Origin of the sequence: Scopulibacillus cellulosilyticus (assembly GCF_042665295.1) — a bacterium.
Lineage (GTDB): Bacteria > Bacillota > Bacilli > Bacillales > Sporolactobacillaceae > Scopulibacillus_A > Scopulibacillus_A cellulosilyticus.
Genome location: NZ_JBHTCO010000014.1, coordinates 171,854 through 214,887, shown reverse-complemented (window position 1 = coordinate 214,887; position 43,034 = coordinate 171,854). Strand labels below are relative to the sequence as shown.

Annotated in this window: 36 protein-coding genes, 2 tRNA genes and 1 riboswitch (1 of these 39 cut by a window edge); of the genes, 2 read left to right on the top strand and 36 right to left on the bottom strand. The window is 39.3% G+C overall.

What is annotated here, in order from left to right:
• Window positions 1–176: 176 nt before the first annotated feature.
• The 23 genes from hemL to ACFQRG_RS12190 all read right to left on the bottom strand — a co-directional run bounded on the left by hemL (window position 177) and on the right by ACFQRG_RS12190 (window position 24,014).
• Window positions 177–1,469: a glutamate-1-semialdehyde 2,1-aminomutase gene (gene hemL, locus ACFQRG_RS12300; RefSeq protein ID WP_380966327.1), complete on the bottom strand. Its 1,293-nt coding sequence runs from the start codon at window positions 1,467–1,469 to the stop codon at window positions 177–179.
• Window positions 1,470–1,483: 14 nt separating this feature from the next.
• Window positions 1,484–2,461, bottom strand: a complete 978-nt coding sequence (gene hemB, locus ACFQRG_RS12295) for a porphobilinogen synthase (protein ID WP_380966325.1) — start codon at window positions 2,459–2,461, stop codon at window positions 1,484–1,486.
• Window positions 2,458–3,240, bottom strand: coding sequence for a uroporphyrinogen-III synthase (locus ACFQRG_RS12290; RefSeq protein WP_380966323.1), 783 nt, complete (start codon window positions 3,238–3,240; stop codon window positions 2,458–2,460). Before ACFQRG_RS12290 ends, hemB begins: the two co-directional genes overlap by 4 nt.
• Window positions 3,237–4,169, bottom strand: coding sequence for a hydroxymethylbilane synthase (gene hemC, locus ACFQRG_RS12285; protein ID WP_380966321.1), 933 nt, complete (start codon window positions 4,167–4,169; stop codon window positions 3,237–3,239). Before hemC ends, ACFQRG_RS12290 begins: the two co-directional genes overlap by 4 nt.
• Window positions 4,170–4,223: 54 nt before the next feature.
• Complete coding sequence (locus ACFQRG_RS12280; protein WP_380966318.1) at window positions 4,224–5,042, bottom strand: cytochrome C assembly family protein; 819 nt, start codon at window positions 5,040–5,042, stop codon at window positions 4,224–4,226.
• Window positions 5,043–5,060: 18 nt separating this feature from the next.
• Window positions 5,061–6,434, bottom strand: a complete 1,374-nt coding sequence (gene hemA, locus ACFQRG_RS12275) for a glutamyl-tRNA reductase (protein WP_380966316.1) — start codon at window positions 6,432–6,434, stop codon at window positions 5,061–5,063.
• Between the two features lie 323 nt (window positions 6,435–6,757).
• Window positions 6,758–7,339: a ribosome biogenesis GTP-binding protein YihA/YsxC gene (gene yihA, locus ACFQRG_RS12270; protein ID WP_380966314.1), complete on the bottom strand. Its 582-nt coding sequence runs from the start codon at window positions 7,337–7,339 to the stop codon at window positions 6,758–6,760.
• The gene (lon, locus tag ACFQRG_RS12265) at window positions 7,329–9,662 is read right to left on the bottom strand and encodes an endopeptidase La (protein ID WP_380966312.1); all 2,334 of its coding nucleotides are present in this window, start codon (window positions 9,660–9,662) and stop codon (window positions 7,329–7,331) included. The genes yihA and lon overlap by 11 nt, the downstream gene beginning before the upstream one ends.
• Window positions 9,663–9,733: 71 nt before the next feature.
• A complete protein-coding gene (lonB, locus tag ACFQRG_RS12260; RefSeq protein ID WP_380966310.1) occupies window positions 9,734–11,404 on the bottom strand; it encodes an ATP-dependent protease LonB in 1,671 nt (556 codons plus the stop codon).
• Between the two features lie 104 nt (window positions 11,405–11,508).
• Window positions 11,509–12,780 carry an ATP-dependent protease ATP-binding subunit ClpX gene (clpX, locus tag ACFQRG_RS12255; protein WP_380966308.1) on the bottom strand — a complete coding sequence of 424 codons (1,272 nt, stop codon included), beginning with the start codon at window positions 12,778–12,780 and terminating at the stop codon, window positions 11,509–11,511.
• A gap of 244 nt (window positions 12,781–13,024) precedes the next feature.
• Entirely contained in the window at window positions 13,025–14,329 is a 1,305-nt protein-coding gene (gene tig, locus ACFQRG_RS12250; protein ID WP_380966305.1) for a trigger factor, read from the bottom strand.
• Window positions 14,330–14,590: 261 nt separating this feature from the next.
• A complete protein-coding gene (locus ACFQRG_RS12245) occupies window positions 14,591–15,625 on the bottom strand; it encodes a tetratricopeptide repeat protein (protein WP_380966303.1) in 1,035 nt (344 codons plus the stop codon).
• 215 nt (window positions 15,626–15,840) lie between these two features.
• A tRNA-Arg gene (locus ACFQRG_RS12240) sits at window positions 15,841–15,917 on the bottom strand.
• A gap of 124 nt (window positions 15,918–16,041) precedes the next feature.
• Window positions 16,042–16,115, bottom strand: a tRNA-Gly gene (locus ACFQRG_RS12235).
• Between the two features lie 69 nt (window positions 16,116–16,184).
• Entirely contained in the window at window positions 16,185–16,706 is a 522-nt protein-coding gene (locus ACFQRG_RS12230; protein ID WP_380966301.1) for a metallophosphoesterase family protein, read from the bottom strand.
• Complete coding sequence (locus ACFQRG_RS12225; protein WP_380966299.1) at window positions 16,703–17,308, bottom strand: XTP/dITP diphosphatase; 606 nt, start codon at window positions 17,306–17,308, stop codon at window positions 16,703–16,705. The genes ACFQRG_RS12230 and ACFQRG_RS12225 overlap by 4 nt, the downstream gene beginning before the upstream one ends.
• Window positions 17,308–18,066: a ribonuclease PH gene (gene rph, locus ACFQRG_RS12220; protein WP_380966297.1), complete on the bottom strand. Its 759-nt coding sequence runs from the start codon at window positions 18,064–18,066 to the stop codon at window positions 17,308–17,310. The genes ACFQRG_RS12225 and rph overlap by 1 nt, the downstream gene beginning before the upstream one ends.
• A gap of 96 nt (window positions 18,067–18,162) precedes the next feature.
• Window positions 18,163–19,224, bottom strand: a complete 1,062-nt coding sequence (locus tag ACFQRG_RS12215) for a GerMN domain-containing protein (RefSeq protein ID WP_380966295.1) — start codon at window positions 19,222–19,224, stop codon at window positions 18,163–18,165.
• A gap of 166 nt (window positions 19,225–19,390) precedes the next feature.
• Window positions 19,391–20,197: a glutamate racemase gene (racE, locus tag ACFQRG_RS12210; protein ID WP_380966293.1), complete on the bottom strand. Its 807-nt coding sequence runs from the start codon at window positions 20,195–20,197 to the stop codon at window positions 19,391–19,393.
• Window positions 20,198–20,427: 230 nt separating this feature from the next.
• The gene (locus ACFQRG_RS12205) at window positions 20,428–20,652 is read right to left on the bottom strand and encodes a helix-turn-helix domain-containing protein (protein WP_205002706.1); all 225 of its coding nucleotides are present in this window, start codon (window positions 20,650–20,652) and stop codon (window positions 20,428–20,430) included.
• 194 nt (window positions 20,653–20,846) lie between these two features.
• Entirely contained in the window at window positions 20,847–21,608 is a 762-nt protein-coding gene (gene sdhB, locus ACFQRG_RS12200; RefSeq protein ID WP_380966292.1) for a succinate dehydrogenase iron-sulfur subunit, read from the bottom strand.
• A 14-nt stretch (window positions 21,609–21,622) separates the two neighbouring features.
• The gene (gene sdhA, locus ACFQRG_RS12195) at window positions 21,623–23,374 is read right to left on the bottom strand and encodes a succinate dehydrogenase flavoprotein subunit (protein ID WP_380966290.1); all 1,752 of its coding nucleotides are present in this window, start codon (window positions 23,372–23,374) and stop codon (window positions 21,623–21,625) included.
• Between the two features lie 16 nt (window positions 23,375–23,390).
• Complete coding sequence (locus tag ACFQRG_RS12190) at window positions 23,391–24,014, bottom strand: succinate dehydrogenase cytochrome b558 subunit (RefSeq protein WP_380966288.1); 624 nt, start codon at window positions 24,012–24,014, stop codon at window positions 23,391–23,393.
• Between the two features lie 227 nt (window positions 24,015–24,241).
• Here ACFQRG_RS12190 and ACFQRG_RS12185 point away from each other — a divergent pair, with 227 nt between their 5' ends.
• Window positions 24,242–24,727, top strand: coding sequence for a YslB family protein (locus ACFQRG_RS12185; protein ID WP_380966287.1), 486 nt, complete (start codon window positions 24,242–24,244; stop codon window positions 24,725–24,727).
• Between the two features lie 52 nt (window positions 24,728–24,779).
• Here ACFQRG_RS12185 and ACFQRG_RS12180 read toward each other — a convergent pair whose 3' ends face one another.
• The 11 genes from ACFQRG_RS12180 to ACFQRG_RS12130 form a co-directional block, all read right to left on the bottom strand.
• The gene (locus ACFQRG_RS12180) at window positions 24,780–26,012 is read right to left on the bottom strand and encodes an aspartate kinase (RefSeq protein ID WP_380966285.1); all 1,233 of its coding nucleotides are present in this window, start codon (window positions 26,010–26,012) and stop codon (window positions 24,780–24,782) included.
• Between the two features lie 186 nt (window positions 26,013–26,198).
• Window positions 26,199–26,378, bottom strand: a riboswitch (Lysine riboswitch).
• Window positions 26,379–26,438: 60 nt separating this feature from the next.
• Window positions 26,439–28,211: an excinuclease ABC subunit UvrC gene (gene uvrC, locus ACFQRG_RS12175; protein ID WP_380966282.1), complete on the bottom strand. Its 1,773-nt coding sequence runs from the start codon at window positions 28,209–28,211 to the stop codon at window positions 26,439–26,441.
• Window positions 28,212–28,377: 166 nt separating this feature from the next.
• Entirely contained in the window at window positions 28,378–28,692 is a 315-nt protein-coding gene (gene trxA / locus ACFQRG_RS12170) for a thioredoxin (protein ID WP_380966280.1), read from the bottom strand.
• A 120-nt stretch (window positions 28,693–28,812) separates the two neighbouring features.
• Window positions 28,813–29,787: an electron transfer flavoprotein subunit alpha/FixB family protein gene (locus tag ACFQRG_RS12165; RefSeq protein ID WP_380966278.1), complete on the bottom strand. Its 975-nt coding sequence runs from the start codon at window positions 29,785–29,787 to the stop codon at window positions 28,813–28,815.
• A gap of 15 nt (window positions 29,788–29,802) precedes the next feature.
• Window positions 29,803–30,573: an electron transfer flavoprotein subunit beta/FixA family protein gene (locus tag ACFQRG_RS12160; protein WP_380966276.1), complete on the bottom strand. Its 771-nt coding sequence runs from the start codon at window positions 30,571–30,573 to the stop codon at window positions 29,803–29,805.
• 15 nt (window positions 30,574–30,588) lie between these two features.
• Window positions 30,589–31,362 (bottom strand): enoyl-CoA hydratase, encoded by a 774-nt coding sequence (locus ACFQRG_RS12155; RefSeq protein ID WP_380966274.1) that lies wholly within the window; start codon window positions 31,360–31,362, stop codon window positions 30,589–30,591.
• A 44-nt stretch (window positions 31,363–31,406) separates the two neighbouring features.
• Entirely contained in the window at window positions 31,407–31,991 is a 585-nt protein-coding gene (locus tag ACFQRG_RS12150) for a TetR/AcrR family transcriptional regulator (RefSeq protein WP_380966271.1), read from the bottom strand.
• Between the two features lie 114 nt (window positions 31,992–32,105).
• The gene (locus ACFQRG_RS12145; protein WP_380966270.1) at window positions 32,106–33,797 is read right to left on the bottom strand and encodes an AMP-binding protein; all 1,692 of its coding nucleotides are present in this window, start codon (window positions 33,795–33,797) and stop codon (window positions 32,106–32,108) included.
• A gap of 383 nt (window positions 33,798–34,180) precedes the next feature.
• A complete protein-coding gene (locus tag ACFQRG_RS12140) occupies window positions 34,181–36,541 on the bottom strand; it encodes an endonuclease MutS2 (protein ID WP_380966267.1) in 2,361 nt (786 codons plus the stop codon).
• Window positions 36,542–36,560: 19 nt separating this feature from the next.
• A complete protein-coding gene (polX, locus tag ACFQRG_RS12135) occupies window positions 36,561–38,285 on the bottom strand; it encodes a DNA polymerase/3'-5' exonuclease PolX (RefSeq protein WP_380966265.1) in 1,725 nt (574 codons plus the stop codon).
• Window positions 38,286–38,502: 217 nt separating this feature from the next.
• Complete coding sequence (locus ACFQRG_RS12130) at window positions 38,503–39,039, bottom strand: CvpA family protein (protein WP_380966263.1); 537 nt, start codon at window positions 39,037–39,039, stop codon at window positions 38,503–38,505.
• Between the two features lie 176 nt (window positions 39,040–39,215).
• Between ACFQRG_RS12130 and rnhC the strand changes: the two genes are divergently transcribed.
• Window positions 39,216–40,160, top strand: coding sequence for a ribonuclease HIII (gene rnhC, locus ACFQRG_RS12125; RefSeq protein WP_380966261.1), 945 nt, complete (start codon window positions 39,216–39,218; stop codon window positions 40,158–40,160).
• Between the two features lie 106 nt (window positions 40,161–40,266).
• Here rnhC and pheT read toward each other — a convergent pair whose 3' ends face one another.
• Window positions 40,267–42,696 carry a phenylalanine--tRNA ligase subunit beta gene (pheT, locus tag ACFQRG_RS12120; protein ID WP_380966259.1) on the bottom strand — a complete coding sequence of 810 codons (2,430 nt, stop codon included), beginning with the start codon at window positions 42,694–42,696 and terminating at the stop codon, window positions 40,267–40,269.
• A 17-nt stretch (window positions 42,697–42,713) separates the two neighbouring features.
• Window positions 42,714–43,034, bottom strand: the end of a protein-coding gene (gene pheS, locus ACFQRG_RS12115; protein ID WP_380966257.1) for a phenylalanine--tRNA ligase subunit alpha. It continues 714 nt past the right edge of the window; only the last 321 of its 1,035 coding nucleotides appear in the window; the start codon falls outside the window, past its right edge; the stop codon is at window positions 42,714–42,716.

Sequence of the window (43,034 nt, the reverse complement as noted above, 5' to 3'; positions counted from 1 at the left end):
AATGCATATACACGTAACTCCTATCCTTCTCTTGTTTCTGGACAATTCAAGTGTAAAGGATTAAGGAGCTTGCGTGTATTTTTTTGTTTTAATTTTTCTCATACCCCAACAAATATTATAGAGCCTTAAAAAAAGAAAAAAGAAGCACCAGCAATAGCGCTTCTTAAACAAATATTTTATTTATTTTTTTCTATGATAGAAAAAGCATGATCTGCAGCTTCAATAGTTCTTTTAATATCATCCATCGTATGAGCAGTTGATAAAAAGATGCCTTCAAACTGGGATGGAGGAAATGAAAAACCTTGCTCCAACATTGCTTTAAAGTAAGTATTAAAATGTTCAAGATTAGAACTCTTAGCCGTTTCATAATTAATAACATCCTGATCGGTGAAAAAGATACCGATCATTGACCCGGCTTGATTAACAGTTATCGGTACACCATGCTTTTCTGCTGCCCGGCTGTAACCATCCGCTAAAAGGTCAGCTTTTTCTCTAAACGACTGATAATCTTCTTCCTTTAATTGCGATAAAGTGGCGTAGCCCGCCGCCATCGCCAGCGGATTGCCTGATAATGTACCGGCCTGATAAATAGGACCCTCTGGAGCAATTTTCTCCATAATTTCACGTTTACCGCCAAAGGCGCCTACAGGCAACCCTCCGCCAATAACTTTACCTAAACATGTAATATCAGGTGTCACATTGAAATAACCTTGCGCACAATGATATGCCACCCTGAACCCTGTCATTACTTCATCAAAAATTAGTAATGAACCGTATTGATTTGTAATTTCCCTTAAATGTTCAAGAAATCCCGGCAATGGCGGTACGACGCCCATGTTACCGGCTACAGGTTCTACAATAATCGCTGCAATATCTTCTCCGAATTGTTCAAAGGCATATTTAACACTTTCAAAATCATTATAAGGTACAGTAATTGTGTTTTCAGCAACACTTCTTGGAACACCAGGGCTGTCAGGCAATCCTAATGTCGCCACACCGGAGCCCGCCTTAATTAATAAGGAATCCCCATGGCCATGATAACAGCCTTCAAATTTCAAAATTTTATCGCGTCCGGTATAACCGCGCGCTAATCTTAAGGCGCTCATCGTCGCTTCTGTACCTGAATTTACCATCCTTACAACCTCAATAGACGGCACGCGTTCTATCACTAACTCTGCAAGCTGCGTTTCCAGCACATGAGGGGCGCCAAAACTTGTTCCTTTTTCCATTGTTTCTTTTAAAAGGCTGATGACTTTATCATCGGCATGGCCAAGAATTAATGGTCCCCAGGAAAGTACGTAATCGGTATATTCATTACCATCGAGATCGTAAACCTTTGAGCCTTTTCCTTTCTCCATATATATAGGAGACATATTAACAGAGCGAAACGCTCTTACTGGGCTGTTTACACCGCCAGGCATTAAAGGCTTGGCTTTTTCATATGCTTGAACGGACTTTTCTACATTCATACGGAAACCTCCTTTTATTCATTCATCCAACGGACGGCATCTTTGGCATGATAGGTAATGATAATATCAGCACCGGCACGCTTCATGCTTGTCAGCTTTTCTAAAACGACCGTTTGTTCATCTAACCAGCCGTTTCGGCAAGCTGCTTTAATCATCGCATATTCACCGCTGACATTATAAGCAACAACAGGAAGATCAAACCGGTTCCTGACATCTCTAATAATATCCAAATAGGAGAGCGCAGGTTTGACAATAAGGAAATCTGCACCTTCATTAACATCTGACTGTGCTTCCCTAAATGCCTCCAGACGGTTAGCAGGATCCATTTGATATGTTTTCCGGTCGCCAAATTGCGGCGCGCCTTCAGCAGCCTCGCGAAACGGTCCATAGAAAGCAGACGCATATTTAACTGCGTAAGACATGATCGGAATATCCTTAAACCCTGCTTCGTCTAACCCTTGGCGAATAGCGGCGACAAAACCGTCCATCATATTAGAAGGTGCAATAATATCCGCCCCTGCCTCTGCTTGTGATACAGCTGTTTTTGTAAGAACTTTGAGACTTTCATCATTTTCCACATCACCATCGTGAATAATGCCGCAATGACCGTGATCTGTATATTCGCACAGACAAGTATCAGCGATGACGATAAGTTCAGGATATTGCTCTTTAATATGTCTGATGGCTTTTTGTACAATACCATGATCATGATAAGCCATCGTACCGACAGCATCTTTCTGATCCGGAATACCAAACACCATAATGGACGGAATGCCAAGTGCCATGATTTCATCACATTCTTCATGAATGCGGTCAATAGAATATTGATAAACACCAGGCATTGATGACACTTCTTTTTTTATATTGCTGCCTTCTACAACAAATACAGGATAAATAAAATCCTCGGCGCTTAATTTTGTTTCCTTAACCATATTTCTTAAGGTCGGTGTTCTTCTTAATCTGCGATGACGGTCAAAAGTTAACTCAGTCATTTCGATTCCTCCAAATAATAATCTGCGATAGTATCAACAAGTGATTTTGCTGTGAAATGATCGGGGGTAACCTGCACTTTAATTCCTTTAGCCCTAGCTGCTTGTGCTGTCACTTGACCAATGCAAGCAACCACTTTGTTATTAACAAGCGATTGCCAATTGCTGCATCCCAGCAATTCAATAAAAAAGTCAATGGATGAAGGACTTGTAAAAGTAATAACATCTAACTGTTTATGAATCATCATTTTAATTAAAGCGGGGGAAGATGCTTGATTTTTGACTGTATGATAGACTACAAAGCTTTTAACATCAAAACCCGCTTCACTTAGTTTTTCCCTTAAATAAGGCTTTGCTAATTGCCCTGAAGGAATGAGCACTGACTGCGGCTGATTTTCATGTTTGATCAAATCCCGGGCTAAAGCTTCAGCAGTATAAGTTTCTGGAATCAGATCAGGGCTGAACCCGTAATCCTTCAATACCTCTCTTGTTTTCTTTCCTACCACAGCTATTTTAACATTTTCTAAAAAATCCTTCGCATCGTCTGCAAAGTGAAAAAAGTATTTAATACTGTTAACGCTAGTAAAAATAAGCCATTCACACTTCTTAAAAGTATCTATTAACTTTTGTTGCTCAAATGCCGAAAGGGGAGCAGGTTCAAAAGACAGCACCGGAATAACCACCGGTACACCGCCATTCTCTTCTATTGCTTGGACCATCGACGCCGCTTGCTCTTTTGCCCTTGTAATTAGAATCCTTTTCCCTTCCAACGGTTTTTTCATGATTCATCAAGCTCTTTTTTTACATCATCTAAAATCCGCTTAGCTCCGCGTTCCATTAAAACCTCAGCCAGCTGGTTACCAAGCGCTTCCGGCTTCTCACCTGTCAACGTTTCTTTAATAATCGTCTTACCGTCCGGCGTACCAACTAAGCCTGTCAAAGTCAGCTTCTCGCCCTCTTTATGGGCATGTGCCGCTATCGGCACTTGACAGCCGCCCTCGAGTTTCTTAAGAAAGGCTCGTTCCGCCATGACTGTAACATGGGTATCTTCATCATGAATTTGTTTTAATAAATCGATAAGCGCCGAGTGATCTTTTCGGCATTCAATAGCTAATGCCCCTTGCCCGACTGCCGGAAGGCAAACAGACACCGGCAAGTACTCTGTAATAACTTCATCGGTCCACCCCATCCGCTTCATGCCCGCCGCGGCCAAAATAATCGCATCGAAATCTTCTTCTTTTAATTTATTCAGGCGGGTATCAATATTACCGCGAATTGACCGGATAGTAATATCCGGTCTTAGAGCTGACAGTTGTGCAGCCCTTCGTAAACTGCTTGTCCCGACAACAGCACCCTTTGGCAGCTCATGGAAAGGGATATGTTTTTTTGAAATATAGACATCACGGAAATCTTCACGCACAGGAACACAGGCAATTTCCAAACCCTCTGGCAGAACTGCCGGCATATCTTTCATACTATGAACAGCGAAATCTATCTCTTTGTTTAATAAAGCCTGCTCTATTTCTTTAACAAACAGCCCTTTTCCGCCGACTTTAGATAATGTGACATCTAATATACGGTCCCCTTTCGTCACAATATGTTTTAAATCAAACTCAAGTTGACCGTTCGCTTTTTTTAATTGATCCATGACCCAATTTGTCTGGGTCAGTGCTAGCTTACTCTTTCTTGATCCTACTTTAATCGTCTCCAAGTTGGGCACCTCCGTCAATAACTATCAATGCTTGTTCAAACATATCTCCCAGTATTACCAGAAATGAAAGTTTGTTAAAGTCTCCGACAAAAAGACGTTAATGAGTACTAATAAGAAACCGGCAGCGTTCCAGTAAATTAACGGTTTCCCATGGACATTTTTCCCTAAACGTTGATAAAGGTACAGGCAATACGCGGCGATGACCAAAAAGGACGATATTACTTTTGGATCATACCAACTAAAATCTGATAAAGCCGTATATGCCCTAATAATTCCTAAAACCAAGCTGATAAGCAGCAGCGGTACCCCAACTAAATTGCAAAAAAATGACCATTTTTCAATTTGTGACAGACTTCCAAACCTTACAAGTCTCTTTCCCCATTTTTTCTGTTTTAACATGCGATATTCAATTAAATACATCATAGAAAGAATAAATGAAATTGTAAAAACAGCATAGGCGAGAAAGGCAATAGTAATATGAATAACAAGCAAATCACTCATTAAATGTTTGGACAGCTCATCTCTTACGGGATCCTTCGGTTTAAACAGGCTGATCGCCATTAAAATGAAGCCGGCAAGATTTGTAAAGAATACAAAAAAATCGACACGCAAAATACGGTTAATTAACAGCGAAAGCGTCACTAATATCCATGATAAAAAGAACAAGCCATCTGTAATCGTTAAAATTGGAAATTCCCCGGTGTAGTGTGCCTTTACAATAAATATGCCGCATTGCAAAAACCAAATAATAGAAAGCAACCAGAAGGCAATCCGATTAGCCTTCCGGTTGTTTTCAAGAAAATCTATAAAATAACCGCATACGCTTAAAACGTATAAACAGATTGTTAAATCATAAAGTAGATTCAGTGTCATATAAAATGAACGCCTCCCCTAGGAGCGTAATGACACATGACCGGCAGAAGGAATCCCTTTTGCGGATGTATTCTCCCTGGTTTTCATCGATGTGACGTTAACATCCTTTTGCTTTTCTTGTTTGACATCTTCTTCAATCGAAAAAATATCAATAAAAGTTTGCAGCGACATGTCAGCATTAGGCTCCGCAGCGAGTTCCTTAACCTTTTGGATAGGATCCCTTAATAATTGATTAACGATACTTTTCGTATGTTTACTGATGAGTTTACGTTCTCTTTCAGTTAAATCAGGAAGCTTCCGCTCGAGACTTTTCATTGTTTCCGCTTGGATATTTAAAGCCTTTTTCCTTAATGCTGAAATAACCGGAACAACGCCCAATGTTTGCAGCCATTCTTTAAAGCTTGCGAGCTGTTCCTCGATAAACAGTTCAATTTGCGCGGCAGATTCTTTTCTTTCTTCAAGATTAGCTTGAACAATTCCTTCTAAATCATCAATATCATATAAAAAGACGCCTTCAATATTATTGATATCCGGATCGATATCACGCGGAACAGCGATATCTACAATAAATAACGGCCGGCCTTTCCGCTTTTTTATTGCCTCTTCGGCAAAATCCTTTTTCAAAATATAATCCCGTGCGCCGGTTGAACTGACTAAAATATCAGCCTCAGTTAAAGCCTTTGACATCTCAGACATACTGCTTGCCGTACCGCAAAAACGCTCAGCAAGCCCTTTTGCTTTTTCATAAGTCCGGTTCATAACCGTAATTTTCGACACACCTTGACCATTTAAATGTTTTGCAGTTAGTTCACTCATTTTTCCGGCGCCCACAATCAAAATATGCTTGTCTGAAAAATTGCCAAAAATTTGTTTGGCTAATTCTACAGCTGCATAACTCACCGAAACAGGATTATCATTTATCGATGTTTCGGAATGTGCACGTTTCGCCAATGTTATGGCTTCTTTAAATAATTCATTAAAGATTGTACCGGTTGTCTCATATTTCTGAGCTAATAAAAAATGATCACGAATTTGACCAAGAATTTGCGTCTCGCCAAGTATCATTGAGTCTAAACCGCATGTCACCCGGAAAAGATGTTCAACCGCCGCCGCGTCTTCTTTAATAAACAAAAAAGATGTTAATTGTTTCTTTTCTATCCCGAACCATTCAGATAAAAACATTTTGGTATAATAGCGTCCGGTATGCAATTGGTCGGTTACAACATAGACTTCTGTCCGGTTGCAAGTGGAAACAATGACATCTTCGAAAATACTTTTTGTTTGGCGGAGTTTAATCAAGGCTTCATGAAGTGTTGATTCTTCAAAAGCCACCTTTTCCCTAATATCAACAGGGGCGGTTTGATGATTTAATCCAACGGCAATGACATGCATAGAAAGTCCCCCCATTTAATCCTAACAATACAAACAGTCTTATTATAACATGTATATGTCTTACTTCTTTTTAAAAATGTGAACAGGTCATGAAAAACATTTTAATATGGCCTAATAAGTATTATTTAAAATGATTCTTATATTAGAATACCAAAAAAACAGGTTGAAATCAAAATGTAATATTCTAAAACACTTATTTACTATTATTGGCTTAGTTTCATTTGTTTAGTCACTATGTATTTTAAGTTGTTATTAAAGAAAACTTGCATTTTTTATTTTCCAAACGTATGAAAAAAGGCCCTAAGAGAATATAACTCTTAAGGCTATATAAATTGTCCAATTGTACGCCATAATTCATCTTTCCCAAAGCCTGTTTGCGCTGAAAAAAGAATTATCGGATCATCGGGCATTGTATTTAATTCTTCTTTAACTATTTTTTGGTGTTTTTGCAATTTGCCTTTAGAAATTTTATCTGCCTTTGTCGCAGCAATAATCGTTGGAATCTCATAGTATTTTAGAAACTCATACATTTGCTGATCATCTTTAGACGGCGGATGACGTAGGTCTACAATCTGTATAACAGCCTTTAAGCTCTTATTGGTTGTAAAATAAGTCTCCAACATCCGTCCCCACGCTTGTTTTTCCTTTTTCGAAACTTTAGCGTATCCATAGCCTGGTACATCAACAAAGTAAAACTTATCATTTATTTTATAGTAATTTAATGTTTGTGTTTTTCCAGGCTTTTGTGATGTTCGGGCAATATTTTTCCTATTGCATAATTTATTGATTAAAGAAGATTTCCCGACATTAGAACGTCCGGCAAGCGCTATTTCTGACAAGCCGTCTTTTGGATATTGTGACGGCTGAACAGCGCTGATAATAAATTCGACTTGATTAATTTTCATTAGCCTTCCCCTGTCTAAGCGCGTGTTTCAGAACTTCGTCTAAATGGGTGACCGGAATAAAGGTTAAGTCATTTTTAACGCTGTCAGGGATATCGTCCAAGTCCCTTTCATTATCTTTCGGAATAATGATTGTTTTCAAACCTGCACGATGGGCGCTTAAAGATTTTTCTTTTAAACCGCCGATTGGCAAAACCCTGCCGCGCAAAGTAATTTCTCCCGTCATTCCTACTTCTTTCTTTACCGGTTTATTTGTTAAAGCTGAAACAAGCGCAGTGGCCATTGTAATACCTGCGGATGGTCCATCCTTAGGTGTCGCACCCTCAGGTACATGAATATGGACATCAAATTTTTCATAAAAGTTCTCATCAATATCAAGAACCTTCGCTCTGGAACGAATATAACTAAAAGCGGCTTGAGCGGATTCCTTCATAACATCTCCGAGTGAGCCAGTCAATACTAATTTTCCTTTACCCGGTGATAAGGAAACTTCAATGGACAAAGTATCACCGCCAAAAGGCGTATAAGCAAGACCTGTCACTACCCCGACCTGATCTTCAGTTTCAGCCTGTCCATAACGAAAAATTGGTTTACCCAAGAATTCTATAAGCACTTTCTGAGTTATTGTTAGACTTTTCTTCTTTCCGGAAACAATAGCCTTAGCTGCTTTTCGGCATAGAGCGGCAATACGGCGCTCTAAATTACGGACACCGGCTTCACGTGTATAATAACGAATGAGGTCAATAATAGCTTCATCGCGGAACCTGAGCTGACTCTTCTTTAAGCCATGTTCTTTTAATTGTCTCGGGATTAAATGTTCCTTGGCAATATGCTTTTTCTCAAGCTCTGTATAGCCGGCAATATTAAGGATTTCCATTCGATCTAACAGCGGTCTTGGAATTGTTCCTATATTATTTGCAGTTGTAATAAAAATGACTTTACTTAAATCGTACGGCTCTTCAATATAATGATCGCTAAATGTGCTGTTTTGCTCCGGATCAAGAACTTCGAGCATAGCAGCTGAAGGGTCCCCTCTGAAATCATTAGACATTTTGTCAATCTCATCAAGAAGAAAAACAGGATTAATCGTTCCTGATTTCTTCATCCCTTGGATAATCCGTCCAGGCATTGCGCCGACATAAGTTCTTCTATGCCCGCGAATTTCAGCTTCATCACGCACCCCGCCAAGCGATACACGCACGAAATGACGATTTAATGATTTGGCAATTGATTTTGCAAGTGATGTTTTCCCGACACCGGGAGGTCCCGCCAAACATAAAATCGGCCCTTTCATTGAACGGGTGAGCTGTTGAACAGACAGATATTCAAGAACTCTTTCTTTAACTTTATCAAGTCCATAATGCTCTTCATCCAGAATCTTTTCCGCATGATCAATATCTAAGTTATCTTCTGTTTGTTTGTTCCAAGGTAATTGAAGCAGCCAATCAATATAATTTCGAATCACACCGCTCTCAGCGGAACTTGCAGGCAGTTTCTCAAAACGGTTTAACTCTTTAAAAGCTGTTTCTTTTACGTTTTCAGGCATAGATGAGGCTTCTATTTCTTTTCTTAATTCATTAACTTCATCTTCCCGGCCTTCACGTTCACCTAACTCTTTTTGAATAGCTTTCATTTGCTCCCGCAAATAATATTCCTTTTGCGTACGCTCCATGGATTGTTTCACACGCTGGCCAATTTTACGCTCAATGCCTAATACTTCTTGTTCATTCGTTAAGATTTCTATTAACTTTTGCAAACGTTCCTTTACATTAACGATTTCTAATATTTCTTGTTTTTCTTTGACTTTTAAAGTTAAATGCGAGGCAATGACATCTGCTAACTGGCTTGGATCCTCAATGTCACTGACTGTCCCCATTGTTTCCGGTGTAATCTTCTTAGAAAGCTTAATATAACCGCTGAATTGGTCAAGGACATTTCTCATAAGAGCTGTTGTTTCAACGTCATGCTCCTCATCATCTTCCAAAATTTCAACATTTACTTCGAAAAAATTATCATTTTTATTAAAAGATGTTATTTTTGCTCTTTGTTCGCCTTCAACAAGAATACGTATGGTACCATTAGGCAATTTCAACATCTGTTTAACAGTTGATATCGTGCCAACCTCATAAATATCTGCAGAATCAGGCTCCTCTGTAGCCATTTCCTTTTGGGCGGCAAGAAAAATGCGATGATCATCAACCATGACTTTTTCGAGCGCCTCAACAGATTTATCACGCCCAACATCAAGGTGAAGCACCACTGATGGATAGATGAGCATGCCGCGCAGCGGTAGGAGGGGTATTGTTAACTGTTTCTCTGCTATCATTGGTAAAAAACACCTCCACGTCATGTACTCTGTACAATTCTATCCTATAAAGCCATGTTATGTCTAATTTTTTAAACAGGTTCTGATGGTGTTTGTTTTATTCCTGAAGCTGGAATTATTTCTTGGTCAAAATCCTGCTGAATTAAGATGTTATTTAGCACTTGACTGATGTGAGTGACAGATATAATTTCTATATCTTTAATATCATCTAACATACTTTGCCTGTTTTCCTCAGGAATAATCACCCGTTTTGCTCCCGCTTCTTTAGCTGCTTTTATTTTCGCTACCACACCGCCTATCGGTTTAACTGCGCCATGAATACTTAATTCACCCGTTAAAGCAACCTCCGGATTAATCGGTATGTTTTTTATAGCTGAATAAACAGCAGAAGCAATGGCAATGCCGGCAGATGGGCCATCAACCGGGGCACCGCCTGGAAAATTAATATGGATATGATATTGATGCGCCCGAATCCCTAATTTATTTAGTACAGTCAGGACATTTTCAACAGAACTTTTTACAAGGCTTTTGCGGCGAATTGATTTACTGTTAGATCCTAAAGTCTCTTCTTCAACAATGCCTGTTATTGTCATACTGCCTTTTCTGGAACTTTTAACAGCTGTTACTTCAATTTCAAGAAGTGCGCCGCTGTTTGGCCCGTAAACAGCTAAGCCGTTAACAAGACCAACTTCCGGTTTTTCGTGTATCTTTTTATTCAGCTTCGGCATAAGCTGGCTGGAATGAATGACCCATTCAATATCCGCTAATCTAATATTTTCAGATCTCTTTGAAATAGCCATACCTGCAGCAATTTGCATGATATTAACGGCTTCTCGTCCATTTCTGGCGTACTCAGCAATCTTTTCAATACAACGGTCAGGGACATTTAACTTTAATTTTTCTGCTGAACGTTTTGCAATAACTTGTATATCGCTGTTACTTAATTCATTAAAATAAATTTCTAAGCACCTTGAACGAATAGCAGGCGGAATCTCTTCAGGCGATCTTGTTGTAGCACCGATTAAGCGAAAATCTGCCGGCAAACCGTTTTGAAAAATATCATGGATATGTGTAGGTATTTGGGAATTTTCTTCATTATAATAGGCGCTTTCAAGAAATACTTTACGATCTTCAAGCACTTTTAAAAGTTTGTTCATTTGAATCGGATGAAGTTCTCCAATTTCATCTATAAAAAGCATCCCGCCATGTGCATGTGTAACAGCCCCTTGTTTTGGCTGCGGAATACCAGCTTGGCCCATAGCACCTGCACCTTGATAGATAGGGTCATGGACAGAACCGATAAGCGGATCAGCAATCCCGCGTTCATCAAAACGGGCAGTTGTCGCATCAAGTTCTATAAATACAGCTGATGGTTTAAAAGGAGATTGATGATTCTTTTTGGCTTCTTCTAAAACCAATCTTGCCGCTGCTGTTTTCCCTACTCCTGGAGGACCGTATATGAGGACATGTTGAGGATTTGGGCCGCACAGTGCTGCTCTTAATGTTTGAATCCCATCTTTTTGTCCGACAATATCTTCCATATGGCGAGGGCGAACTTTTTCAGATAAAGGTTCAGTTAAGGAAATGCTTCTCATTTTTCTTAATTGTTCTATTTCCTTTTTCGATTCACGGTCTATAGATACTTTCTGTGAATGCTGACTCCTTAATAAGTTCCAAAAATACATGCCAATAATAATCCCAAAAAACAACTGAACAAAGATAAGTAGCGTTGTCCAATTCATGTACCTTACCTCCTGATGATTGCTTCTTGGGTTAGTATCTCCGAGCATGTTTCTTACTAAACAAAAAAATAAAAGAAGCGGCTAAAATCAAGCCGCTTCTTCTTTTATGCACTTTCTTTCGGTGTTTCGTTATCTTTTAATACTGTACCGTCATCCAAAATTAAAGTTGGTGTGACATTGTTAAGGACAGTATCTTGAGTAATTATACATTTCTCAATATCTTCCCTTGACGGCAGTTCATACATGACATCAAGCATAATGCTTTCAATAATAGAACGCAAGCCGCGTGCGCCTGTTTTTCGTTCAATTGCTTTTTTAGCAATATCCCGCAGCGCTTCTTCAGTAAACTCAAGTTCAACATTATCCAGTTCAAGCAGTTTTTTATATTGTTTAACCAAAGCATTTTTTGGCCTTGTCAAAATGTCCATCAGCGCTTCTTCATCCAGCTGTTCAAGACTGGTAACGACTGGCAGACGGCCAATAAATTCCGGTATCAATCCAAATTTCAACAAATCTTCAGGAAGCACTTGTTTAAGATATTCATCTTTTTGCAGTTCCTGTTTAATTGTATCAGCGCCAAAGCCAATGACTTTTTTGCCAAGCCGGCGTTTAATGATTTGTTCAATACCGTCAAACGCACCGCCGCATATAAACAAAATATTTGTGGTGTCTATTTGAATAAATTCTTGATGGGGATGCTTTCTTCCGCCTTGAGGCGGTACACTTGCCACAGTTCCTTCAAGAATTTTAAGCAATGCCTGTTGAACCCCTTCACCGGAAACATCTCTCGTAATTGACGGGTTCTCAGACTTTCTGGCAATTTTATCAATTTCATCGATATAAATAATGCCTTTTTCAGCTTTTTCAACATCGTAATCGGCTGATTGTATGAGCTTCAATAAAATATTCTCAACATCTTCACCAACATAACCGGCTTCTGTTAAAGATGTCGCGTCAGCAATGGCAAACGGGACATTTAATATCCTTGCCAATGTTTGAGCGAGCAGTGTTTTACCGCTTCCTGTCGGTCCAATCATGACAATATTACTCTTGGCCAATTCAACATCGTCATTTTTCTGTTTGGCATTTATTCTTTTATAATGGTTATAAACAGCCACGGAGAGATTCTTTTTCGCTTCATCTTGGCCTATGACATAATCTTCCAAGATTGCCCGAATTTCTTGCGGCTTAGGTACATCCTTAAATTCAACTTCCTCTTCAGCACCCAATTCTTCTTCCACAATCTCCGTACACAGCTCAATACACTCATCGCAAATATACACGCCTGGTCCGGCAACAAGCTTGCGAACTTGGTCTTGGGTTTTTCCACAAAAAGAACATTTTAATTGTCCTTTTTCTTCATTAAATTTAAACATATTTTCACCCCTATTTCTTCTGTCTTTTCTGTTAAAGCAGACAAGAGCGAAGCATCACATTTATAGCATATTAGAAATTCCGATAATTAAACTGCATTGAACAATATCTTTGGTTATGTACGCATTGTATCACAAAAAGTGACCTTAAATAAAATATTTGCTTAATGTAAGGATATGTATAATCAAAATAAAATAAACGTATTTTGTAAAAACAAGGCACGATGTCTCGCGCCTTGTTAATTCATTATGATGCTTTTACTTTGCTGTTTTCAACAAGAAAGTCTACCGCTTTGCGAAGTTGAAGGTCTGATTTAACGAGGTCATTGCCGCCTTGCATAGCCAGCATTTGTTTGACTTGATCAGCAGATAACTTGTAGTTTTCTGCCATTTTTTCAAGTTCTTTTTCAATTTCTTCGTCACTGACTTCGATGTTTTCAGCTTTAACAATAGCCTCTAATGTTAAGTTGGCACGAACGCGTTTTCTAGCATCATCCTTCATTTGCTCTTTTAGAGATTCTTGATCAGTTCCGGAAAACTGATAATACATATCAAGAGTCAGTCCTTGAGATTGAATGCTTTGTTCAAATTCGTTTACCATACGGTCAAGTTCATTCTCTACCATAACTTCCGGTATATCGATTTCGGCATTCTCAGACGCCTTTTCAACAACGGTATCCCGTGTTGCATTTTCAGCGTTCTTCTCTTTACTCTCTTTTAATTGCTTTTTAATAGTTTCCTTTAATTCATCTAAAGTTTCAACTTCATCATTAACATCCTTTGCAAACTCATCGTCAAGTTCAGGAAGATGCTTTTCTTTAATTTCATGAAGTTTTACTTTAAATGTTGCTTCTTTGCCCTTAAGCTCCTCAGCATGGTAATCCTCTGGGAAAGTAACATTGACATCCTTTTCACCGCCGACAGTTAAACCTACCAATTGTTCTTCAAAACCTGGAATAAATGTATTTGATCCAACTTCTAAAGTATAATTTTCAGCTTTGCCGCCTTCAAATGGTTCGCCGTCTACGAAGCCTTCAAAGTCAATAACAACCGTATTTCCTTCTTCAACTTCTCCTTCTTCTTTAACAACAAGTTCAGCGAAGCGTTCTTGAAGCTGTTTGATTTGATTGTCAACGTCCTCTTCGGTAACTTCAGTATCTTGATCTTCTACTTCAAGACCTTTATATTCACCAAGCTTGACTTCAGGCTTAACAGTCACTGTTGCTGTAAGGACTACCGGACTGCCTTTTTCGATTTTCTCAACATCAACTTCCGGACGATCTACAGGCTCAATACCTGTCTCATCGATAGCTTTTGAATAAGCTTCAGGAAGCATAATATCCAGCGCATCTTGATATAGGGATTCTACACCAAAGCGTTGTTCAAAAATCATACGCGGTACTTTTCCTTTACGGAAACCTGGAACATTTATTTTTTTAACTACTTTTTTAAAAGCTTCATCAAGTGATTGATTAAAGCTGTCAGCATCAACTTCGAAAGTTAATGTTCCTTGATTTCCCTCTTGCTTCTCCCATTTTGCAGTTACATCCATATATTCTTACCTCCAACATTTATCATCATACTTATTTTTATACTAGTTTTTATTGCAGCCATTTCATTATAACATACTAGATTCTTATTTCAAAAAGCATTTTATAGAGGTTGTTCAAAAAGTCCGGGAAAAATAGCTGTCGAATTTCCGCGTCAGCTTACTCCTACGCTCCTCACGTATTAAAGGCATACGCTCCGGTGCTCGGAGGCTTCGCTTCCTTGAACTTCTCGGCTCTTTTTGTCCTCCTTTTTGAACATGTTTTTATAGATTGTTTTCAGAAGAGAGTTCTTCAACCTCTTTTATAAATAACGCTTGTTTTTTAACCTGATTTAAGGAAATGTCAAATAGCTGGTAAAATCTATCATGGTCAATATCCATGCCATTAATTTGATGCGTGTATAAGCAGCAGGCGCCAGCCCATATTTCAGGTATCTTCGGTTCAAGAGATTTAGGAAAAGAGGCTACAATAAAATGCTGCCAAATTTGTTGGGCTAACTCACATAATGTCGGATTCTCTGACATAAGCGCCTTTTGTATCTTTTTAGACACTTGCTCTTTAAAGCTTTCATTAAATAAATCATGTTCACCGAGATCAACTTTAAAGGTTTCACCCAATTTAGTTAAAGTAACTAAACCTTCAGCACCTTTATCCTTTAACAGCTTAAGAACCAGCGTTTTTATAAAAGGGTCTCCCGTGTCGGATGATAAGAAATCGGTCAGTTCTTGCTTTTCATCTAATGAAAGTCCATTATTTATATTCTGTATAGCCAGCCACTGTTTTTCAGGATCAGGATTATGTAACTCTGATAAGTCATGCTTGAATATCGGTTTATCGATATCGCTGTCAATTGAATCACTCTTGTTAGTTTCTGTTAATCTTATTCGACAAAATTCAGCTAATTGCTGCAACATAGATTCAACATCAGGAGGGGTCTGATCTTCCTCCAAAATTACCTCAGCCATTGTAATAACCTCTTGGTAACGGCGCCTTTGGATCAGAATCGTCATATGAAGCCTTAATACATCATAATAGTTGCCAATGTCTTTTTTCAACATTTCCGATGTTATGGATTCAGCCTTTTCATAATCACCGAGTTCTACATAACAGACGGAAAGGCCATATGCTGCTTGGGGATGATCCGGTTCGATTTGATGCAGCTGTTCAAATAAATCCTGAGCTTCCTTGTATTTTTTGCTTTTGAGCTTGTCAATCCCTCTTTCAACAAGACGTTCTTCCAAATGCGGAAAAAGAACAAGCTTGTTGTCTATTTTTCTAGCCATATGTTTTCGCTTCATATATTTGTCTCTCCATCAATTATACTGATTACAGTTTAGCAGGTCATCATGGAGAAAACAAATTTGATTTGTCCATTATTTTAGTTTCTTCATTAATGGCGAGTTTTCCTTTTTATATATAAATTAATATACAAAAATACCTTTTATGCTTTCCAAACATAAAAGGTATTAATATTTGATATGTATGCTAACTTATAAATAAAGTTTCTGTATGATGGCGTCCCAGGAGAGATTCGAACTCCCGACCGACGGCTTAGAAGGCCGTTGCTCTATCCAGCTGAGCTACTGGGACATTGCAACAACACAAGTGAAAACTAATGTTAACTTGCAATGAAGTTATTAATGGGTCACCGCAAGGGTACAACTGATATGATCTCGCAAAGATGATCCACACCGTAGTGTCGATCATAAATTAATGGAGCGGGTGATGGGAATCGAACCCACGACCAGAGCTTGGAAGGCTCTTGTTTTACCACTAAACTACACCCGCAATACAGTGTAACGACAATAATAAATATATATGATAAATCGTACACTGTCAACCACTAATCTAAAAATTCTAATCCAAACAATATGTTTTACTTAACGACCGGACAGGTTCTCCGTCTTGATTATAAAAATTGACGTAAACTTCTTTTTTCTTATAATTTATCTCGCAAATAACATAAGTTTTCTCATCAATGCCTCTTGGCAAACGCAAGCTGCCGGGATTAATAAAAATTTTCTTCCCTTCTTGGAACGATACAGCGTTATGAGTATGTCCGAAGCAAACAATATCTGCGCCGGTTTCATCCGCCTTATATAACAAATTCATAGGAGACATTTTAATATTATACAAATGACCGTGAGTCACAAAAAATTTTAAATCACCAATGGTTTTAATTAGATCATTTGGATAACCTGCCGAAGACAAATCACAATTACCTTTAACCGCATTAAACGGCATCATTTCTTCAGCATCAGAAGGTAACTCAGAGTCACCGCAGTGAATAAATAATTGGACATCGCTTTGGTGACGTTCAACTAATTCACTCAGTTCACGAGTTAATCCATGACTATCACTTGTAATTAAAACTTTCATGACTCACCCTCCATCCATTTAGGCAAGACATCCATCAGCTTTTGCATCGCTATAGCCCTGTGGCTAATTTTATTTTTTTCTTCACTTGTTAGTTCTGCCATTGTTTTCCCAAGGCCGGGAAGATAAAAAATGGGATCGTAGCCAAAGCCTTGGTCTCCGATACGTTCTTCAGTTATGATCCCTTCACATACACCTTCTACAAATTGAGTTTGCACACCAGGTGCACTAATAGCAAGAACACAAACAAAACGGGCTGTTCTTTTTAACATAGGAACATTTTTTAATTCATCTAAAACTTTGTCGATATTTTTGCTATCATTTTTTTCTGATCCGGCAAAACGGGCCGAGATGATTCCGGGCCGGCCATTAAGAGCATCAATTACTAACCCGGAATCATCGGCGATAACCATCTTCCCAAAGCGGGTTGAAATGCCTTCAGATTTTAATTGTGCATTTTCATGAAAAGTCGTTCCTGTTTCTGGAATATCAATTGGATTTTCTAAATCACGCAATGATGAAACATGAATATTAAAAGCCTGAAATAATTTTCTAAATTCTTTTATTTTCCCTTCATTATTTGAAGCAATTAAAAGTTCCTTCATTATCGGTCACTCCGGTTTGCAGCACTTCCAATGGCTTCGATATCTCCAATCACTGACTTTTGCACATCAATTAATTCCCCAATACCTTTTTTAGCCAGTTTAAGCAGACTGGCCAGTTGATCTTCGCTGAATGTTGCTTCTTCCCCAGTGCCTTGAATTTCAACAAATTCACCTGCTCCGGTCATAACGATGTTCATATCTACTTCTGCCGTGGAATCTTCTTCGTAACATAAATCAAGAATTGGACCATGTTCCGGATGAATACCAACCGAAGTTGCTGCTAAGTAGGTTTTAATTGGCAAATTTTTGATTGTTTTATTTTCTTGTGCCTTTTTAAAAGCTAAAACCATAGCGACAAAGGCTCCTGTAATCGAAGCGGTTCTTGTTCCGCCGTCTGCTTGAATAACATCACAATCAATCCATAATGTTCGCTCGCCGATTTTTTCCAAATCAACGACTGAACGGAGCGCTCTGCCGATCAAACGTTGTATTTCCATTGTACGGCCGCTGATTTTCCCTTTACTTGACTCCCGAATATTTCTTTGTGCTGTCGCTCTTGGCAGCATAGAATATTCAGCGGTGATCCAACCTTTGCCTTGTCCACGCATAAAAGGCGGCACCCGATCCTCAATTGTTGCATTGCAGATTACCTTAGTTCTGCCGACTGTAATAAGGACCGATCCTTCAGGATGTATAGTGAAGTTTGGCTCTATATGTATTGACCTTAATTCATCATTTTGACGTTCATCTCGTCTCATGATCATTCCCCCCTATGTCATTCGGTAACGATTATAGGTTAAAAGAAAAGAGGCGGCAATGGCCACCCCTATAACTATAACATATTTTTGTCATTCTTATACGCCGGTTTTATTGACTTCAGGCCGAGTGACAGGTTTTGTTATTTTTTGACCAGATTCTTTCATGACCTTTGAAGAACCGTTAACTTCAATCTTGACTTTATTAATTCCCTTTTGACTTGTTAATGTCAGCGCAAGACAATTAATTGCATCACTGTCCACGGTCTTTTTATTTTTGTCCGTAAATAGTGAACTATTAAAATCTAACGTAACAACGCCGTTTTCAATAACTGGTTTTCCTTTAAGTTCTACATCCGAACCAAATGGTGACATTAATCCTTTACCTTCAGGGCCGTCGATCAAAGCATTAACAGCTGAAGTTATTTTATTTTTGCCCGGCTCAATCCTGGTCGTTACCGGTACATAGTAAATATGCCCTTCATGTTCCGATAAATAATAGATGGTTGCGCTATCACTTGCCGCAACGTCAACAACATCACCAATCTCTGTATTGATACCATCCGCCCTGGATAATCCTTTGCCAATCACTGTTTTGCCAACAGGCATGACTTTTTCCACTTTACCGTCAATTTTAATTTGAACACGTTTAATGTTGTTAAATTGCGTTAAAGTCCAGGTAATCGCTTGTAAAATGCTTTTTTCTTCATTTGCCTTATAATCTAAAAAGTCTTTAGAGAAATCCGCGACAAATGTTCCGTTCTTTTCAACTTTGGTACTATTAATCGTTGTACCGGCGGGTATTACTGCTTGAAAGCCATTCGGCAGTATATTGCTGACGGGCCCATCCTGAATCAAATATTCTAAAACTTGTTTTGCAACATCATTCCTTTTTGGAAGATTGACAACTTGTGGCGTTACTCTGCCATTTGCATCTAATAAATACAATTGTCTTGAAACCGTACCTGCTTTTGCGTCTTCGGCTGCAGAACTTTTTTGGTCTGATTTTGAATTTAATTTCTCACTCTGTTTTACATAATTAACTTTATCCGGCTGGGGCTTGATTGTTGATTCGTGTGTTTTATATAATCCGCAGCCGCCAAGTACGAGTGGAAACATAACCAAAACAGCAAGCAAGGATGTTTTCCCTGACACTCGCATAAGAAGCCTCCTCCTTGTCAACGTTTGTACTAATATATATACGAGCTATCATCGAAAGTAGACCATAAAAAAATAACCTTTCCTAATTAACAGAAAGGTTATTTTAATACATTAATGTTTATAATATTAAAAAGTAAATGATAGAATAATCCGCTTAACAATTAAGTTATATTACATTTGAAAGAGAGACCTTTAAAACAGCAGGTTGAAACCGAAGCCATTGCCCGGCGATATCTGACATAAGACACTCCGATCCTGTTGTATAAAATTGATGCGCCGGCAATTGCGATGCACTGGCAAGCAGTTCTTTATGAGATAATATTGTGCTAACCTCCCTGGCAGTTTCTTCTCCTGAATCAATTAAAGAAATATCCTGACCCATAACATCTTGAATTAATGGTCTTAATAAAGGATAGTGCGTACAACCTAATATTAAGGTATCAATTGATTCCAGTTTAAGAGGATTTAGCGTTTCAGCTACAATTTGTCTTGCCTGCAAGCTTCCTAAATCACCTGATTCCACAAGCGGAACAAAAGGCGGACAGGCTAAACTTGTAATATAAACATTTTGATTGATAGATCTTAAAGCATGATCGTAAGCTTTACTGCCAATTGTTCCTATCGTGCCTATGACACCAATACGGTTAGTTTTTGTTACTTTTAAAGCCGAGCGGGCACCCGGATCAACGACACCGATCACCGGAATATTCAGCAGCTCTTTTATTTCTTCAAAAACAACAGCCGTTGCCGTATTGCAAGCAATGACTAACATTTTAATATTATGTTTTTCTAATAAATACCGGGTCATTTCCCATGTATATTCTCTTACTTCTTCAGCTGGTCTTGGACCATATGGACAACGTGCATTGTCACCCATATAAACGATATTTTCTTTTGGCAACTGTCTCATTATCTCTTTAACAACAGTTAAGCCACCCACACCCGAGTCTATGACACCAATTGGTTTGTTCAAAAAACCGCCCCATTTTTCTTGTATATTTCTTATTTTATATCTGTGTTTATTTTTATAAAAAGGCCTATTATATTTTAACTCTATAAGCTGCTTCCATCAAATATAATTTCTTAAATAAAGAAAACTTGCCGATTGGCAAGCCTTAAGAGGCGAAGACAGAGACTTGCTGCAAAGATATACTTTCTAATAGTATAAGTAAAGCCGGCTTCCTGTAAGAAAGCCGGTCTTCATTAAAGCTCTAATTCTCCGAGCCGAAGCAATTCTACAACTGCCTGAGATCGGCCCTTGACCCCAAGCTTTTGCATGGTATTTGAGATATGATTTCGAACTGTTTTTTCACTTATAAACAATTCTTGAGCAATTTCTCTTGTCGTTTTATCTTGTACGAGCAGTTCAAAAACTTCTCTTTCCCTTTTTGTTAATAAAGGCTTTGGACGATGGTAATTCTCTTTCAACAATTCCCCCTCCTTGCTCGAAAAAAAGAGCTGATGAGGAAGGTATTTAGTCAAGATATCATATGAATATTAACATCATCCTGTGACTTGAACAATTTAAAGAAACCTCCCTATTTTCAGGAGGTTTCTTTAAGATATTGTTCAAAGGATCCGAAAAAATTTGTCGAATGGTTTGAACAAGAATAAAAATAAAATTATTGATGATCGCTGCCAAAGAAATCACGAAAAGTTTGTATCGCAGTATCACGGTTAAGCGCTGCAATTGATGTGGTAAGCGGAATGCCCTTTGGACATGATTGAACACAGTTTTGAGAGTTTCCGCAGGAAGCAAGACCGCCCTCACCCATAATCGTATGCAGACGTTCCGCTTTATTCATTGCTCCGGTTGGATGGGCATTGAATAACCGGACTTGTGATAATGGCGCAGGTCCTATAAAGTCAGATTTACTATTAACATTAGGACAAGCCTCTAAACATACACCGCAAGTCATACATTTTGAAAGCTCGTAGGCCCATTGACGCTTTGTTTCAGCCATCCGCGGACCAGGTCCGAGATCATAAGTTCCGTCAATTGGAATCCATGCTTTTACTTTCTTAAGAGCCTCGAACATACGAGTACGATCTACAGCCAAGTCCCTAACAACAGGAAATGTTTTCATTGGTTCAAGGCGGACAGGCGTTTCCAGCTTATCAATTAATGTTGAGCATGCCTGCCGCGGCTTTCCATTAATAACCATTGAACAAGCACCGCACACTTCTTCCAAGCAGTTCATTTCCCACTGCGGAGGCGAAGTCTGTTCACCTTTGGCATTAACAGGATTACGGCGAATTTCCATTAAAGCTGAAATAACATTCATGTTTTTTCTGTATGGAACTTCAAATGTTTCCTCATAAGGGGTAGCATTTGGGCCGTCTTGCCGCGTAATAATAAATTTAACCGTTTTATTTTCAGACATGACTTTCCCCCCTATTAATGTTTTGTCGTATAATCGCGTTTACGTGGTTTGATAAATGAAACATCCACATCTTCATATTCAAAATCCGGTCCGTTTTTCTCAGGATTGAATTTTGCTTTTGTTGTTTTTAACCATTCCTCATCGTTACGTTCAGGGAATTCAGGCTTATAATGAGCGCCGCGGCTTTCATTTCTATTATACGCTCCAATTGTAATAACACGTGCAAGTTGGAGCATATTCCATAATTGACGCGTAAATGCTGCACCGCCATTGTTCCATTTAGATGTATCGTTAACGTTAATATTTTGATAACGTTCCATTAACTCTTGAAGCTTATCGTCAGTTTCTAATAACTTTTTGTTTTCACGAACAACAGTAACATTTTCAGTCATCCATTGACCAAGTTCTTTATGAAGAACGTAGGCATTTTCTTTACCGTCCATTCCCATAATATGTTCGAATTTCTCTTGTTCGCGCTTAGTATTTTGGTCATAAAGCGAAGAAGATAAATCTTCAACATGCTTGTCTAATCCATCAATATATTCAACGGCGTTTGGACCAGTAATCATACCGCCGTAAATGGCTGATAACAGTGAATTAGCGCCAAGACGGTTTGCACCATGGTATTGATACTCACATTCACCGCAAGCAAACAGGCCTTTAATATTAGTCATTTGATTAATATCAACCCACATGCCGCCCATGGAATAGTGGACTGCAGGGAATACCCTCATCGGAACCTTATGCGGATCCTCGCCGACAAATTTTTCATAAATCTCAATAATGCCGCCAAGTTTGACATCCAATTCATGAGGATCTTTATGTGATAAATCTAAGTAAACCATATTTTCGCCATTAATGCCGAGTTTTTGGTTAACACAAACATCAAAGATCTCACGTGTTGCAATATCACGAGGAACAAGGTTGCCATAAGCCGGATATTTTTCTTCCAGGAAGTACCAAGGTTTGCCATCTTTGTATGTCCATACTCTTCCGCCTTCACCGCGCGCTGATTCACTCATCAAACGAAGCTTATCATCGCCGGGAATAGCAGTCGGATGGATTTGAATAAATTCTCCATTGGCATAATAAACACCTTGCTGATACAGCGCGGAAGAAGCAGTACCAGTATTAATCATAGAGTTTGTTGACTTGCCAAAAATAATTCCGCAGCCGCCGGACGCCATAATAACAGCATCAGCCGCAAAAGATTTAATTTCCATGGATTTAAGATCTTGAGCAACAATCCCTTTACATACTTGTTCATCATCAACAACAGCAGAAAGGAATTCCCAGTACTCATATTTGTTAACAAGCCCGGCGACTTCATGACGGCGAACTTGTTCATCTAAAGCGTATAACAATTGTTGGCCGGTTGTCGCACCAGCGAAAGCTGTCCGGTGGTGCTGCGTGCCGCCAAAGCGTCTGAAATCTAATAACCCTTCAGGTGTCCTGCTGAACATAACCCCCATGCGGTCCATTAAATAAATAATGCCGGGGGCAGCTTCACACATGGCTTTTACTTGCGCTTGATTCGCAAGAAAATCACCGCCGTAAACCGTATCATCAAAGTGTATCCAAGGTGAATCGCCTTCACCCTTTGTATTAACGGCACCGTTAATGCCACCTTGGGCACAAACAGAATGTGAGCGCTTAACTGGAACTACTGAAAAGAGATCTACAGCAACGCCGGCTTCGGCAGCTTTAATTGTTGCCATTAGTCCTGCCAGCCCACCGCCAACAACGATAATTTTTCCTTTACTCATAGTGGCTCACTCCCTACTAAAATGCTAATCCAGGATTAGTAAATGCAAATACCGCACGTATGCCGACATAAGCTAATAATATAAACACGACAACAGTAGCATATGTAGTAATACGTTGTGCTCTTGGACTTACGATAAGTCCCCAGTGCACACAGAAAGACCATAAACCATTAGAAAAATGGAATACAGCAGCTAATATACCGATAATATAGAAGACTAACATGCCTTTATTAGCCAAAATATTAGCCATCATATCATAGTTAAGTGTTGTTCCTAAAGCCATTGCAATTCTCGTTTCCCAAATGTGCCATGCAAGAAAAATAACTAAGAAAATTCCGGACCAGCGTTGCAGAAAGAACATCCAGTTACGGAAAAATCCATAGCGATTAACGTTGGTTTTTGCTTGAAAAGCAATATAAACACCATAGATCGCATGGAATATAATTGGCAGATAGATGAAAACGATTTCCAAGAAAAGTAAATACGGCAAGCTTTCCATAAATCCGGCTGCCTTGTTAAATGATTCCGGCCCTCTTGTTGCAAAGTAATTGACCGTCAAGTGTACAACTAGGAACAATCCAATTGGAACGAGTCCTAAAAATGAGTGTAGCCTGCGGCTAACAAAATCCCGTTGTGCCATTAATTTTCCCCCTTTTCCTATGATTTGGACAGTTTGTCGAATTTGGTTGTTTTTTGCCATATGGCGGGAATCTGCAACCTCAAACAAAAAGTTTGGTAAATGTAACAAGTTCATTGTACTCCCATCACTATAACCAGTCAAGGCAATAAAGAATGTCGTTTTCGAACATTTGTCATAGAGCTTTTTTTGATTACTCGTTATAATAAAATGGATGGAGGAGATACAACATGACAAAAATTACATATCCTAAACCCGAATATTACGGTGATGCGACAATTTCTGCATTCGGTTACGAATTATTAAGAAATGCTCTGTTGCCTGAATTGCTTGGTGAAGAACTTTCGCCAATTCTTTATTGGTCCGGCAGAAAACTGGCCCGCCAATACCCTCTCGATACCATAGAAGACATCGTTGCTTTCTTTACATATGCGGCTTGGGGCACACTGACTGTCGCCGATCAGCAAAAAGATAAAATAACTTTTCACCTGTCATCAGATCTGATTGAAGCCCGGATGAAAGATGACCCGAATACCTCATTTTCCCTGGAGGCCGGTTTTCTTGCAGAACAGCTCCAAAGGCAATTAAATTGTGTGGCAGAAGCCTTTGCTGAACCAAGAAACGCAAAGGTAAAACATGTAACCTTTCATGTTAAGTGGGACTTTAAGGATATGATTAGACCTATAAACAGCTCACAAAAAAATGATAAAGTATAAAACGGGACTGTCGAACTATTCGACAGCCTCATTTTTTTATATTCCCCTATTATCAATTTACTATAACTTCTTTTTCTTCCAGTTCAAAAGCCTGATGCAAAATATTTAACGACAGCGACAGGTCTTTTTCATCTACAATGGTAGAAACCTTAATTTCTGAAGTACTAACCATTTTCACTCTTATTCCATCGTCATTTAATGTGGTAAACATTTTCGCAGCTACTCCAGGATTTGATGTCATTCCAGATCCAATAATCGATACTTTAGCTAAATTAGATTCAATATCAATTTCACTAAAGCGAAGAATCCTTTTGGCTTGGTTAAGTACGTCTAAAGCATCCGCAAGTGAACTATCATCAATTGTAAAAGAAAGGTTTGTCACTTCATCTTTAAAAACATTTTGAATAATAATATCAACATTAATTTGTGCATTGGCTAAAATATTAAAAACCTTTGACAGCGTGTCTTTGTCATTTGGCAGATCTAAAAGTGTCAACTTAGTAACATGTTTTTCAAAAGCTAATCCTCTTACAGCCCGTTGGTTTTCCATTGATACACACTCCTTAACCATAGTCCCTTCCTCATTTGAAAATGAAGATCTTACAACCAGCTTAATTTTATCGTTCTTTGCATATTCAACGGCTCTTGGATGCAAGACTCCTGCACCTAAATAGGCCATTTCTAACATTTCATCATAACTAATTTCATCAAGCTTTCTTGCAGTTTCTACATATCTCGGATCAACCGTAAAAACACCGGTAACATCGGTATAAATTTCACAAAGATCAGCAGCAAATGCTGATGCAAGCGCAACTGCTGATGTATCTGAGCCTCCCCTGCCTAATGTTGTGACCTGTCCTGATTGGGTCACTCCTTGAAACCCTGCCACAACTACAATTTTTTGCTGCTCAAGATATTCGGAAATTTTGCTTTCTTCAATTTGTAATATTCTTGCATTTCCATGAGTATCATCCGTGTAAAACCCGGCTTGCCACCCTGTCAATGCAACTGCATCATATCCATCTTCCTTTAATAGCATGGCTAATAAAGAGGATGTAACTTGCTCCCCTGTTGAAAGGAGTAGGTCAAGTTCACATTTGCTCGGGCGGTTAGAAATTTCTCCTGCCAAATTAACTAAGTGGTCGGTTGTTTTTCCCATTGCCGAAACAACAACAATGACCTGTTCTCCCGAGTCGGCCTTTTGCTCAATACGATGTGCAGCACGCCTTATTTTTTCTACATTTGCAACTGATGTTCCGCCAAATTTCATAACAGTTAGCGTCATTAAGATTTCTCCCCTCTCTCTTTTTATAAGTTCCCAGCTGATGGAATAGGAAAGAAAACCCGGCTATCGTTAACCCGCCAAGCGGCGGTGATCGCACAGACCTTATACTATCGATTATTCTGAATATAGATAGCAATAAAAAAACAGCAGTGAGCGCTACCCACTGCTGCTGATATTCCTACAACATGCTGAGATAGTACTCCACACTCTTAAAAAGTGTGACAGCCCTGCATTTATTCAATCCAGGTCCAGCAAAAAAATGATTGAGCACTTCTCTGCTTCGGCGAGCCACCCTTTCAACTATCATCATCAAATCTCAATATTCTTAGATAGTCTACTCTTGAGACCCGCGCCTCTATCACTAAAAGCTTCTTATGAAATTAGTTTGTATTATAGCAAAGAATCTTTTTGTAAACAACTGATTTTTTAATTTTTATCTAAATAGTCTTTAACCTTTTTGGCGGTATTCGATGGGAGTCCTGAATTTATAAGATCTTCAACAGTTGCCTCACGAATTTTTTTTATTGATCCAAAATGTTTTAGCAGGGCTTGCTTTCTCTTAGGTCCAATGCCCTGGATATCATCCAAAATAGACTTTGTCATACTTTTGTCCCGAATTTGCCGATGAAAAGTGATAGCAAACCGGTGGACTTCATCTTGAATACGTTGGAGCAAATAAAATTCTTGACTATTCCGATCCAAAGGGATAATTTCTTGCGTCTCACCCATAACAAGCTGAGAGGTTCTGTGTTTTTCGTCTTTTACTAATCCGCAAACAGGGATAGTAAGGCCCAATTCATTTTCCAGAACATCAATCGCCGCTGACATTTGCCCTTTGCCCCCGTCAATCAAAATGAGATCAGGTAATGGCGATTTTTCTTTTAGGACCCTTGAATAACGTCTTCTTACAACTTCACGCATTGTGGCGACATCATCAGGACCTTTAACGGTTTTGATATTATATTTACGATATTCTTTTTTATTAGGTTTGCCGTCTTCAAAAACAACCATTGCTGATACAGGATGGACACCTTGTATATTCGAATTATCAAAGGTTTCTATACGTCTTGGCGTTTCAATATTCAGGTGCTTGCCCAAATTCTCTACCGCTCTTATCGTCCGTGATTCATCCCGTTCAATTAAGGCGAATTTTTCTTTCAAGGCAATCTTTGCATTTTTTTCCGCCATTTCAACAAGTTCTTTTTTCTTCCCTCTTTTTGGTTGATGAACCGGAACTTCAAGCATCTGATTGACTAATTGATCATTAATGGATTGAGGAATGAGTATCTCTTTAGGCTTTAAATGGTTTTGATGCAAGTAAAATTGGCCAATATATGTTAAAAGATCCTCTTCAGGTTCTTGATAAAAAGGAAAAATTGAAACGTCGCGTTCAATGAGTTTACCTTGTCTGATAAAAAAGACTTGGACACACATCCAGCCTTTATCAATCGCATAACCAAAAACATCCCTGTCATGTAAATCACCAAAAAGCACATTTTGTTTTTCCATGATCGTTTCAATATGACGTATTTGATCGCGAAGCTCTTTAGCATGCTCAAAATTAAGTTCTTCAGCCGCCTTTGCCATCTTTTTTTCTAAATCCTGTTTGACATCTTGATGACCGCCATTTAAAAAGCGGATGATATTATCTGTCATTTCTTTATATGTTTCTTCAGATATATCATTGACACACGGGGCTAAACATTGACCGATATGATAATATAGACAAACTCTATCCGGCAGTGTCCGGCATTTTCTAAGCGGATAAAGACGATCCAGCAGCCGTTTTGTTTCCGAAGCAGCTGTCGCATTAGGGTAAGGCCCAAAATATTTCCCGCTGTTCTTTTTTACTTTCCGCGTAATAATCAAGCGCGGGTGCTTCTCAGATGTTAACTTGATATAGGGATAGCTCTTATCATCCTTTAACATGACATTATATTTAGGTTCATGTTTTTTTATTAAATTCATTTCTAGTATAAGGGACTCAATCTCTGATGACACAACAATATATTCAAAATCGCATATATCACTGACTAACCTCTGAGTTTTTGCATCATGAGATCCTGTAAAATAAGAGCGGACCCGATTTTTTAAATTTTTGGCTTTCCCTACATAAATAATTTGTCCGTACTGGTTTTTCATTAAATAACATCCAGGCTGAGCCGGAAGTAAATCAAGCTTTTCTTTTAAGGTAGACATTGGCGTTCATTCCTTTGTTATATAGTCACCTTAGAATTTTTTATACACATACTTATATATATTAGGATGCGTCACGCCAGTTTTCAACATTTCCCGAGAAATAAATTAAAAACATGAAGCCCCGAAGGACTTCATGTTTTTCTTTTATACTGCCAATCGGCAAGTTTTACTGATGCTTTTCGATAACATTGATTAAAGCTTCTTTAGGTTGAAAACCAACAACTTTATCAACGATTTCCCCGTCTTTAAATACGATAAGAGTCGGAATGCTCATGACTCCGTATTCACTTGCCGTATTTTGATTATCATCAACGTTAAGCTTAACAATTTGTACCTTGTCGCTCATTTCTGAATCAACTTCTTCAAGCACTGGTGCAATCATTTTACAAGGTCCGCACCATGGTGCCCAAAAGTCGACTAATACTAAGCCGCTGGAAATTGCTTCAGAAAAGTTTTGGTCAGTAACATTTTGTATTGCCATATCCTAAAATTTCCTCCTTTATCAATAACATACCTTTCTTATGAAGAAGTATATCATCTCTTATTTAGTTATGCCATTGATAGGTCTTCAATATTATGAGGAAATTAAAAACTAAAATAATTAGGCTTCCTGGAGAATCTCTTTAAAATGTTTGGTCAGTAATGGAACAACCTCAAAAAGATCACCGACAATACCATAATCCGCAACATTGAAGATATTGGCTTCAGGGTCTTTATTAATGGCGACAATAACTTTCGAGTTTGACATACCGGCCAAATGCTGAATGGCACCTGAAATACCGCAGGCAATATAAAGGTCAGGTGTGACGACTTTACCGGTTTGCCCGATTTGCAATGAATAGTCGCAATAACCGGCATCACAGGCACCTCGGGAAGCGCCGACCGCTCCGCCAAGCACTTCTGCTAATTCCTTCAGCGGTTCAAAGCCTTCTTCGCTTTTCACTCCCCTGCCGCCGGATATAATAATTTTAGCCTCTGATAAGTCCACGCCTGAAGTTGTCTTTTTCACAATATCTTTAACAATCGTGCGCAGATCCTTAATGGCGACATCAAAGGCATTTACAACAGCTTCTTTAGATTCGTCTTTTTCTAAGGCATCAATATTATTTGGACGAATCGTTACAAAAACGATGCCGTCTTTAATCTGTTTTTTCTCAAAAGCCTTGCCTGCGTATACCGGTCTGACAAAAACAAGCTCTCCATCTGATTCAATGCCGGTGACATCAGATACTAGTCCGCAATTGAGGCGGCTCGCCAGTCCCGCTGACAAATCTTTGCCCATTGCTGTATGTCCCATGACAATGGCTTCGGGTTGTTCAGAGTCAATCACTTGCGTTAAAGCCTGTTTATAGCCGTCAGGTGTATAATTTTTCAGGTTATCGTTTTCAACAGTCAAAATTCGGTCCGCACCGTAATGACCAAGTGACGGTGCAAGATCGGCAATGCTGTCACCGCAGAGGACGGCAACTACTTCACCTCCGTCTGCAATTTTTTTACCTGCCGCAATCGCTTCGTATGAAACATGACGGAGTCCGCCGTCACGGGCTTCTGCCAGAACAAGTGTTTTTCGTGCCATTTTAAGTCCCCCTTCTTATATTACCTTTGCTTCAGATCTTAGACATTTCACGAGTTCTTTTGCCTGCTCTTCCAGTTCGCCTTCAAGAATTCTGCCTGCCTCTTTCTTAGGCGGCAAGAAGACATCAATGACCTCTGTTTGACCTTCTACATCGTCTTCATCAAGGTCCAGATCATCTAATTCCAATACTTCAAGCGGTTTTTTCTTCGCTTTCATGATGCCCGGCAATGAAGGATATCTTGGTTCATTCAAGCCTTGTTGAGCTGTCACAAGCAATGGTAAAGAAGCCTCAATCGTTTCAATGTCACCTTCTACATCACGTTCAACCGTAGCTGTACCTTCTGATACCTCTAAACTGACAATCGTTGTTATATGGGCTATCCCTAATTTTTCCGCTAATCTCGGACCAATCTGGCCAGTGCCGTTGTCAACGGATACATTTCCGCCCAAAATGATATCATATTCCTTATCTTCAAAAAATTTGGCTAAAATTGTTGCTGTCGATACTTGATCATAATCCTCGATATCTTCATTGTTAATCAATACCGCTTTATCGCAACCCATAGCAAGCGCCGTGCGAAGTTCTTTTTCTGTTTCTTCATCGCCGATTGACACAACAGTTATTTCACCATCATGTGCATCGCGAAGTTGAATAGCTTCTTCTATGGCATATTCATCATAAGGATTAATGATATATTCAACCCCGTCATCGGAAATTTTGCCATTTTCGACAGCAATTTTTTCTTCTGTATCAAAGGTGCGTTTCATAATGACATAAATGTTCATTTTAGAACCTCCCGTTTATTTATCTTGAAAAACTGGTTTTCTCTTTTCAATAAAAGCGCGGATGCCCTCTTTCGCATCTTCAGAACCGAAAGCTTTGCTGAAGTTTCTTGCCTCTATCGATTGGCCTTCAACAAATTTGCCCTCTCTAGCATATGACAAACATTCAAGAGCAAGGGATACAGCCACAGAACTTTTGTTAGCGATATGCGCTGCCAATTTCTTTGCTGCATTTAAAAGTTCTTCGGGCTCGACAACTTGGTTAACCAATCCAAACTGAAGCGCCTCCTCGGCTTGAATCGGCTGACTGGTCAGTATCATTTCGGTCGCTTTTGGCACGCCTACTAATCTTGGCAATCTTTGCGTACCTGCAAATCCCGGAATCAAACCTAATTGCACCTCCGGCAAGCCAAGCTTAGTGCCCTTTGCCGCCAAGCGAATATGGCAGGCCATTGATAATTCTAATCCGCCGCCTAAGGCCGCCCCATGGATAGCCGCAATGATAGGCTTTTTAAAATTTTCCAGGCGATTGAAGAGCTTTTGCCCGGCACTTGCAGTATTAGAGGAACCTTCATTCCTATCCATTTGTGTAAATTCTTTAATATCTGCTCCTGCCGAAAAAAAGCGATCCTTACCATGAATAATGATTGCCTTTACTTTTGCATCATTCTCTAAGTCATCCATAATATCTGATAATTCATTGATAACTTGAGAACTCAAGGCATTAGCAGGAGGATGATTAATCGTAATCACCGCTGTATTATTTTCTAATTCCCAATCTATGACTGTCATGACAGGCCTCCTTAAAACGCTTTCAATTTATAATAAATAAATTTTTAACGACTTAAGCCATTGACAAGCAAATCACCAACAGGATCTGCTAAATCCCGCAATTCATATTTATGGTCGTTCATCACCCAGTTAGTGACTGTCTCATCTAAAGTTCCAAATATCATTTGCCTTGCCAGCCGAATATCAATGGCATCCCGGAAAACCCCTTGCTGCTTTCCTTCTTCTAAAATGCCGTCGATAACGTGAAGATATTTTTTAAGAACATTATTAATTGCCATTCGAATCTCGGTTTCGGATTGCCTTAATTCAAGCTGAGTAACAATCGCCAAAGGATAGTCAGCAGCCAGTTGATCAAAGTGAACTTTCACCATAGTTAATAACTTCTCTTTTGCATCTTTTTTTTCCTTTATTTCCGCTTCAATTTTTTCTACAAATTGACCCATTTTTTCCTTAAATAACGAAACAAGTATGTCTTCTTTATTCTTAAAATAAATATATATCGTTCCATCGGCAACACCTGCCCGCTTGGCAATTTTTGATACTTGCGAGCGGTGAAAACCGTTTTCAGCAATAACTTTTACTGCCGCATCAATGATTTGTTTGTACTTTGGACGTTGTTGTATTGACATCGCTGTTCCCCTTTTCACAAGATGAATGACCATTCATTCATCTTAAATTATAATAATCTCTGAATCGTCTGTCAATATCCATCTGAAACTGAATAATAGAGCCGAATGGCTCTATTATTCAGACGACACTTTCTCCGTTTTCTCCTCATTTATCAGCGTTCTTTTAAGTATTTTACCAACTGTGGTTTTAGGAAGCTCGTTACGAAACTCATAAATACGCGGCACTTTATATGCAGCTAAATGTTTTCGGCAATAAGTATTTAATTCTTTCTCATCTAAAGTCTTCCCCTGCTTTGGTACGACAAAAGCTTTAACGGTCTCGCCCCGGTATGCATCCGGAACACCTATGACCGCAGCTTCCCGGACATCGGGATGTTCATATAAGACTTCTTCAATCTCCCGCGGGTATATATTAAAACCTGAAGCAAGGATCATATCTTTCTTTCTATCAACAATATAAAAATAACCTTCCTCGTCCATATATGCAAGATCACCGGTTAACAGCCAGCCGTCTTTTAAAACTGCCTCCGTTTCATCTGGACGGTTCCAATAACCTTGCATAACTTGAGGACCTTTAACCATTAATTCGCCAATTTCATTGATATCGGCCTCTTCACCCGTTTCAGCTGATACTACTTTAGCATCTGTATCGGGAAAAGGGAGCCCAATACTGCCGGGCTTTCGCTCACCCCAAATTAAGTTGCTGTGAGTCACAGGCGAAGCCTCGCTTAATCCGTAGCCCTCAACAAGCTTGCCGCCGGTAAGACTTTCAAAACGTTCCTGAACTTCTTTCGGCAATGGTGCTGAACCGCTGATACATGTTTCAATTGACGATAAATCAAATTTTCGAATATCCGGGTGATTAATAAGTGCAATATACATCGTTGGCGCTCCCGGAAACATCGTTGGTTTTTGCTTTTCAATCGTTTTCAAAATATCCTGCACATCAAATTTCGGGACAATGATCATTTTCGCTACATACATAATGGCATAATTCATAACACAGGTCATCCCGTAGACATGAAAAAACGGCAAAGCACCTAAAACAGTTTCCTCTGCATATCGGTTTTTGTACATCCAGTGTCTCGCTTGGATTGTATTGGTTGTCAGATTATAATGCGTTAGCATGACTCCCTTTGCCGGCCCGGTTGTACCGCCGGTGTATTGGAGCAATGCCAAGTCTTTCTTGGCATCAATTGATACAGGGGTAAAGGAACTTTCTCCTGATTGAATAGAGCCTTTAAAATCCAGAACTGAATCTGAAAACATAATTTTTGGTAATGGTGTCTTCTTTCTTTTCTCTACGAACGGATACAAAAGGTTTTTTGGAAAAGGCAGGTAATCTTGAATGGCTGTCACTATCACTTTTTTTAATGCAGTTTTTCCTCTTACACGGGCTACTTTAGGATAGACAAGGTCAAGACAGATCATGAACTTTGCGCCTGAATCCCCGAGCTGATGTTCAAGTTCCCTTTCCATATACAGCGGGTTGGTCTGAACAACAACGCCTCCTGCCATTAATGCGGCGTAATAAGATATGACGCCTTGGGGACAATTGGGCAGCATAATTGCTACACGATCCCCTTTTTTTAATCCCATTCGGCGCAAGCTGCCGGCTAATTGACACGTCTGGCGATATAATTCCTGGTACGTCATTTCTTTACCAAGAAAATGAATCGCTGTTTTCTTAGGAAAACTCAGACACGCCTCTTCCAAGTAGCTGAACAGCGGCTTGTCATCATAATCCAGTACCGGACTAATTTCTTTCGGGTAGCGGTTAAGCCATTTCTTTTCTTTAATTGCCATTTCTGCATTGGCCTCCTTTGTTCCGCTCCTTCCATAAACGTATTCCAATTTCTATTATATTGTAAACACTTGCAAAAAAATAGGCATTTTATTAAATTTTTTAAAAACTCTATCTAAAAAATTAAAAACCCGCCGCCCGACGAGTTTTTAAGTGACTGCCAAATATATAATTCCTGCAACAAAAAATATGCCGCAGCAGACGATCAAGATTTTAGCTAAGGTTTCCACCGTATCTCCCCCTGATTAAGCTGTAAACTTGACCCAATGACAATATGAAAAACTAATAGAATTAATCATAGTGATGGATCCTGCTGCCAGATTTTCTTTTTAATTTTCTTGCCATAAATAACTGCATTGTTGCAGGAGCCAAAAAAGCTGCCCATTTATTTTAATTCAACAATCGTGACACCGCTTCCTCCTTCCCCGGCGCCGCCAAAACGTATGCTTTTCACCCTGGAATGGCTTTTTAATTTATTTTGAACGCCTTTTCTTAATGCACCTGTCCCTTTGCCATGAATGATTGACACTTGATGATAGCCGCTTAACAACGCTTGATCCAAATACTGATCGACTTTATGCATCGCATCTTCGTAGCGTTCTCCGCGTAAATCAAGCTCTGTTTTGGCAGTAGATTTGCTTGTTCTAACGTTAACAACCGGTTTTGTTTCTTTTTCCTCTTTAACGGCTTTAAGGTCGCTTGCAGGTAAATTCATCTTCATAATGCCAATTTGCACAAGGTATTCTTTATCATTCAGCTTCTCAACAACATGGCCTTTTTGTCCAAAACTGATGACCTTTACTTTTTGTCCAGGTGAAAATGATACTTTGCCTTGTTTTTCATGTGAATCGGCTTTAACCTTAGTTTCATGGTCTGATAAAGCATCTAAAGCATGTTCAAGACGGCCTTTGGCGTCTATTAGCTTATGTTCTTTTATTTTTGCGGGATTTGCCTGGTACTCGCGAAGTTCAGTAATAATGTTTTCCGCTTCTGTTTTGATTTTTTGAATCTTGTCCTTAGCTTTTTCTTCAGCATCTCTTATCAAGCGCTGTTTTTCTCTATCAATTTTTTCAAGTTCTCTATTTAATTGGTTGCGCTGCTCTTCAATTTCAGCTTTCATTTTATTGGCTTCTTCACTTGCAAGTTCAGCTTGTTTGCGATTTTGTTCAAGAGATGCAATCATTTGATCAATTTGATTAGTTTCGCTGGCAATTTGGCCTTTGGCTTGTTCAATGATTTGTTCCGGCAAACCAAGCTTTCTTGATATTTCGAATGCATTGCTTCGGCCAGGTACGCCGATAAGAAGTTTATAAGTTGGCCTTAACGATTGAACATCAAATTCAACGCTTGCGTTAATAACACCTTCTCTTTCATAAGCATATGCTTTCAGCTCGCTATAATGCGTTGTAGCCACAACACTTGCACCCTTAGCAAACACATCATCTAATATAGCAATCGACAGTGCGGCCCCTTCTTGCGGGTCAGTTCCTGCACCGAGCTCATCAAATAGAACTAAACTTTCATGATCAACTTTTGATAGAATATCAATAATGTTAGTCATGTGTGAGCTGAAGGTACTGAGACTTTGCTCTATAGACTGCTCATCGCCTATATCGGCAAATATCTCTTTATAAACATTAATAGCCGACCCTTCTTCACAAGGAACATGCAAGCCGGATTGAGCCATAAGTGTCAGTAATCCGGTTGTCTTTAACGTGACTGTTTTCCCGCCTGTATTTGGTCCGGTTATAATCATGGCATGATAACCGTCGCCTAAAATAACATCAATCGGTACAACATCTTCGGCCGGTATAAGGGGATGCCGCGCTTTTTTCATATGAATGTTGCCTTTGTCATTAAGTTTGGGGCGAGTCGCCTTAATTTGCTTTGCATATTTGGCTTTTGCAAATATAAAATCAAGCCTAGCCAGACGATCTACATGATCTAAAAGGGAATCAGCGACATCTGCTGTTTGCTCTGAAAGCTTGTTAAGAATTTTTTCAATTTCATGCTTTTCCCGGGCTCTGGCTTCATTCAACTTATTACTCATATCCACTACAGATTGCGGTTCAATAAATAATGTTGCGCCAGATGCCGATTGATCATGAACGATTCCGCCGAAGGCCCCTCTATACTCCTGCTTAACAGGGACAACATAACGGCCATTACGAATCGTAACAATAGATTCGGAAAGCTTCTTTTGATTACCTGAGGAACGGGTAATACTCTCTAATTTTTCCTTAATTCGGCTGTCTAAAGTCCTGATTTGCCCGCGAATTCCCCGCAATGTTTCACTTGCTGAATCCATTACGTATCCTGAATCATCAATGCAGCTCTGAATACTGCGTTCAAGCTCGCCCTCGGGTTCTATTAACATAACAATATCAGATAATAACGGAAGTTTAGTCCCTTCTTCCACAATATCTAAAATAAAGTTCTTCGCTATTCTCGTTCCCCTTATTGTTCCGGCAATATCAATAAGTTCTTTTGGACTCAGCATACCGCCGATTTTTGATCTTTTTAAACTTGCACGAATATCAGTAATGCCGCCAAAAGGAAAATGGCCTTTTAAACGTAAAACATTCGCTGCTTCATCGGTTTCCCGTTGCCATTCTTGTACTTTTCCAAGATTGTTATTTGGCGCGAGCGTCTCTATTAATTGCAAACCGAGTGAAGATGCGGCGTGTTTTGATAATTGATCAATAACTTTATGGTATTCAAGGATATTAAGCACACGCTTTAACAATGAAATAAATCCTCCTTGTTTATTTGGTATTTTGCAGAAATGTTTCAAATGACGATCGTGACATTGTATTTAAAACCGATGCTTTCTTGAGTAATCCGCGTTTGGCGCTTGAAACACCGATCTTCATATCTTCTAACATATCAATTGAGTGGGCATCTGTATTTATTGCTATTTTCACATTAGCATCTTGGGCTTTTTTTAGCCAATGGGCTGCCAAATCGAGCCGGTTGGGATTGGCGTTCAGTTCCAAAGCTGTATTTGTTTGTGCAGCCATTTTGATAAGGGCCTCTACATCAACATCATAACCTTTACGGCCGCCGAGAATTCGTCCGGTTGGATGGGCAATTAATCTGACATAAGGGTTTTCAAGGGCTGTTTGCAATCGTTTCATTATCATATTTCTGTCTTGGGAAAAAGAAGAATGAATGGCCCCTATAACAAAATCCAGTTCTGCCAGTGTGTCTTCATCGTAATCAAGTGTTGCATCCGGCAATATGTCCATTTCAACACCTGCGAAAATTTTAAAATCACGGTTTTGGGCGTTTAGACGCTCAATTTCCTCCCGCTGCTTACGGAGGCGATATGCCGACAGTCCGTTTGCGACCCGCAAAGAATACGAATGGTCGGTAATGACGATGTATTCGTAGCCTTTTCGTCTTGCTGCCTCAGTCATTTCTTCTATTGTATAAGCCCCGTCACTCCATGTTGTATGCATATGCAAATCGCTTTTTATATCATCTAACTCAATTAGATTAAGGCTGCCTTTTTCAGCTGTTTCAATTTCATCAACGCCTTCGCGCGCTTCCGGCGGAATATATGATATCTCAAAGTGGTTAAAAAAGTCTTTTTCATTTTCAAAGGTTAGCACATTTCCTGTAGCTTCTTGTTCTACGCCATATTCACTGATTTTTTCCTGGCGGGATTTTGCGAGCTGACGCAATTTCACGTTATGGTCTTTAGACCCTGTAAAATGATGAAGTGTTGTCGCGAAAGCTTTCGGTTCCACGAAGCGGAAATCAACGGATACTTGATAGTCGTCATCTAATAGGACTGTCATTTTTGTTAGGCCTTGTCCGACAATTTCATGGATTTGCAGCTTATCAGCTAACTGCTGTGCTGTTGTTTCGGGTTGATCTGTCGCAATAACAAAGTCTAGATCTTTTATCAATTCTTTGCAACGCCTAAGACTTCCGGCTCTGGAAAATTTCTCGATTTCTTTAATAGAAGACAAAACAGTTTCTATTTGTTCAGCTATTGGCAGCATATAAGAGATCGGCAGCCTTTCCGGACGCTGATTCATTTCTTCAACAGCCGTCAACAGCTTTTCTTCGGTCTTTTTACCGAATCCCTCAAGTTCCTGGACGCGTTCTTCTGCACACGCCTGTTTCAAGCTTTCTAAATCAGTTATACCTAAACTCTGATACAGCTTAGCAATCTTTTTGCCTCCAAGACCAGGCAGTTTTAATAATTGTAGTAAACTTGCCGGGATCTCTTCTTGAAGTTCCTTTAAAAGAGATGATTCGCCTGTTTCTAATAACTCATTAATAACCTGTGCCGTTCCTTTTCCGATACCTTTCATTTTTGATGGATCATCAATTTGCGACATGGAACGGTCGTCGTTTTCAAGTGCTTGTGCCGCTTTACGGTAGGCTGATATTTTAAAAGGATTTTCTCCTTTGATTTCTAAATAAATGGCAATGGTTTCTAACACTTTAACAATTTGCTTTTTGTTCACAATCCTCACCCTTCCCTAAAGACTATCGTATCCTTTTTTGTATCATATGAAAACAAAAAACTTCCCCTTAAAGAGGAAGTTCAAAATGTCCGGGAAACATGACTGCGAATTTCTTCGTTGCGCTGCCACTCCGGTCCTCACGTAACCATCATCTACGCTCCGGTCCTCGTGGCTTCCGCGCCTCGAACTTCTTGGTCCTGTTTGTCCTCCTTATTGAGCACGCATTTTAAGAGGAAGCTGGGTGATGGATGTAGCTGACAAACATATTTTGTAATTTTCCTGAGAGTACCGGCGTGTTTTCCATCATTAGACTTGCAACATAAGAATGGTGGACAGCGTCTGATATACCATAAATTGGTGTGATTGTTCCTATATAAAGCAAAATAAATAATACTAGGTAAATCTCAACAAATCCAAGCGCTCCGCCGAGCCAGCCATTAACCGTTCTTAGTATCGGCAAATCAACGATAAAGCTAAGAATATGACCAATAACAGCCATGGCAATTTTCACCGCAATGAAAATTATTATAAAAGCAATCACCCGGTAATAAACGGATTGAAAATCTAAAAAGTTATGCGCGCCAGCCGATCCGCCAGGGTATGGTATAAACGACAGCTTTGGCGCCAATTTATTACAGTACATAAAAGCAATAACATAGGCTGCAAAAAAGCCGACTAAATGAACAACTTGCAATACTAAACCTCGTCTCAGCCCAATAAAGAAACCGCCTATTAGTAAAAGGAGAATGATAATATTTAACATAAACCTTTGATTCCTCGTCTTTCATCATTTTTCAAATAATCTTTCGCACCAACATGAACTTTTATGTCACATACTGTTGAATATTAGATATATCTTATCAAAAAGAATCTAAAATTGAAAATCATTACTAATTATTAAAGGTATATGATAAAGTAAAAGCGGAGGTGAAAACCCTTATGGCTCATGCGGTTTTAAAATGTGACACTAAAAAAATCAACGATATTAGGAATTATTACCAAACAAAAATAATTGATAAATTAGCTCCCGGCGCATTATTTACAGCCAAAACTTCTGACTGTACGATCACAGCTTACAAATCTGGAAAAGTTCTCTTTCAAGGAAAAAGCGCTGAACTGGAAGCTTCTAAATGGCAAGCGGGAAGCGAGGCATTTCCTGCAAGCAAAAAGAAAACAGTCAATCGGACGGTCTCTCACAAGTATCTTCCTCCCAAAAACATTAGCCAATTGACAGTTATCGGCTCAGACGAAGTTGGCACCGGCGATTATTTTGGACCGATTACTGTGTGCGCTGTGCATTCCGGACCGGAACAGGAGAAGATTTTCAATCAATTGGGTGTAAAAGATTCAAAGACTTTAACAGATGAACGTATGATCATCATGGCTCAGGATATTATTAAGTATGTGGATTACAGCTTGCTTATTCTCCCGAACGATAAATACAATCAATTACAGGCAAAAGGCTATTCGCAAGGGAAAATGAAAGCCGTTTTACATAACAAGGCCCTTTTAAATGTGATTGAAAAAGTAAATTCGCAAAATAAGTCCTATGATGGCATATTAATCGACCAATTCGCCAAACCGGATATTTATTTTTCTTACATTAAAGAGGAAAAGCATCAGGTGAAAGATAAGGTCTTTTTCCAAACGAAAGCAGAGGGGCTCCATTTATCAGTTGCTGCTGCTTCAATAATTGCCAGATATGCATTTCTTAAGGAAATGGATAAATTATCAGACATAGCAGGACATACCTTGCCAAAAGGAGCAGGATTTAAAGTTGATCAAGCAGCCGCAGAAATTATTCGGGAAAAAGGTGAAGGCATTCTAAATAAAATTGCCAAAACCCATTTCGCCAATACAAAAAAAGCACAAATGTTGAAATAAGGAAAACCCGCCTTATCTTGGGGACTGCAGCGATTTTACATCTAAGCCTCTATATATCAATAGTAAAAAAACGCCTCTAATAGGCGTTTTTTTACTTAGTTTAAAATTAGTTTCTTAACGCTGCACCGGCACGTTCCTGACACGCATTTAAAATATTTTCATGCACTTTGCTTACTTCTTTATCCGTCAGCGTCTTGTTAGGATCTAAATATTGTAATGAGAAGGCTAGTGATTTTTTACCCTCTTCTAAATGCTCACCTTGATAAACATCAAAAAGTTTAATGTTTTTAAGAAGTGATCCGCCGGCTTCTTTAATAATGTCATAAAGCTGACCGGCATGCACTTCTTTATCAACAACAAGCGCAATATCCCTTGTGATTGATGGATAACGAGGAAGATCACGATAAGTTGTTTCCGGTACATTTTCTTCAAGCAACGCTTGTAAATTGATTTCAAAGACATAAGTTTCATTTAAATCATTTTCTTTTTGGACGTGCGGGTGAAGCTGTCCGAGATAACCGATGACTGTACCATTAAATGACATGTCAGCTGTCCGCCCCGGATGCATCAGGTCACGTTCAGCCGGAGCAAACTGAATCTTTTCTGACACACCCAGTTGATCAAATAATCCTTCAAGCACACCTTTAACTGTATAAAAATCTACAGGCGTTTTTCTTCCTTCCCAGCTTTGGATATTTTCCAAGCCTGTCAATACACCTGCAGCATGTTCTGTTTCAAGCGGGAGATCTGTTAATGGCTTTTGTTTTGCCGTAAAAACTTTACCGATTTCATATAATTTAATATTTGGCATTTGACGATTTAAATGATATAGAACAACCTCTAACAATTCTGGAACAATACTCATTCGTAATGTGCTGCGCTCTTCACTCATCGGCATGCTTAATTCGACAAGCTGCTCTTCAGATTGCGGCTGTATCGTTAACTGCTGCGCTTTTTCCTTTGTTGTCAGTGAGTAAGTAACTGCCTGATATAAACCCGCACCTTCAAAATATTTTTGAACGATACGTCGTTTCTTTTGATAAGAAGTTAATCCTCCTCTTGTGGACTCGCCTTTTGGTAATGTCGCCGGGACATTATCGTAGCCGTATATCCGTCCCACCTCTTCAACAATATCCTCAGGAATCGTAACATCCGGTCGGCGGGCAGGTACTTCAACATGCAATGTTTCCCCTTCGACAGCCGCTGTGAAGTTCAATCTGTTAAGGATTGATGTAATCTCATTTTCGGAAAGTGATGTACCTAAAGCATCATTCACCTTTTTCCATGGCATTTCGATAATATGGGGTGCTACTTCTCTTTGACCTTGTTCAACAATGCCTTTAAGGATTTTGGCACCGGCAATGGTTTGCATCAGCCCGGCGGCTCGGTCTGCTGCAGAAGCAACACGATTTCTGTCTACGCCCTTTTTTTCATAACGCTGACTGGCATCTGTACGCAATTGTAATCTCGATGATGTCCTTCTCACTGTTAAAGCATCAAAAATTGCCGCTTCCAACAGTACCTTTTTTGTATCATCTTTGATCTCGGAATCAGCACCGCCCATTACCCCGGCAAGAGCCACAGGCCGCTCACCATTTGTAATGACAAGATCACTTGTTATGAGATGACGTTCTTCATCATCAAGCGTCGTCATTTGTTCATTTTCATGAGCATAACGGACGAGAATTTGCTTTGATCCTAATTTATCATAGTCAAAAGCGTGAAGCGGTTGACCGTATTCAAGCAAGACATAGTTTGTAATATCAACAATGTTGCTGATTGGACGAATCCCTGCAGCAATCAGCCTATTCTGCATCCAGCGCGGCGAGGGTTCGATATGAATGTCTTCGATCACTCTTGCACCGTAATAAGGAGCCGCCTCTTCGGCTTCAATACTGACACTAATTTTTTCTTCAGCTAATGTTTGATCTTCTTCGACTGCAGGTTCCGGAAGATTGACCGGACGATTTAAAATAGCCGCAACTTCATAGGCTACACCGATCATATTTAAACAATGAGCGCTGTTAGGAAGAATATCTAACTCCAGTACATAGTCGTCCAAATTCAAGTAAGGAAGTGCATCTTCACCTACGACAACATCGTCCGCAAAGACATAAATGCCATTTTGATATTCTTTTGGCACAAGCTTGCCTTCAACACCTAACTCTTCTAAAGAACAAATCATGCCTTGAGATACTTCACCGCGAAGCTTGGCTTTTTTGATTTTAAAATTGCCTGGTAAGACGGCCCCGACTTTGGCCACGGCCACCTTTTGTCCCGCCGCAACATTCGGAGCGCCGCAAACGATTTGTACTTTTTCAGATCCTAAATCCACTTGGCACACATTTAATTTATCGGCATTCGGATGCTGTTCACATTGATCAACGCGACCGACAACAACATCTTTAATTCCCTCTCCTAATTTATAGACATGTTCAACTTCGATGCCTGCTTTAGTAATTTTATCAGCTAATTCATCCGGCGAAACATCGCTTAAATCTACATAATCTTTCAACCAGTTATATGATACTAACATAAAAATACTCCTCTCTCTTATGCACGCTTAAACTGTTTTAAGAATCGAACGTCATTGTTGTAAAAATGTCTAATGTCGTTAATACCGTACTTCAGCATGGCGATTCTTTCAGGTCCCATCCCAAAAGCAAATCCTGAATAAACTTTCGGATCAAACCCTGACATTTCCAAAACATTTGGATGAATCATGCCTGAGCCAAGAATCTCAATCCAGCCTGTCTTCTTACAGACAGAACAGCCATTGCCGCCGCAATGAAAGCATGAAATATCCATTTCAACAGACGGCTCTGTAAAAGGGAAATAACTTGGCCGCAGACGAATTTGCCGGTCTTCACCAAA

What these genes read in the sequence shown, in the direction of transcription:
- hemL (WP_380966327.1), bottom strand. Translation starts at nt 1,469, where the DNA reads ATGAATGTAGAAAAGTCCGTTCAAGCATATGAAAAAGCCAAGCCTTTA.
- hemB (WP_380966325.1), bottom strand. Translation starts at nt 2,461, where the DNA reads ATGACTGAGTTAACTTTTGACCGTCATCGCAGATTAAGAAGAACACCG.
- ACFQRG_RS12290 (WP_380966323.1), bottom strand. Translation starts at nt 3,240, where the DNA reads ATGAAAAAACCGTTGGAAGGGAAAAGGATTCTAATTACAAGGGCAAAA.
- ACFQRG_RS12280 (WP_380966318.1), bottom strand. Translation starts at nt 5,042, where the DNA reads ATGACACTGAATCTACTTTATGATTTAACAATCTGTTTATACGTTTTA.
- hemA (WP_380966316.1), bottom strand. Translation starts at nt 6,434, where the DNA reads ATGCATGTCATTGCCGTTGGATTAAATCATCAAACCGCCCCTGTTGAT.
- yihA (WP_380966314.1), bottom strand. Translation starts at nt 7,339, where the DNA reads ATGAAAATTAATCAAGTCGAATTTATTATCAGCGCTGTTCAGCCGTCA.
- lon (WP_380966312.1), bottom strand. Translation starts at nt 9,662, where the DNA reads ATGATAGCAGAGAAACAGTTAACAATACCCCTCCTACCGCTGCGCGGC.
- lonB (WP_380966310.1), bottom strand. Translation starts at nt 11,404, where the DNA reads ATGAATTGGACAACGCTACTTATCTTTGTTCAGTTGTTTTTTGGGATT.
- clpX (WP_380966308.1), bottom strand. Translation starts at nt 12,780, where the DNA reads ATGTTTAAATTTAATGAAGAAAAAGGACAATTAAAATGTTCTTTTTGT.
- tig (WP_380966305.1), bottom strand. Translation starts at nt 14,329, where the DNA reads ATGGATGTAACTGCAAAATGGGAGAAGCAAGAGGGAAATCAAGGAACA.
- ACFQRG_RS12245 (WP_380966303.1), bottom strand. Translation starts at nt 15,625, where the DNA reads ATGAAGCGAAAACATATGGCTAGAAAAATAGACAACAAGCTTGTTCTT.
- ACFQRG_RS12230 (WP_380966301.1), bottom strand. Translation starts at nt 16,706, where the DNA reads ATGAAAGTTTTAATTACAAGTGATAGTCATGGATTAACTCGTGAACTG.
- ACFQRG_RS12225 (WP_380966299.1), bottom strand. Translation starts at nt 17,308, where the DNA reads ATGAAGGAACTTTTAATTGCTTCAAATAATGAAGGGAAAATAAAAGAA.
- rph (WP_380966297.1), bottom strand. Translation starts at nt 18,066, where the DNA reads ATGAGACGAGATGAACGTCAAAATGATGAATTAAGGTCAATACATATA.
- ACFQRG_RS12215 (WP_380966295.1), bottom strand. Translation starts at nt 19,224, where the DNA reads ATGCGAGTGTCAGGGAAAACATCCTTGCTTGCTGTTTTGGTTATGTTT.
- sdhB (WP_380966292.1), bottom strand. Translation starts at nt 21,608, where the DNA reads ATGTCTGAAAATAAAACGGTTAAATTTATTATTACGCGGCAAGACGGC.
- sdhA (WP_380966290.1), bottom strand. Translation starts at nt 23,374, where the DNA reads ATGAGTAAAGGAAAAATTATCGTTGTTGGCGGTGGGCTGGCAGGACTA.
- ACFQRG_RS12190 (WP_380966288.1), bottom strand. Translation starts at nt 24,014, where the DNA reads ATGGCACAACGGGATTTTGTTAGCCGCAGGCTACACTCATTTTTAGGA.
- ACFQRG_RS12185 (WP_380966287.1), top strand. Translation starts at nt 24,242, where the DNA reads ATGACAAAAATTACATATCCTAAACCCGAATATTACGGTGATGCGACA.
- ACFQRG_RS12180 (WP_380966285.1), bottom strand. Translation starts at nt 26,012, where the DNA reads ATGACGCTAACTGTTATGAAATTTGGCGGAACATCAGTTGCAAATGTA.
- uvrC (WP_380966282.1), bottom strand. Translation starts at nt 28,211, where the DNA reads ATGTCTACCTTAAAAGAAAAGCTTGATTTACTTCCGGCTCAGCCTGGA.
- trxA (WP_380966280.1), bottom strand. Translation starts at nt 28,692, where the DNA reads ATGGCAATACAAAATGTTACTGACCAAAACTTTTCTGAAGCAATTTCC.
- ACFQRG_RS12165 (WP_380966278.1), bottom strand. Translation starts at nt 29,787, where the DNA reads ATGGCACGAAAAACACTTGTTCTGGCAGAAGCCCGTGACGGCGGACTC.
- ACFQRG_RS12160 (WP_380966276.1), bottom strand. Translation starts at nt 30,573, where the DNA reads ATGAACATTTATGTCATTATGAAACGCACCTTTGATACAGAAGAAAAA.
- ACFQRG_RS12155 (WP_380966274.1), bottom strand. Translation starts at nt 31,362, where the DNA reads ATGACAGTCATAGATTGGGAATTAGAAAATAATACAGCGGTGATTACG.
- ACFQRG_RS12150 (WP_380966271.1), bottom strand. Translation starts at nt 31,991, where the DNA reads ATGTCAATACAACAACGTCCAAAGTACAAACAAATCATTGATGCGGCA.
- ACFQRG_RS12145 (WP_380966270.1), bottom strand. Translation starts at nt 33,797, where the DNA reads ATGGCAATTAAAGAAAAGAAATGGCTTAACCGCTACCCGAAAGAAATT.
- ACFQRG_RS12130 (WP_380966263.1), bottom strand. Translation starts at nt 39,039, where the DNA reads ATGTTAAATATTATCATTCTCCTTTTACTAATAGGCGGTTTCTTTATT.
- rnhC (WP_380966261.1), top strand. Translation starts at nt 39,216, where the DNA reads ATGGCTCATGCGGTTTTAAAATGTGACACTAAAAAAATCAACGATATT.
- pheT (WP_380966259.1), bottom strand. Translation starts at nt 42,696, where the DNA reads ATGTTAGTATCATATAACTGGTTGAAAGATTATGTAGATTTAAGCGAT.